At 42.8% G+C, this 57,671-nt stretch carries 54 protein-coding genes and 1 tRNA gene (2 of these 55 running past the window's edge); 20 read left to right on the top strand and 35 right to left on the bottom strand.

Features of this window, described 5'->3' with window-relative positions; all coding sequences use genetic code 11:
* The 7 genes from INQ51_RS03405 to INQ51_RS03375 all read right to left on the bottom strand — a co-directional run.
* Positions 1–260 carry the 5' end (the start) of a RagB/SusD family nutrient uptake outer membrane protein gene (locus tag INQ51_RS03405; protein WP_233376483.1) on the bottom strand. Its footprint begins 1,393 nt before the window's first position, so the window shows 260 of its 1,653 coding nt (coding positions 1–260); it begins with the start codon at positions 258–260; its stop codon lies beyond the left edge, outside the window.
* A 27-nt stretch (positions 261–287) separates the two neighbouring features.
* Entirely contained in the window at positions 288–3,611 is a 3,324-nt protein-coding gene (locus INQ51_RS03400; protein ID WP_233376482.1) for a TonB-dependent receptor, read from the bottom strand.
* 204 nt (positions 3,612–3,815) lie between these two features.
* A complete protein-coding gene (locus INQ51_RS03395) occupies positions 3,816–4,796 on the bottom strand; it encodes a FecR family protein (RefSeq protein WP_233376481.1) in 981 nt (326 codons plus the stop codon).
* Between the two features lie 281 nt (positions 4,797–5,077).
* Positions 5,078–5,629, bottom strand: a complete 552-nt coding sequence (locus INQ51_RS03390; protein ID WP_233377246.1) for an RNA polymerase sigma-70 factor — start codon at positions 5,627–5,629, stop codon at positions 5,078–5,080.
* A 217-nt stretch (positions 5,630–5,846) separates the two neighbouring features.
* Positions 5,847–6,719, bottom strand: a complete 873-nt coding sequence (locus INQ51_RS03385; protein ID WP_233376480.1) for a cation diffusion facilitator family transporter — start codon at positions 6,717–6,719, stop codon at positions 5,847–5,849.
* Between the two features lie 31 nt (positions 6,720–6,750).
* Positions 6,751–7,461 (bottom strand): LytR/AlgR family response regulator transcription factor, encoded by a 711-nt coding sequence (locus tag INQ51_RS03380; protein ID WP_233376479.1) that lies wholly within the window; start codon positions 7,459–7,461, stop codon positions 6,751–6,753.
* A 1-nt stretch (position 7,462) separates the two neighbouring features.
* Positions 7,463–8,548 (bottom strand): sensor histidine kinase, encoded by a 1,086-nt coding sequence (locus tag INQ51_RS03375; protein ID WP_233376478.1) that lies wholly within the window; start codon positions 8,546–8,548, stop codon positions 7,463–7,465.
* Between the two features lie 221 nt (positions 8,549–8,769).
* On the opposite strand from INQ51_RS03375, the gene INQ51_RS03370 reads away from it, so the two are divergent.
* The gene (locus INQ51_RS03370; protein WP_119437003.1) at positions 8,770–9,150 is read left to right on the top strand and encodes a MotA/TolQ/ExbB proton channel family protein; all 381 of its coding nucleotides are present in this window, start codon (positions 8,770–8,772) and stop codon (positions 9,148–9,150) included.
* A gap of 49 nt (positions 9,151–9,199) precedes the next feature.
* On the opposite strand, the gene INQ51_RS03365 is transcribed toward INQ51_RS03370, so the two are convergent.
* The 4 genes from INQ51_RS03365 to INQ51_RS03350 are packed head-to-tail and all read right to left on the bottom strand — an operon-like array spanning position 9,200 to position 12,182.
* On the bottom strand, positions 9,200–9,886 hold the full coding sequence (locus INQ51_RS03365; RefSeq protein WP_233376477.1) for a lipid-A-disaccharide synthase N-terminal domain-containing protein: 687 nt from the start codon (positions 9,884–9,886) through the stop codon (positions 9,200–9,202).
* Positions 9,887–9,941: 55 nt separating this feature from the next.
* Entirely contained in the window at positions 9,942–10,673 is a 732-nt protein-coding gene (gene rnc / locus INQ51_RS03360) for a ribonuclease III (protein ID WP_119437001.1), read from the bottom strand.
* Between the two features lie 6 nt (positions 10,674–10,679).
* Positions 10,680–11,921 carry a beta-ketoacyl-ACP synthase II gene (gene fabF / locus INQ51_RS03355; RefSeq protein ID WP_233376476.1) on the bottom strand — a complete coding sequence of 414 codons (1,242 nt, stop codon included), beginning with the start codon at positions 11,919–11,921 and terminating at the stop codon, positions 10,680–10,682.
* 24 nt (positions 11,922–11,945) lie between these two features.
* Complete coding sequence (locus INQ51_RS03350; protein WP_119436999.1) at positions 11,946–12,182, bottom strand: acyl carrier protein; 237 nt, start codon at positions 12,180–12,182, stop codon at positions 11,946–11,948.
* A gap of 184 nt (positions 12,183–12,366) precedes the next feature.
* Here INQ51_RS03350 and purN point away from each other — a divergent pair, with 184 nt between their 5' ends.
* The 3 genes from purN to INQ51_RS03335 all read left to right on the top strand — a co-directional run bounded on the left by purN (position 12,367) and on the right by INQ51_RS03335 (position 15,274).
* Complete coding sequence (gene purN, locus INQ51_RS03345) at positions 12,367–12,936, top strand: phosphoribosylglycinamide formyltransferase (protein WP_233376475.1); 570 nt, start codon at positions 12,367–12,369, stop codon at positions 12,934–12,936.
* 104 nt (positions 12,937–13,040) lie between these two features.
* Positions 13,041–14,582 carry a sensor histidine kinase gene (locus INQ51_RS03340; protein WP_233376474.1) on the top strand — a complete coding sequence of 514 codons (1,542 nt, stop codon included), beginning with the start codon at positions 13,041–13,043 and terminating at the stop codon, positions 14,580–14,582.
* A 2-nt stretch (positions 14,583–14,584) separates the two neighbouring features.
* On the top strand, positions 14,585–15,274 hold the full coding sequence (locus INQ51_RS03335) for a response regulator transcription factor (RefSeq protein ID WP_233376473.1): 690 nt from the start codon (positions 14,585–14,587) through the stop codon (positions 15,272–15,274).
* Between the two features lie 66 nt (positions 15,275–15,340).
* Here INQ51_RS03335 and lepA read toward each other — a convergent pair whose 3' ends face one another.
* Positions 15,341–17,128, bottom strand: a complete 1,788-nt coding sequence (gene lepA / locus INQ51_RS03330) for a translation elongation factor 4 (protein WP_233376472.1) — start codon at positions 17,126–17,128, stop codon at positions 15,341–15,343.
* Positions 17,129–17,634: 506 nt separating this feature from the next.
* Positions 17,635–18,639, bottom strand: coding sequence for an aldo/keto reductase (locus tag INQ51_RS03325; protein ID WP_233376471.1), 1,005 nt, complete (start codon positions 18,637–18,639; stop codon positions 17,635–17,637).
* A gap of 208 nt (positions 18,640–18,847) precedes the next feature.
* Here INQ51_RS03325 and INQ51_RS03320 point away from each other — a divergent pair, with 208 nt between their 5' ends.
* Both INQ51_RS03320 and INQ51_RS03315 read left to right on the top strand, forming a co-directional pair.
* Positions 18,848–19,684: a VOC family protein gene (locus INQ51_RS03320; protein WP_233376470.1), complete on the top strand. Its 837-nt coding sequence runs from the start codon at positions 18,848–18,850 to the stop codon at positions 19,682–19,684.
* Positions 19,685–19,713: 29 nt separating this feature from the next.
* On the top strand, positions 19,714–20,241 hold the full coding sequence (locus tag INQ51_RS03315; protein WP_233376469.1) for a DUF6265 family protein: 528 nt from the start codon (positions 19,714–19,716) through the stop codon (positions 20,239–20,241).
* Here INQ51_RS03315 and INQ51_RS03310 read toward each other — a convergent pair.
* Together INQ51_RS03310 and INQ51_RS03305 are read right to left on the bottom strand one after the other, a co-directional pair.
* On the bottom strand, positions 20,238–22,904 hold the full coding sequence (locus INQ51_RS03310; protein ID WP_233376468.1) for a YncE family protein: 2,667 nt from the start codon (positions 22,902–22,904) through the stop codon (positions 20,238–20,240). The genes INQ51_RS03315 and INQ51_RS03310 overlap by 4 nt on opposite strands.
* 155 nt (positions 22,905–23,059) lie before the next feature.
* Complete coding sequence (locus INQ51_RS03305) at positions 23,060–24,076, bottom strand: pirin family protein (protein WP_233376467.1); 1,017 nt, start codon at positions 24,074–24,076, stop codon at positions 23,060–23,062.
* A gap of 260 nt (positions 24,077–24,336) precedes the next feature.
* Here INQ51_RS03305 and INQ51_RS03300 point away from each other — a divergent pair, with 260 nt between their 5' ends.
* Positions 24,337–25,008, top strand: a complete 672-nt coding sequence (locus INQ51_RS03300) for a carboxypeptidase-like regulatory domain-containing protein (RefSeq protein WP_233376466.1) — start codon at positions 24,337–24,339, stop codon at positions 25,006–25,008.
* A 15-nt stretch (positions 25,009–25,023) separates the two neighbouring features.
* Here the strand turns inward: INQ51_RS03300 and INQ51_RS03295 are convergent, their stop codons facing one another.
* Positions 25,024–25,380 (bottom strand): arsenate reductase family protein, encoded by a 357-nt coding sequence (locus tag INQ51_RS03295; RefSeq protein ID WP_233376465.1) that lies wholly within the window; start codon positions 25,378–25,380, stop codon positions 25,024–25,026.
* Positions 25,381–25,449: 69 nt separating this feature from the next.
* Entirely contained in the window at positions 25,450–26,115 is a 666-nt protein-coding gene (locus INQ51_RS03290) for a transaldolase family protein (protein ID WP_233376464.1), read from the bottom strand.
* 962 nt (positions 26,116–27,077) lie between these two features.
* On the opposite strand from INQ51_RS03290, the gene INQ51_RS03285 reads away from it, so the two are divergent.
* From INQ51_RS03285 to fic, 4 genes are all read left to right on the top strand, one after another.
* A complete protein-coding gene (locus INQ51_RS03285) occupies positions 27,078–27,716 on the top strand; it encodes a DUF6090 family protein (protein WP_233376463.1) in 639 nt (212 codons plus the stop codon).
* A 218-nt stretch (positions 27,717–27,934) separates the two neighbouring features.
* A complete protein-coding gene (locus INQ51_RS03280; RefSeq protein WP_233376462.1) occupies positions 27,935–28,456 on the top strand; it encodes a Crp/Fnr family transcriptional regulator in 522 nt (173 codons plus the stop codon).
* Positions 28,457–28,490: 34 nt separating this feature from the next.
* The gene (locus tag INQ51_RS03275; RefSeq protein WP_233376461.1) at positions 28,491–29,657 is read left to right on the top strand and encodes a carcinine hydrolase/isopenicillin-N N-acyltransferase family protein; all 1,167 of its coding nucleotides are present in this window, start codon (positions 28,491–28,493) and stop codon (positions 29,655–29,657) included.
* 236 nt (positions 29,658–29,893) lie between these two features.
* Positions 29,894–30,775 (top strand): protein adenylyltransferase Fic, encoded by an 882-nt coding sequence (gene fic / locus INQ51_RS03270; RefSeq protein WP_233376460.1) that lies wholly within the window; start codon positions 29,894–29,896, stop codon positions 30,773–30,775.
* Positions 30,776–30,852: 77 nt separating this feature from the next.
* Here fic and aspS read toward each other — a convergent pair whose 3' ends face one another.
* Positions 30,853–32,610 carry an aspartate--tRNA ligase gene (aspS, locus tag INQ51_RS03265; RefSeq protein WP_233376459.1) on the bottom strand — a complete coding sequence of 586 codons (1,758 nt, stop codon included), beginning with the start codon at positions 32,608–32,610 and terminating at the stop codon, positions 30,853–30,855.
* A 93-nt stretch (positions 32,611–32,703) separates the two neighbouring features.
* On the opposite strand from aspS, the gene INQ51_RS03260 reads away from it, so the two are divergent.
* Positions 32,704–33,216 (top strand): nucleoside deaminase, encoded by a 513-nt coding sequence (locus INQ51_RS03260; protein ID WP_233376458.1) that lies wholly within the window; start codon positions 32,704–32,706, stop codon positions 33,214–33,216.
* Between the two features lie 94 nt (positions 33,217–33,310).
* Here INQ51_RS03260 and INQ51_RS03255 read toward each other — a convergent pair whose 3' ends face one another.
* Together INQ51_RS03255 and aroB are read right to left on the bottom strand one after the other, a co-directional pair.
* Positions 33,311–34,543 carry a 3-phosphoshikimate 1-carboxyvinyltransferase gene (locus tag INQ51_RS03255; RefSeq protein WP_233376457.1) on the bottom strand — a complete coding sequence of 411 codons (1,233 nt, stop codon included), beginning with the start codon at positions 34,541–34,543 and terminating at the stop codon, positions 33,311–33,313.
* 41 nt (positions 34,544–34,584) lie between these two features.
* On the bottom strand, positions 34,585–35,649 hold the full coding sequence (aroB, locus tag INQ51_RS03250) for a 3-dehydroquinate synthase (RefSeq protein ID WP_233376456.1): 1,065 nt from the start codon (positions 35,647–35,649) through the stop codon (positions 34,585–34,587).
* A 97-nt stretch (positions 35,650–35,746) separates the two neighbouring features.
* Here aroB and INQ51_RS03245 point away from each other — a divergent pair, with 97 nt between their 5' ends.
* The 3 genes from INQ51_RS03245 (at position 35,747) to INQ51_RS03235 (ending at position 38,771) form a co-directional block, all read left to right on the top strand.
* On the top strand, positions 35,747–36,199 hold the full coding sequence (locus INQ51_RS03245; protein ID WP_233376455.1) for a hypothetical protein: 453 nt from the start codon (positions 35,747–35,749) through the stop codon (positions 36,197–36,199).
* Between the two features lie 9 nt (positions 36,200–36,208).
* Positions 36,209–37,312 carry a DNA-processing protein DprA gene (gene dprA / locus INQ51_RS03240; protein ID WP_233376454.1) on the top strand — a complete coding sequence of 368 codons (1,104 nt, stop codon included), beginning with the start codon at positions 36,209–36,211 and terminating at the stop codon, positions 37,310–37,312.
* 139 nt (positions 37,313–37,451) lie between these two features.
* On the top strand, positions 37,452–38,771 hold the full coding sequence (locus INQ51_RS03235) for a DEAD/DEAH box helicase (RefSeq protein ID WP_233376453.1): 1,320 nt from the start codon (positions 37,452–37,454) through the stop codon (positions 38,769–38,771).
* Between the two features lie 69 nt (positions 38,772–38,840).
* Here the strand turns inward: INQ51_RS03235 and INQ51_RS03230 are convergent, their stop codons facing one another.
* The 10 genes from INQ51_RS03230 to groES all read right to left on the bottom strand — a co-directional run bounded on the left by INQ51_RS03230 (position 38,841) and on the right by groES (position 47,185).
* Positions 38,841–39,311 (bottom strand): ExbD/TolR family protein, encoded by a 471-nt coding sequence (locus INQ51_RS03230; protein ID WP_119436977.1) that lies wholly within the window; start codon positions 39,309–39,311, stop codon positions 38,841–38,843.
* Between the two features lie 12 nt (positions 39,312–39,323).
* Positions 39,324–39,890, bottom strand: coding sequence for an ExbD/TolR family protein (locus INQ51_RS03225; protein ID WP_233376452.1), 567 nt, complete (start codon positions 39,888–39,890; stop codon positions 39,324–39,326).
* Positions 39,891–39,923: 33 nt separating this feature from the next.
* A complete protein-coding gene (locus tag INQ51_RS03220; RefSeq protein WP_233376451.1) occupies positions 39,924–40,385 on the bottom strand; it encodes a hypothetical protein in 462 nt (153 codons plus the stop codon).
* Between the two features lie 16 nt (positions 40,386–40,401).
* A complete protein-coding gene (locus INQ51_RS03215; protein WP_233376450.1) occupies positions 40,402–41,205 on the bottom strand; it encodes a MotA/TolQ/ExbB proton channel family protein in 804 nt (267 codons plus the stop codon).
* Positions 41,206–41,348: 143 nt separating this feature from the next.
* A tRNA-Ser gene (locus tag INQ51_RS03210) sits at positions 41,349–41,436 on the bottom strand.
* A 70-nt stretch (positions 41,437–41,506) separates the two neighbouring features.
* The gene (locus INQ51_RS03205) at positions 41,507–42,550 is read right to left on the bottom strand and encodes an asparaginase (protein WP_233376449.1); all 1,044 of its coding nucleotides are present in this window, start codon (positions 42,548–42,550) and stop codon (positions 41,507–41,509) included.
* Between the two features lie 29 nt (positions 42,551–42,579).
* The gene (locus INQ51_RS03200; protein ID WP_119436972.1) at positions 42,580–43,344 is read right to left on the bottom strand and encodes a TatD family hydrolase; all 765 of its coding nucleotides are present in this window, start codon (positions 43,342–43,344) and stop codon (positions 42,580–42,582) included.
* 165 nt (positions 43,345–43,509) lie between these two features.
* On the bottom strand, positions 43,510–44,844 hold the full coding sequence (gdhA, locus tag INQ51_RS03195; RefSeq protein ID WP_233376448.1) for an NADP-specific glutamate dehydrogenase: 1,335 nt from the start codon (positions 44,842–44,844) through the stop codon (positions 43,510–43,512).
* 404 nt (positions 44,845–45,248) lie between these two features.
* Entirely contained in the window at positions 45,249–46,883 is a 1,635-nt protein-coding gene (gene groL / locus INQ51_RS03190) for a chaperonin GroEL (RefSeq protein ID WP_233376447.1), read from the bottom strand.
* Positions 46,884–46,906: 23 nt separating this feature from the next.
* Positions 46,907–47,185, bottom strand: a complete 279-nt coding sequence (gene groES / locus INQ51_RS03185; RefSeq protein ID WP_233376446.1) for a co-chaperone GroES — start codon at positions 47,183–47,185, stop codon at positions 46,907–46,909.
* 392 nt (positions 47,186–47,577) lie between these two features.
* Between groES and INQ51_RS03180 the strand changes: the two genes are divergently transcribed.
* Positions 47,578–48,678 (top strand): helix-turn-helix domain-containing protein, encoded by a 1,101-nt coding sequence (locus INQ51_RS03180; RefSeq protein ID WP_233376445.1) that lies wholly within the window; start codon positions 47,578–47,580, stop codon positions 48,676–48,678.
* A 547-nt stretch (positions 48,679–49,225) separates the two neighbouring features.
* Entirely contained in the window at positions 49,226–49,795 is a 570-nt protein-coding gene (locus INQ51_RS03175; protein ID WP_233376444.1) for a hypothetical protein, read from the top strand.
* 101 nt (positions 49,796–49,896) lie between these two features.
* On the opposite strand, the gene secG is transcribed toward INQ51_RS03175, so the two are convergent.
* From secG to INQ51_RS03155, 4 genes are read right to left on the bottom strand one after another with little or no spacing between them, the layout of a single operon-like run.
* Positions 49,897–50,223 carry a preprotein translocase subunit SecG gene (gene secG / locus INQ51_RS03170; RefSeq protein WP_233376443.1) on the bottom strand — a complete coding sequence of 109 codons (327 nt, stop codon included), beginning with the start codon at positions 50,221–50,223 and terminating at the stop codon, positions 49,897–49,899.
* A gap of 4 nt (positions 50,224–50,227) precedes the next feature.
* Complete coding sequence (locus tag INQ51_RS03165; protein WP_233376442.1) at positions 50,228–50,827, bottom strand: tetratricopeptide repeat protein; 600 nt, start codon at positions 50,825–50,827, stop codon at positions 50,228–50,230.
* 2 nt (positions 50,828–50,829) lie between these two features.
* The gene (gene lptE, locus INQ51_RS03160) at positions 50,830–51,345 is read right to left on the bottom strand and encodes an LPS assembly lipoprotein LptE (RefSeq protein WP_119436964.1); all 516 of its coding nucleotides are present in this window, start codon (positions 51,343–51,345) and stop codon (positions 50,830–50,832) included.
* Positions 51,346–51,348: 3 nt separating this feature from the next.
* The gene (locus INQ51_RS03155; RefSeq protein WP_233376441.1) at positions 51,349–52,581 is read right to left on the bottom strand and encodes a sigma-54 interaction domain-containing protein; all 1,233 of its coding nucleotides are present in this window, start codon (positions 52,579–52,581) and stop codon (positions 51,349–51,351) included.
* Positions 52,582–52,833: 252 nt separating this feature from the next.
* Here INQ51_RS03155 and kdsB point away from each other — a divergent pair, with 252 nt between their 5' ends.
* The 3 genes from kdsB (at position 52,834) to INQ51_RS03140 (ending at position 57,252) form a co-directional block, all read left to right on the top strand.
* Positions 52,834–53,568: a 3-deoxy-manno-octulosonate cytidylyltransferase gene (gene kdsB, locus INQ51_RS03150; protein WP_233376440.1), complete on the top strand. Its 735-nt coding sequence runs from the start codon at positions 52,834–52,836 to the stop codon at positions 53,566–53,568.
* 64 nt (positions 53,569–53,632) lie between these two features.
* Complete coding sequence (locus tag INQ51_RS03145) at positions 53,633–53,983, top strand: T9SS type A sorting domain-containing protein (protein WP_233376439.1); 351 nt, start codon at positions 53,633–53,635, stop codon at positions 53,981–53,983.
* 281 nt (positions 53,984–54,264) lie between these two features.
* Positions 54,265–57,252 (top strand): insulinase family protein, encoded by a 2,988-nt coding sequence (locus INQ51_RS03140; RefSeq protein ID WP_233376438.1) that lies wholly within the window; start codon positions 54,265–54,267, stop codon positions 57,250–57,252.
* A 65-nt stretch (positions 57,253–57,317) separates the two neighbouring features.
* Here INQ51_RS03140 and INQ51_RS03135 read toward each other — a convergent pair whose 3' ends face one another.
* On the bottom strand, positions 57,318–57,671 hold the final stretch of the coding sequence (locus INQ51_RS03135) for a 1-acyl-sn-glycerol-3-phosphate acyltransferase (protein WP_233376437.1). The gene runs 990 nt beyond the window's last position; only the last 354 of its 1,344 coding nucleotides appear in the window; its start codon lies beyond the right edge, outside the window — the gene reads right to left on this strand; the stop codon is at positions 57,318–57,320.

Below are 57,671 nucleotides of genomic sequence, written 5' to 3'. Positions count from 1 at the left end.
TCGGTGGCATGTTCCAGAAATACCAGTCCGCAGTAGGTCCACCAATCGCTTGGATTAACTTGTGTGCCATAGTTTATGTTTCCTCTATAAACTCCTGCCAAACCAATCATGGCGTTGGCTTCACTTGTCCAGAAATTTGCCTTGTCGAACTGGTCTTTAGGATACTGTTCCAACTCGTCACCGCATGAGCTTATTCCTATAAGTATTGAAATAAGTAGGAAGCTCTTAAGTGTATTTTTAATTCTATTATATGTTTTCATCTTTATGATTTTTCGAAGATTAATGAATTAAAACTTAACATTAACACCTAATGTAAACGTGGCCAGAATCGGGTAGTAGCTTCCATTTGTGTTGATTTCCGGATCCCAACCTTTTCTGTAATTGTTAAATGAGTATAGATTTTCTGCACTGCAGTAAATTCTCAGGTTGTCAATACGTGATGCCTCCAGTATTCTTTTGGGTAAAGAGTACCCGATTTGTAAATTCTTTATACGCAAATAAGAGGCATTAATAGTCCAGAAATCCGAAAGAACGGTATTGGGAGTTCCACTGTTGGTAACAATTTCCAGCCTTGGATAATCAGGATACCGAACCGGATTCTCCGGATCAAAACGACCGTCGATCTGCCATTGCTGAATGGTTCCTAAATTGTTAAATGCATACCCGACGTAACCATCTAAGCGCCCTTTTACTCCGGCGACTCCCTGAAGAAATGCTGTAAAATCAAATTGTTTGAATTGAGCAGAAAGGTTCAGCGAAAAGGTATATTTTGGAATTCTTGATCCAATGTACGTTCTGTCATAGGTTGCATCAACCACGCCGTCTGGGACACCATCCGGACCACTTATATCTTTGTATCGAATGTCTCCCGGCTCCGGATTTGGCGTAATCTTAGTTTGATCTGCCCAATCTGAAATATCTTCCTCAGAGATAAATACTCCATCTGATTTGTAACCATAGTACATTTGCATTGGATAACCTATAAACAGATCACTTCCATTACCGATTAACCCATTGGGTTGTTCAACATTTCCTAATCCGAGTGTGGCAACCTCGTTGTTAATGATCGAGAAGTTGCCGGCAATTTGGTAATTGAATTCTCCCAAAGAATTATTATGGCCCAGTTCAAATTCCCATCCGGTATTCTTAACTTCACCGGTGTTGGTTTCACTGATGCCGACACCTAAGATTGAACTTACGCTTGAAGATGGTTGATAAAGAATATCGTAAGTAAACCGGTCGAAATAAGTGACATTAAAAGAGAGTTTATTATCGAAAACGGCTGATTCAAAACCAAAATCTTTTGTTTTGGTTGTTTCCCAGTGGATTGTTGGATCTTTGTATGTTCTGTATGCTGCGCCATTGGCAATTCCAGTGCCAAAAGGATAATTTCTTCCGGTAGCCAAAGTTGATTGGTAGGGGTAGTTCCCAATATTCTGGTTTCCTAAGATTCCCCAGGATGCTTTTAGTTTGAGATTGGAAATCCAAGGAGCTGCTTCTTTTAAGAAGTCTTCTTCAGTTACACGCCAGCCAACCGCTAAGGAAGGAAACGTTCCATATTTTTGATCCTCGGGGAATCGTGAAGAACCGTCGTGACGAACGGTGGCTTCAAATAAGTATTTGTGATTGTAGTGATATTTTAAACGACCAAACAGAGATTGGATGGCCCATTCAATATCATTCCCATAAACTTCCTGGTTGTCTACACCTCCCATGCTCATAACAGTGTAGTCGTTACTCGGAAAATTTATTCTGGTTCCATTGAAATTCTCTGTTGTTTCGTCTTCAAAAGAATAGCCAGCTAAAGCCTTCAGGTAATGGCCATTAATTTCTTTTGAGTACTCGGCAAAGAACTGCATTGTTTTAAATACAACATTGTTCTTATATTGGTCGAGTGTTGCAAGTGGCAAGGTTAGTGAAGGATTTAAAACCTGAGAAGCTCTGTAGTGCCGTCCTTCATTTAACGTAAAATTATAACCTCCGACAGCAGAAATCACAAGGTCTTTAATTGGGGTCCAGTCAAGATTTGAATTTACACTGGCCTTTGTTGTTGGTCGGTTGTAGTACCCTTTAGAGGCGAGCCATGATACCGGAGTCCCGGCACTTTCCGGGCCTCCTCCGAAATCACCATTCGATGCTTGTCCGAGGTAAACAGCCGGGTAACGATCTGCAACTATCACTATCCCCTCTAATCCAGAGGGAGTTCTGTTGGCTGTTGTGGTAGGTTCATTGGCTTCCTCCAGCGAGCCTGCTACACGCGTTGTGAGTTTTAGTGTGGGAGCTAACTCACTTTCCAGATTAAGCCTGATATTATACCTTTTGTAATAGTTATTCTCTACCAGTCCCTTCTCATCCAAATATCCAAAAGAGAGGAAATACTGGTTTGACTTTCTCCCACCTGTAATAGAAATATCGTGGCCGGTTTGGACTCCATCTCTTGAGAAAGTTTCTTTTAGAAAATTAGTATTTGGATAATTGTCTGGATCACTTTGTGATTTATACTTTGCAATGTCTTCAGCTGAATATGTTTCGGTACCGTTGGCAATATTGAACATTTCAGCATATTCCCATGATGTTGCCAGGTCAGGGAATTCAGTGGCTTTTGAAGTTCCGTAATACCCGTTGTAGCTTACGCTGATCTTGCCTTCTTTCCCTTTTTTTGTTGTAATAAGAATTACGCCATTGGCAGAACGTGCTCCATAGATTGCGGCTGATGAGGCATCCTTCAAAACGGAAATTGATTCAATATCATTCGGATTGATTTCATTCATTGAACCGGGGATTCCGTCAACCAGGATCAATGCAGACGGAGTTGCACCAAAAGAACCGACTCCGCGAACTCTGATCTCTCCATCATTAAACCCTGGTTTTCCAGATCGTTGAATTACTGTTACGCCAGACATTTGACCAGTAATTGCGTTGGATAAACTTGAAACCGGACGGTTCTCAAGGGATTCGGAAGTAATTTGTGAAACAGAACCGATCACATTCACTCTTTTTTCTGTTCCGTACCCTACTGCAACAACTTCTTCCAACCCAATCGATCCCTCTTCCATGACAATGTTTATGCTTGTTTGGCTTCCTACTGCTATCTCCTGTGTTCCCATGCCCACAAAAGAAAATTGCAGTATAGCTTCTGCCGGAATATTGCGTAGCGAATAGTTTCCATCGGCATCGGTAACCGTACCCTGAGTGGAACCTTTTATTACCACGGTTACCCCGGGCAAAGGCATTCCTGCTTTATCAGTTACCTTTCCTGAAACTGTTTGTTGTTGCTGTGATGCGATGGATTCCAATTCGATAGAACTGTTGTCTTGACTTAGTAAAATCAGATTATCCTGCATTACTTTATAGGAAATACCTTGTCCTGCAAAAATATCGTCCAGAATCTCCTGAACAGAAGCATCCTTAACCCTTAAGGAAACTTGTCGCTCCACATCAACCTGTTCTCTAATGTATAAAAAACGGAAGTTGCTGGATTCTTCAATTTCTTTGAGCACCTCAACGATTTGCTTATTCTGAGCTCTAAAATTGAATTTTGTGGCTTGCGAGTAAACCATTGCTGAAACCTGCATTAAACCAACAAGAAGTAATATGGCTGTTAGTTTCATAGTTAGGAATAGTTTTTTTACCCTTCTGCTATGCAGAAAAGTAGTCATACATTTTTTTTTCATAAATTTAGGCGTTTTGATTTATAGCAATACTGGTGGGTTTCACCAAAAAATTCAAGACATGTTAAGCTGGTTGGTGTTGCAGCACCTTCTGGCTTATTTTTTTGATTTTAGTTCATTTCATAGTTTATTCCTCCTTTAAGTTTAGTCTTTGTTATACGTTATTTCAATTTTTTGTTCGACTATCTTATAATTAATTGGCAGGGTCTTTTTTATAATCTCCAGAAATTCGATGATTGTTTCATTTTTGATTATGCCGTCGAAGTGCAGGTCCAGGATTTCTTTGTTTTTTATTTCGATATCGATACCATATTTACGTTCAAGAAGAACCACCAGATCCTTCATGTTCATATTCACAAAGATTAGTTTGTTGTCTTTCCAGGAGGTGAACCATTGGGTATTCACTTTCGTTATAGTCAGCTGTTTTGATTCTTTGTTCAGTGCAACCTGTTCTCCCGGTTTTACAACAATATCTTGCGACAGTTTGATACTCCCTGCAGAAGTAATAACAATTTGTCCCTTTTCGAGGGTCGTGGCTATCTCGTTGTCGGATTCATATGCTTTAATGTTAAACTGAGTACCGGTTACATTAACATCATAAAACGCGGTGTGAACAACAAAGGGCATTGTTTTATCCTTTTCTACATCAAACCATGCTTCACCTTCAAGAAAAACCTCCCGATCTCCGTTTTTACCTTTTGCGCTGTATTTTATGTGAGAATCAGCATTAAGGAAAATCACAGATCCATCGGGTAAAATCACTTCAGAAATCGATCCTTTGGGTGAATGAGCTGTATAATAAATGGGTTCAGCGCGTTCCGTTTTGATATACATTGCGCAGATTCCAATAACCGCTCCAATTAAAATGGCTGCTGATAGTTTTAGTATTCGGATCAAAAAAAGGGCTTTAGTTTTCTTCTGACTTTTGCTTTGTTCAATTTTTGCCCAAATCTTACTAAACAGAAATTTTAAATTAGGAGAGATTGAATCATTTATAAAAGTATCTGATGATAGTTCTTTAAGTAATTTCTCTTTTACCTCAAATTCTTTCTCCGGACGATGAAATTGTGCCAACACTTCCTGTCTATTCAGCTCATTCTTATTTTTGTTTATTTCTCTATCCATTAAAAGACGAATTGTATTTTTTCTTTTTTGTCAAATTGTTGGTAGTACGTTTCAGTTTACAGATTTACTCATTTCTTCTAAAACTTATTGGGGAATCGTCACGAAAAGTAGCCCAGATAACCGGGAAGACTTTTAAAAACTAACTAAATTTAGACTACTATTAATAGAGCCATTTCTCTGATTTTTATAAAATACGGTTGAGACAATGAATTTACTCATAAGAAATTTTAGAATCGAGATGGCAATCTTAATTTGAAACGAGAATAATTACTCCTCTGTGTTTATCCGCAAATTAAGTAGAAGAATAACAGGGCCAGAAAAGACTCATCTTTAAAGTGTTTTTTCAAAAATGACAGAGCCCTGTATAAATGGTTTTCAACGGTACGTTTTGATAAATTCAATTTTTCGGCAATTTCATCATTTGTAAGCCCTTCCTGTTTGCTTAATCTAAATATAGTTTGTTGTTGGTCTGGTAAACGAGCAACCAGGTTATTCAGCGTACCTTGCATTTCTTCAAAAATCACGGAATGCCAGGTGAAATTGTCGCTGGTCTTGTAGTTTAAACGTGCGTAATCCTGAAAGGCGTGTTCAATGTTTTTGTGCCGGATGAAATCGTAAATTGTATTTACTGCTATTTTGAAAATAAACGCTTTTATATTTTGAGATGTGTCGATGAATTCCCTCTTATCCCAGATCTTGAGAAAGACATTTTGTACCAATTCTTCTGCATCGTTTTCATTTTTTAAATATGAAAAAGAGAAATGGTATATCCTTAGTGCATATTTTTCAAAAAGTTTTTGAAACGCTTTTTTGTCGGCTCTTTTTATTAGCAATACAAGTTCTTGGTCGTTTATTTCTCCGAGTTGGTTCAATGTTAAGCGAATTTGTTATAAATGTAAATTAAATAAAATTGATTTTCAAAGAGGTGTTGAATTCACGTTTTATACTTTTCTCTAATGGTAAAGGCCTGGGTTTTAGGAAAAAGATTTTAGTTTGATTAAATTGAAATCACTTTTGGAAGAAGTCTTAGTGCGTTTAGTAGTGGCTTGATTACTTATTCTTCCATGCAATAGGTTCAGGGTGAACCGTTGTAATGTAGCCAAATTCCTTCTTTATAATCTTTTCAACCCCTGTGCAAATCTCGTGTGCTTCTTCGAGCGACATGCGGGACGGGAGTTTGATGTGGCAACTCATTTCGGTGTGGTGGCCGTAATTGTGTAAATGAATGTGATGGATATGTAAGGGAACTCCTGAGCTTTTCTGTGCGGTTTCACTGATCGATACCAGTAACTCTTCGCTCGGGCTTTCGCCCAGTAGGGAAGTTATTTCTTTTGCAAGAATCTCGTAACTGGCATAACCAATTAGCAAAGCGACAATGGCACTTAAAACGGCATCAGTCCACCAAAAAGAGCTTCCCAAAGCAATCCCGATCAGAACAATGATGGAAGAAAGTGCGTCGGTTCTGTGATGCCAGCCATCCGCAATAAGCATGTTCGATTTTATTTTCTTCCCTGCCCAGAATGAATACTGTGTCATTAGCTCATTTACAACAATTGATACAATAACCGCAATCCAGGCAAAGGTGCTGTAATAGGTATGCTCACGCTTTCCAAACTTTTCAACAGCATTGATGATAAAATCGAATGCAACCAGTGCCAGAACAACGCCTATGATAATGGAGGCGATGTGTTCAGCTCTGCCGTGTCCAAAGGGATGATCGTCATCGGCCGGTTTCCGCGAAATTTTACCGCCGATCAAAACAATGGCTGAAGTGACAACGTCTGAAATAGAATGCCAGGCATCGGCAACCAGGGCTAAAGATCCGGTGGAGATACCAGCCCAGTATTTTAGACCCGATAATGCTATGTTTCCGATAATGGAAAACCATCCGGCTCGCTGGTTGTATTTTTTCCGTTCATCCATATTCTCCGAAAACTCAAAAGTAACAAAATTCTTACTGCTTGTTCTCCAGAAGTGCTGAAAGCTCTGCCTTGTATTTTCTTCCGACAGGCAATTTTTTTTTGTTGATCTCGATAAAGCCGGGTCCCACAGTATCAATCTTTGAAATGGAAATAATAAAGCTGCGGTGAATTTGTAGGAATTGAGCAGGCGGAAGGTTTTCCTGTAAATGACTGATTCGTTCCTTGGTAATTATTTTCTGGGTGCTTGTGTGCGCTATTACATAGTCGCCAAGGCTTTCAAAATACAAAACGTCGGTAAGATTTACTTTGTAATGCTTCTTGTCGGCCTTTAGGAAAATGAAGTCTGTTTCCTTAGGTGCTGTTGTGTTTCCTCCCGTTTTTTCAGGGAGCGATTGCTGGTCAAGAAAATGCTGGATGGCACGGGCAAATCGCTCAAATGAAATGGGTTTTAACAGGTAATCGACTACTTGCAGCTCAAATGCCTCAATGGCATAATCGCGGTAAGCGGTGGTGAAAATTACTTTTGGCGGGTGGCTGAGCGACCGGATAAATTCGACACCGGTAAGTTGCGGCATTTGAATATCACAAAACAGCAGGTCAACTTTTTCTTTTGAAAGAATGCGCATGGCCTCCAGTGCGTTGTTGCACTCGGCTACAACTGCAAAGTCGGTAAATGCAGCCAGGTGTTTCCGGATCACCCGAATGGCGATCGGTTCGTCGTCTATGATTAAACAGCGGAACATGTTACGATTCAAGTTCAAGAATTAAATTTACAGAAAAACTTTCTGACAGTTCTTCCACGCGCAAAATGTATTTCCCCGGATACAGTAAATCCAGTCTTTTTCGAACGTTTACCAGGCCAATTCCGTTGCTGTAGCTTTGTTCCTTTACTTTTATCGGATTGCGAGAGTTTATAACAGAAAAACTCAGGTTCTTATCGCTTAGTTGTGTGTTGATGTTTACAAAGGCCACTCCCGGGAAATGGCTTACACCGTGTTTAAAGGCATTCTCTACAAAAGGCAAAAGAATCAACGGAGCAATCTTCAGGTCATCAGTTTTATCTGGGAATTCGAGGGTGAGTTTTAACTTGTCAGGATACCTGATTTTTTCAATCTCGATGTAGTTTTTCAGATTGGCAAGCTCTTCCGAAAGACCCACCAGTTTGGCATCGCAGCGGTATAAGATATAATCCAGAATGTCTGACAACTGGAGTACCAGTGTTGGTGCCTCGTCCGATTTTTCGAGCGTGAGGCCGTACAGGTTATTCAGGGTGTTGAACAGAAAGTGCGGGTGAACCTGGGCTTTCAACAATTTTAATTCGGCTTCTTTCAGTTTTAGTTCTGTTGTGAGTTGCGCCTTTTCGAGTTCGTTTTTTTCCTGTTGCATAAAAAATGCCCGCTTTACCTGTTTGATGGCAATTCCCATAAAAATGATAAAATGAAGCGACACTACTTGCAGCTCAGGATGCAGTAAGGTTGGCGAAATAGCGGCTTTGTTGCTTAAAATGTAAAACAGGGCATAAAACACGATCAGAAACGACAACCATATCCCGGCAAGCAGTGTATAAAAACTGTACAGAAAAAATCGAGTGTACCGCTTCTTCCAAAGAAAGCGTGGAAAAAGAAAATGGTTAAAAAAATAGGTTTCCGAAATGGCAACCGGGAGCAGGCCGGCGGAGAAAATGATGGTGGCTTCCCGAAATTCGCTGTTCCAGCTAAAAAGAGCGAAGTAGAAAAAAGCTACAATAACCCAAAACAGCAGGTGGTAAGTAATACGAAAGGTCTTTGACCGCCGGGCAAGTTGAATAATGTGTTGAATCCGATCTGTCATAGTGCAATTAAAAGTAGCAATTTATTACATAACCGGATCAGTGAGAAATTGTATCGACCAAGTTTATTCAATTGCAGCTAAACGACTTTATTTCGCCAGGTTTTGTAGTTTTAACGAGAGAATGTCATATGGGTGTGAATTTAGGGCGTTGATCGATTAAATGGTCTGGATTTGGGCAAGGTGTAGTAGTTTGGTTTCAGGATAAACTAAAAATTCAAGTCATGAACATCTTTGAAATCTTTTATGTAGGCGGACCTCTTTTTATGGGGATTATTTCCTGCTTAGCGCTTTTAGCCTTTGGTGTTTTTATTCTGAAAGTAGTTCAGGTAGTTAAGCATCAGTATACATTGAAAGGATTGGATTTAATTCTGCTGGCCGGATCGGTTGCCGTTGCGGTCGGAGTTTTAGCTCAAATTATCGGAATTGTGCAGGCTCTCGAAGCGATTCGGAACGCAGCAGATGTTTCCCCTGCAATTGTTGCAGGAGGAGCAATCGTCAGTTTTTATACGCCGATTTACGGGCTCCTTGTTTTTATTTTTTCGATGATCTTCTATTTTGTAATGAAAGAGATCATCAAAGCCAGAATGGACAGAAACAACTAAACATTGAGAGAAAAAGCAGGAAAGGGCCGGTTGTCAGCAGATAGCCGGCTTATTTTATTTTGTCCGAAACCTTGCCGATCAGTTTATTCAACAAAGGTATCCGGTTCAGTTTGGTAAAAAGACTGCCTCGTCCGTAGTGCAATAAAATATTGCGGATGTACACAAACAAACCTAAACTGTGTGAGGCAAACAAAACCGGGTCGATGCGTGCAATTGAATAAGTAAAGATCATCAAAGAACCAAAAGTACTGATGATCCAGAATCCGAGCGGAAGCAGCGATTCTTTTTCGCGTTCGGAATAAATCCACTGGTAAAAGAAACGTGAAATAAATACGAGCTGCGCCACGATTCCCCATATCATCCAAAAAAGAGTAACGTCTTTGTTTCTGAAAATGGAGTTAAAGTTTCCGGAAAATACGAGCCAAAACAAATAAGAGATGGGCACCAAAACTGCCAAAGAACGCGCTATCCAGTGCATTCTTCTCCAGGCTCCTTTTAGCTGAAGGTTGCGAATGTAAATGGTATAAACCAGTGATTGGCCCACAACAATGGCAAAGTCGTTTCGCAAAATTCCGTAGGTGAGCATTATGATGGAAGCCACCAAACTGATTTGCCAGTAAACGATCGGGGAGAGCACTTCGCCTTCTTTTTCCGATTTAAACCACTGAGTGATTGTGCGGATGAAGAACAAACCCTGGGCAAGAAAGCCCAGTCCTATGATAAAAATGTTGTTCATACAATTTTCTTCGGGCGCAAAAGTATAAAGAATATCAAACAGTAAGTTGCTGAGCTTATATTTCTTTCAGCTTCTTAAGCGTTTCGCGGGCTGCATTTTGGTGCGCCTCTTTTTTCGAGGTTCCCGAGCCGCGGCCAACTTCCGCATTGTCGATTTTTACAACCGCATGAAATTTGGGTTGTTTGAGTTTTTCATCGGTTTCTTCGCTGGTTTCAAACTCAACCTCGCGTTTGTTTTTCTGGCTCCACTCAATCAGCTGGCTTTTAAAGTTCGAATCTTCCTGTTCTATTTCGTTCAGATTCACAAACTGGGAAAGAATCTTTTTGGTTACAAAAAACTTTGCTGAGTGATAATCCCGGTCCAGGTAAATGGCGCCAATCAATGCTTCTAGCGCATCACCGTAAATATGGCTTTTATCAATTTTTTTGGTGGTATTGGAATCGATAAAAACATGCAAACCCATGTCGTGGGTGAGTTGGGTAAGGAAGGCCCGGTTTACAAGTTTCGAGCGGGTTTTTGTCAGAAATCCTTCGTCTTCATGCGGAAAACGATTGTAAAGGAAGTCGGCAATAATAGCTCCTAAAATAGCATCACCGAGGTATTCAAGCCGTTCGTTGTTTACAAAGTTGCCTTGCGAATCGACCGTTGAGGCCGACTTGTGGATAAAAGCAAGGTCGTAAAGTTTTAGGTTGCGGGGGTAAAAACCTAGCAGGTCTTTTAAAAACAAGTAAAACTCTCTTCGTTCTGATGAAAAGAGTTTTACTCGTTGTACTATCTTTCTAACCACAGTTTTCTAAAATTTTTTGAAAACCAAAGTAGCATTATGACCACCAAATCCAAAGGTGTTGCTGATGGCAACATTAATTTCCCTTTCCCTGGCCTGGTTGAATGTAAAATCCAACTTGCTGTCGATCTCAGGATCGTCCGTAAAATGGTTGATCGTAGGGGGTATAATGCTATTTTGAATGGCTAAAATGCTGGCAAGGCCTTCTACCGCTCCGGCAGCTCCCAAAAGGTGGCCGGTCATTGATTTGGTAGAACTGATGCTAAGTTTATAAGCATGATCTCCAAAGGTTTTAATGATCGCCTTTGGTTCGGCAATGTCTCCCAGGGGAGTCGATGTTCCGTGAACATTGATGTAGTCCACATCTTCGGGTTTAATTCCCGCATCTTCAATTGCCCATTTCATCACAAGGCTGGCGCCTTTTCCGTCGGGATCTGGTGCTGTCATGTGGAAAGCATCTCCTGACATTCCGCCCCCGGCAACTTCTGCATAAATCTTAGCACCTCTGCTTACAGCATGTTCATATTCTTCCAGAATAAATGCTGCAGAGCCTTCAGCAATAACAAAACCGTCGCGGTCTTTATCAAAAGGACGCGAAGCAGTTTTAGGATCGTCATTGCGGGTTGAGAGTGCGCGCATGGAATTAAATCCTGCTACTCCGGCTTCGTTTACACCAGCTTCAGAACCTCCGGTCACTATCATATCGGCTTTTCCCATACGAATCGTATTGAAAGCATCGATAATAGCGTGGGTGGAAGAAGCACACGCACTAACAGTGGTGTAGTTCGGACCTCTGAATCCGTACTTGATCGAAACCAATCCTCCGGCAATGTTAGCAATCATTTTCGGGATAAAAAACGGTGAAAAGCGTGGTCGCTCTTCACTGTAGGCGCGAACTTCCTCGTGGAAAGTCTGTAGGCCTCCAATTCCGGCTCCCCAAATAACGCCAACCCGGTCACCGTCAACCTTTTCCAAATCGAGGCCACTGTCTTCAATGGCCTGGGCAGTGCTCGCAAACGCGTATTGTGTAAACAAGTCGTGTTTGCGAACCTCCTTTTTGTCAATGTAAAGAAGAGGATCGAAATTTTTTACTTCACAAGCAAATTGAGTAACATGCTTCGAAGCATCGAAGTGAGTTATGGGACCGGCCCCACTCACTCCTTTTTTCAGGTTCTCCCAGTACTCTTGAACGGAGTTACCCAATGGATTAACGGTACCAACACCGGTTATTACTACCCGTTTTAATTCCATAAATGAAAAATAATATGAGTCAGATTACTTAACGGCAGATTCGATGTGAGCGATTGCTTCACCTACAGTAGAAATTTTTTCTGCTTCGTCGTCCGGAATAGCAAGATCGAATTCTTTCTCGAATTCCATAATTAATTCAACGGTGTCAAGTGAATCAGCGCCTAAGTCATTGGTGAAAGAAGCTTCAGGAACTACTTCACTCTCGTCAACACCTAGCTTATCAACGATTATAGCTTTTACTTTTGCTGCAACGTCAGACATAACTTTTAATTTTAATTAATACTAATTTTTGTTTTAAATAATTCGCTGCAAAGTAATACATTTACGCTCGAAATTTCCAAGAAAATCTTTAAAAAAGATGTTAACACGGCAAGTATCTTATACCCTAAATGCCTAAATTTGAATTATTTGTTTAAAAGTTCGAAATCAAAATAGACAATAAAAAATGAGCCAAAAAAGAATCGCAATTCTCGCTTCCGGATCGGGTACGAATGCCGAAAATATTTTTAAATATTTTGCTGATAACAAGGATGTTGTGGTGGATTCGTTGTGGTCGAACAAAGCCGATGCTTATGCCTTGGTGCGTGCCCGTAATTTTGGGGTGGACACGTTTGTATTTGACCGCGAAAAATTCTACCAAACTGATGTGGTGCCGGATACGTTAAGAGAACGTAAAGTGGACCTGATTGTGCTGGCCGGATTTCTTTGGCTGATCCCCGAAAACCTGGTTTCGTCTTTTCCTATTATTAATATACACCCGGCACTTTTGCCTAAATACGGCGGAAAAGGAATGTATGGAATGAATGTTCACCGGGCTGTGGTGGAAAACAAGGAAAAGGAATCGGGAATTTCTATCCATTATGTGAACGAGAACTACGACGAAGGGAAGCTTATATTTCAGACCACATGTCCTGTTTTGCCCGAAGACACGCCAGAGCAGGTGGCGGCAAAGGTGCATGAGTTGGAGTACCGGTATTTCCCGCAGGTAATTGCACAGGTGTTAAGCGAGAAGTAAGAAAGACAGGGGCTGGTGGTTAATAAATTCTACAATTTAACATATCCTGTTAAATAATGTTAAGGGGCGAAATCAGGGCTTTTTAATCAATTTATCTTTGGAGCATGAGTCGTAAAATGCTGATAACGCTGATTGTACTGATGGCCATTGTGCTTTCAGGTTTGATTTTGGTACAGACTACTATGATCAAGTCTGCTTCCGATATTCGGGAGGAGCAGTTTGACCAGCTGGTGCAAAATGCGCTGAACATGGTTGCTATTCAATTGGATTTGGATGAGCAACGATTGGCGAGAGAGTATGCGCGGCGGGGAGAACTTCCCGGAATGAACGGGAAAAAAGAAGAACTTGGAAATGTATTTCCCTACAACAGTCCGGCGAGAGGAACGCTAAGCTTTAGTCTCAGTTATTCCAATCAGGGAGTTGTTAGCCGCTTTGAAGAGCAATACGAAGTTCAGGTTGGCGATCCCTCTGATTCTCTTTCGGTGATGGGAGTGGAAGGCTTTATGAAGCAGAGTTTGGAGCAACAACGCCGGAGGAAAGAGTGGTTGCGTAACGCTGATTGGTGGAATTATAAGATAGCGCTGGAAGATATGCCGCTAGAAGAGCGCATCGATTCGACCCGGGTAAAAGCTTTCCTGGATGCGGCGATGGCACAATTTCGGATTGACCTGGAATACAAATATGCCATCAAGAATTCAACCATGGCTAAAGAGACCGTTCTTTTTGGTGATAGTGATTATAATCCTAAAAATAGGGGAGAATATCCGCAGCTGTTATTTCAGAACGATTATTACGGACCCAAGCCCAATTATCTGAACGTTTATTTTCCACATCGGAAACGTTACTTATTCCGCCAGACCGGGTTGACCATTATTCCGACCATTATTCTTACTGGATTGCTGATAGCCATTTTTGCCTATGCAATTCTTGTCATTCTGAGGCAGAAGAAGCTTTCGAATATCAAGAATGACTTTATAAATAATATGACACACGAGTTGAAGACGCCGATCTCGACGATTTCGCTGGCAAGCCAGATGTTGCAGGACGGTAGTATTGCGAATACTCCTTCTACCATCGAACATGTGTCAAAGGTGATTTTTCAGGAGAGCAAAAGGCTTAGTTTTCAGGTGGAAAAAGTTCTTCAGATGGCAGTTTTTAACGAAGGCCGCTTAAAACTGAAGCTTCGGGAGTTTGATGTAAATAAGATGATAGAGACAGTTACTGCCAATTTCGAGCTTCGGGTGAAGAATAAAAATGGAATATTGCATACCGAGATTATGGCAGAGGACGCTGTAATAAAAGGAGATGAAGTACATATTACCAATGTTATTTTTAACTTGCTGGATAATGCGATGAAATACAGCCGGGAAAATCCTGAGATTTGGGTGCGAACGGAAAACCGGAAGAATAAGATAATGATATCGGTACAAGATAATGGCATAGGAATTGAAAAGGAACACCATGATCAGATTTTTGATCGTTTTTACAGGGTTCCTACCGGAAATGTACACGATGTGAAGGGCTTTGGGTTGGGACTGAGTTATGTGAAAAAAATTGTGGATTTGCACAACGGAACCATAAAGGTTGAAAGTGCTTTAAACAAAGGGACGAAGTTTAAAATCTATTTCCCACAAATAAATAATTAACCATGGAACAAAAAACAAAATTATTACTTGCTGAAGATGATGAGAATTTAGGTCTGTTGTTAAAAGAATACCTGATTGCCAAAGGCTTTGATGCTGATTTATATCCCGATGGAGAAGCCGCTTACAAGGGATTCATGAAAGAGCATTATGATATTTGTATTCTGGATGTTATGATGCCCAAAAAAGATGGCTTTACATTGGCAAAAGACATTCGGATTGTAAATGCAGATATTCCCGTACTTTTCCTGACGGCAAAAAACATGAAGGAAGATGTGCTGGAAGGTTTCAAAATTGGTGCCGACGATTATATTACCAAGCCCTTTAGCATGGAAGAGCTCATTATGCGCATTGAAGCCATTCTTCGGAGGACTTCTCAGGAAGGTCAGTCGGGTGCGCAGCAGGTATTTACGCTGGGGCGCTTTACTTTCGATACAAGGAAACAGACACTTACTGAAGGTGACGAATCAGTAAAACTGACAACGAAAGAATCGGAATTGCTGAAACTTCTTTGCCAGAATGCCAATAAAGTTCTGGAACGAAACTATGCATTAAAGTCGATTTGGATCGATGACAACTATTTTAATGCCCGAAGCATGGATGTATACATTACCAAGCTTCGTAAACATTTGAAAGACGAACCAACCGTGGAGATTATAAATGTACACGGAAAAGGTTATAAGCTGATTATGTAATTGTGTATAATATATAATGAAAAAGCCCGGAACTACCGGGCTTTTTCATTATATGTCGTTGATGTATTAATCTAATTTAAGTACAGCAAGGAAAGCTTTTTGCGGAACTTCGACGTTCCCAACCTGTTTCATTCGTTTTTTTCCTTTTTTCTGTTTTTCCAGCAGTTTTCGTTTACGGGTAATGTCCCCTCCGTAACACTTGGCAGTTACGTCTTTTCGTACGGCCTTAATGGTTTCGCGGGCAATGATTTTTGCTCCGATTGCTGCCTGGATTGCGATGTCGAACTGTTGACGGGGAATTAATTCTTTCAACTTTTCGCACATGCGACGCCCAAAGTTATAGGCATTGTCAAAGTGGATCAAGGTTGAAAGTGCATCTACCATTTCTCCGTTCAGCAGAATATCTAAACGAACCAGCTTGGCCGGTTTGTATCCGTTCATGTGATAATCGAACGAAGCGTAGCCTTTTGATATACTTTTTAATTTATCGTAAAAGTCGAAAACGATTTCTCCCAGGGGGATGTTGAAAATTAATTCAGCACGTTCAGCGGTCAAGTAATTCTGACTGACCAGTTCTCCGCGCTTTTCCAGGCAAAGTGTCATCACCGAGCCGATAAAATTGGATGCGGTAATAATGTTGGCCCGGATGTAGGGCTCGTCAATTTCATCAATCGTACTTGCAGCAGGCATTCCGGAAGGGTTGTAAACCGTTTGTGTGGTCCCGTCCGATAAGTGTACCTGGTAGGAAACGTTGGGGACGGTGGTAATAACGTTCATATCGAACTCGCGTTCCAGTCGCTCCTGTATGATTTCCATGTGTAACAGCCCCAAAAATCCGCAACGGAACCCAAAGCCAAGCGCTGCTGAAGATTCCGGTTCAAATGTCAGCGATGCATCGTTGAGCTGCAATTTATCCATTGCCGCACGCAGGTCTTCATAGTCTTCCGCATCAATCGGGTAAACCCCTGCAAATACCATCGGCTTTACTTCCTCAAAACCTTCAATGGCTTTGTCGCAAGGTTTACTAACATGCGTAATGGTATCTCCAACTTTAACTTCCTTCGCAGTTTTTATGCCGGAAATAATGTAGCCTACGTCTCCCGGCCCCAAAACATCCCTTGGGTGCAGGCTGAGTTTTAGCACACCTACTTCGTCGGCATCATACTGTTTCCCGGTAGCCACAAACTTAACCATGTCTTTTTTGCGGATCTGGCCGTTTATGATTTTAAAGTAGGCAATAATTCCTCTGAACGAATTAAAGACCGAGTCAAAGATTAAGGCCTGCAATGGAGCTTCGGGGTCTCCTTTCGGATGAGGAATTTTATGAATAATGGCATGCAGTATCTCTTCAACACCTTCTCCTGTTTTTCCGCTGGCACGAATAATATCTTCGTGGTCACAGCCGATCAAGTCAATGATCTGCTCTTCCACTACTTCGGGCATGGCATTGGGGAGGTCCATTTTATTTAATACCGGAATAATTTCCAGGTCGTGTTCAATGGCCAGGTAAAGGTTCGAAATGGTTTGTGCCTGGATTCCCTGCGTTGCATCAATAATCAGCAAAGCACCTTCGCAGGCAGCAATCGAACGCGAAACTTCGTAAGAAAAGTCAACGTGTCCGGGTGTGTCAATCAGGTTTAGTTTGAAATCTTTGCCTTCATACTGATAGTCCATTTGGATGGCATGACTTTTAATGGTAATGCCCCTCTCTTGTTCAAGATCCATGCTGTCAAGTACTTGGGCGTGCATTTCACGCTCGCCAATCGTTTTGGTAAATTCTAAAAGTCGATCGGCAAGGGTACTCTTCCCATGATCAATATGTGCGATGATGCAAAAATTACGTATGTTTTCCATTTACTAAACCATTATAAACTTTTCGAAAGCAGGCTTTCTCGATTTGCCGCAAAGATATTTAAATTTTCAAATTACAATGTGTCTAAATAGCCAGCTTGGTAATTTTCTGGCACCGCTAAACGGTTTTATAATAAGATGATACGTTGCCCGGAGATCAGAGTTCAAGTATTGTGTTCTCTTTTTTATGATTTATTAAGATTTGAGCCTCTGTTTGGGTCCGACTTTTGTAAGATACATTGATACGTTCTTGAAAAAAATGATTGAGAGTTGATGAGATGTAAAAAACTGTTAAAAGTGGATCGCATTTCAATAAAATAGGATTTGGATTATTTTTTTGGCATGGTAATTGTAAAATGTTTTGCAGCATGAAAACAATTAAACTGTCAGACAGAAAACAGTTTTTTAGAAACAATAAAGATACTTCACAGCAATTTGCTGTTTTTTCATAAGTTTGGTTTAGTTAGGTTTAGTTTTGATCCCGGGGTGTTGACCCCGGGATTTTCTTTTTATGACTCTTTCTGTTTGAAGTATTCTATTTTTCCTGTTAAAGCAATTTCCTTTACTTTTTCAATCAGTGCCAATCTTTCTTCGGCATTGAGTTGAGTAAACGACCGTGCCAATGCGATTTTCTCCCGCATGTACGTGGCATTTTCATTTCCCGAAATCAGCACTGTTACAGGCAATGACCAAACAAAATGCATTGCTTCCTTAATACTCAGGTAATTCGGAATGAGAGGGTCTTCCGTGGTCCAGCCCGCTTCTTTTTTAGTGGCGAAGAAGCGTCCGTCGGCCAGCGATTTGATCGCCAGAACGCCCATGTTTCGTTCCATGGCTTCCGGAAGAACATTTTGGGTGAAGCTGAAATAGGTTTGATCCAGCACATTCACAGGCATCAGTACGGTATCAAACATATTGCTTTCTGCACTTCTTTCGAGCATGCGTTTGTGGGCAAACGGATTTTGATGCCCGGTAAATCCGAGGTACTTTACTTTTCCTTCCTGTTGGGCTTTTAATAAAACGTCCAAAACGCCGTTGGAAATCCTGTTGTCCACATCCTGAGGTGTTGAAACCGCATGTACCTGGAAGAGATCAATTTGGTCAACCTGTAGTCGGTGCAAGGAACCTTCCAGGTGTTCTCTCACGGTTTTGGCATCCTTCCCGGTCGATTTGGTCATCAGAAAAACCAGGTCGCGGTAGTTCGGTGTGAGGTATTTTCCGTAGCGTTCCTCACTTCTTCCGGCCGAATAGCTTTCCGCTGTGTCAAAAAAACGAACGCCGCCCTCCAGGGCCGCTTCAATAATCTCCTGCGCGTCCCGCTCGCTTGTCCAGCCAACATGATAGCCGCCAGTTCCAAGCATAGTTACATATTCGTTGGTTCTCCCGAGTTTACGTTTGGGGAGTACTTCCCCCAAACGATCCGAGTTATAAGCTTTTGCAAAAGACGATGGAGCAAGACTTAGTCCGGCCGTGAGGCCTGCCAGCGATTTTAGAAAGGTTCTTCTGTCGTTCATCTCATATAAAATTTTGGTTTCATTCTGATAAAGCTTTTTCAATATACTCCATTCTTATGAATCGGGGTCTTATTTCAATAAAACATTTTACTAATCAGCAGACTTTCAATTGCTATAGCCCCTCTTTTTCGCTGTTTTGTTTTTCCATATATTGCTGAAATAAATTCACATCCGGACATTATTGTGGCGGATGTACAAAAACAGAACTATGACAACACCCGTTTATCCTTGTCTCTGGTTTGACAATCAGGCGCAGGAAGCATCTTCAATTTACTGTTCCTTGTTTAAGAACTCGCGCATTATTTCCGAAAGCCCTGTAGCGGTTACTTTCGAACTTGCCGGAAAGAAACACATGGCATTAAATGGCGGACCGATGTTTCCCATCACACCTGCGATTTCTCTTTTTGCCACTTGCGATTCGGTGGAAGAAACCGACAGGATTTGGAATGAACTGGTAAAAGAGGGGAGTGTTCTTATCCCTATCGATACTTATCCGTGGAGCGAAAGGTACGGCTGGTTGAAGGACCGTTTTGGAATGACGTGGCAAATCTCGTCGTCAGGAAGAAAAGACGGAGAACAAAGAATTGTTCCGTCGATGCTTTTTGTGGGGGAACTTTTCGGGAAAGCTGCCGAGGCCATAGAGTTTTATTTCGGTATTTTTGACGGAGTTACGACTCTGGTCATGGAAAAATACCCGGCAGGAGATGACAACGAAGGTAAAGTTCTGTATTCTGAATTCACCCTGAATGGCGCCGATTTGGTTGCAATGGACGGGCCGGGAGAACATAAGTATAGCTTTACCGAAGGAGTTTCGCTGGTGGTTGAGTGCGAAGATCAAACGGAAATCGATCATTACTGGGAGAAGTTGACCGAAGGAGGGGAGGAAAGCATGTGTGGCTGGTTAAAAGATAAATTTGGCGTTTCGTGGCAGGTGTTTCCGAAAATTCTGAATCAACTGATGAGTGATCCGGAAAAAGCAGCACGGGTTTTCGAGTCATTCAAAAACATGCGCAAATTCGAGATTGATAAGCTGGATGTGAGTTAAGTATTTTCCAATATTTAAGACAATATTTTATGAAGGTTTTACTTGTTATCTCAATGATGGCACTTTTTTGCAGTGCAACGTTTGCCCAGGAGAAGTTTGAAAACACGTTGACCTACAATGACGAAGCCGATAGCCCGGAAGCGACGCTCGAATGCCTCGATTTTGTGGCGGGACATTGGCAGGGGAAAGCATTTGGTGGAATTGTAGAAGAAGTTTGGACGCCTCCGTTGGGAGGGTCTATGATGTGTGCCTTTAAGCTGGTGGTTGATAACCAGGTGCAATTTTACGAGTTGTGTACCTTGTCGGAAGAAAATAAAACACTTATCCTGCGACTCAAACATTTTCGTGGGGATTTGAAAGGCTGGGAAGAGAAAGATGAGACCGTGGATTTCAGACTGGTAAAAGTAGAACCCGGGAAAGTGTATTTCGATGGTTTTACTTTTGAAAAGGTATCGCACGACGAAATCAACTTATACGTGGTACTGGAAGAAAAGGGGGAAAAAGAAGAAATGCGTTTTAACTATCACCGGTTTAAAGGTGGAACGTCCCTTTATTAATCGTCGTCATCGTCGTCTTTCCCGCTGTACTTTGCGGGATAAGGTTTATCTCCCATAGTGGCCGACCAGATAATCCGGTTAAAAAGGGCATCGTTTCCGGCATCTACGCGGTCAAACTGCGGGTGCATACTTTTTTTTGCAAAGTGAAGTGCTGTTCCGCTGAGTTTGGACAGATCCGGATTCATTTCATCCAATTGAACTTTATTGGGTACCGACGCGAAAGAGCGATTGTCGGGTGTTGTGCTGAAACAATCAAACATGGGCATAGCCGTGGCATCCTGAATGTTCATCGGCGGAACTCCCAAAATCTGCTCGATGGTGCGTATCATCGAGACCTGGTTGTAGTTGGTGTGGTTGGTGGCGCCTAAACGGGTGTACGGACTAACAACCAATCCCACGGTGCGGTATGCAGAAACATGGTCCCATCCCGACTGGGAATCGTCTTCAGTTACAAAAACGACGGTATTTTCCCAGAAACGGCTTTTCGAAATGGCCTCGATAATTTGGCCCAATGCCAGATCGTTGTCGGCTACCATGGCACGTGGCGTGGGCAATCCCGGGCGCGTACCGCCTGTATGATCGTTCGGAAGCGCCACTACCATCAGTTCCGGCCATTGGTCGCCTTCCATTTTTTCATATTCGTTTAACTCATCAATAAAAACTTTGGCACGCAATACATCCGGTATTTTGTGGCTGTCATATCCCGGGTAGTTCTCACTTAAAATGCCTTTCACCGGCGCAATCGTAGTGTGGTTGGTAAATTCAAACTTTTCGCCCTTTTTGAAACCGTTGTAGATGGATGTCCAGCTGGCATCTTTGTCAAATTGCGGCACACAAGCTTCTCCGTAGATACGCACACTTTTTCCGTGATTGCGTGCATTGTCCCAGATAAACCCGGTGGGGGCATAAACCAGTGCATCGGTTTGTACATGCGGGTAACTGCGGAACCACGCCCTCACATTCTTTTCCACATAATCGGTAACAATGGCCATGTCGGTCCACTGGTGCCCTTCAGCCGAACATTTTCCGGCTGCGTGAAAATTATCGAGCAGTAAAAAGTTGCGGCAGATTTTATGCGTGTTCGGTGTTACTTGTTCGCCAAAATTACAAAGTGAAGGTTCTCCGTTGCCTTCTTGCATGTCTCCCAATATCTGGTCGTAGGTGCGATTCTCCTTGATGATGTATACCACGTGTTTGAATACCGATGGTTCTCCGATTCGGGCGGGGACCGGCACGGGGGCAATGTTCTTCCGCGGAAGTTTTTTCGACAAGGCAACCCTGAAAAACTGGTTGTTAGTTTTTACTTTTTCGGTGTATTGGGCGAGTTGCGATTTATCAGGAACCGGAATAACAGAAACCGAAGCCATCATCCGGTGACTGTTGTAGGATTTAAGTCCACTTTCTTCTGAAACAGTGGAAATGCGGGCGCCTTCTGCCTCAATGTTGGGCACGTACAAATACGAGTCGTTCAACACACAAACGCCTCCCGGGTAGGCTCCCGTAGGAATAAAACCGGCGATCTTACTCTCTGCCGGTTTGGAGGCAGACGACGCATTTTTGCCAAGTTCAATCACAGCGAGTGCATTGTCCATTCCGTTGGCGACATAAAGAGTCTTTCCATCCGAAGTGATTCCCAAACCGTTGGGCGAATCGCCAAAGTAAGGATTCTTTTGTTCCCCCAGCTTCACCGGAATGGTTTCTATCACTTTGTCGGTTTTTGTGTCGATTACCGAAACTGCGTCGCTGTTGGCATTTGCCACGTATACAAAACGTTCGTCAGGGCTTGTGATGATATCATTGGGATGGAGGTCTACGATAATCTCGCTGATCAAGGCACCGGTCTCGGGATTAAAAACCGAGACTGTTCCCTCGCGGGTAGCTCCCGTTTGCGGGTCTACTTTTGCCGAGCCCCACGGAACGCCTGCCACATTTTTATCGTTTTCATCGGGAATGGCACCTCCCCAGTTGGTCACATATATTTTTCCGGCCGTTTTAACCACTCCGTAAGGCGCGACACCGGTTGCAGTAGTCCAGAGTACAGCGCCGGTTTCGGCATTTTGCTTTACCAGTTGATTGTTGCCGTTTAAAGCTACATAAAACACAGTCGATCCCTTTTCCTTTTCCACTGCCAGTTCGTTGGGAAGCGCTGAAGATGCAGGCGGCACGGCATCAAAACTGTATTTATCAACCAGTTTTAACTTGCGGCCGCTCCAGTGGGCTTTTATTACATAGGATTTTCCTCGCCCTGAAGCGCTAACGAAAAGTTCGTCGCCAAGCCAGCTGATTCCCGAAAAAGTATTCATCACACTTTCGCCAACTAGATCTTTTAACGTTACGCGTTCAACGATTTTGTTTTTTTCGGTTGAAATGATCACAACGGAATACCGTCCTTCCACGGCTACCCATTTCCCGTCGGGAGATGCGGCACAATCAAGCGCGTGGTTTTCCAGGTTTGAATCGCCAAAATAAAGCTGTTCGCCCGCCGGATCGATCCACCGGTTGTAAGGCATCAGTACCGGCAAATTATCGTAGGTGAGTGTTTCCTGCTCAAACGTACTCAGGTGTTTGGCCTGTTGCTTTCTGTCTTTTTTAGTTTGTGCCGTGCCGTTCAGGACTAAGCCGGCAAAGAATAGAATCAGCAGAGATGGAACGATAAACTTCATTTTTGAACTTATTGGTTGGTGAAGGTATTTGTTTGTTTTGGCTTCAAAACATTCATTTCTGGATAACTGCGAAGGTAAATTTATTTTATTCCGGAGACTTTGCTGTAAAAGTGATTTGCCTGAATTTATTGAAAAAGTAAAAAAGTGCTTCTGATTTAGGCTTTAATAAGCTCTGTCCCGTCTGAAAAGTGGGCAAAGCGCCCTTTTGTTTTTTCGAAAACCTGGTCGGTGCGTGGCCAAGGCCAGCCGCCGTATTCGGTGAGGCGGTAGTCGTTAAAGGCCTGCTGAATTTCAGCTTCCGAGTTCATTACGAAGGGGCCGTACTGAACCACTCGTTCGCCAATCGGTTTTCCCTGAAGAATGAGGAGACGACTTTTCTTCGTTCCGTTTTCGATTGTCACCTGTTGCGATGCATCCAGCTCAATCGCATGTCCCGGTTCAATTGTTTGACCATCGAGTGTTATCGAATCTCCTTCAAAGAAATACAACATCCGGTTTACTTCGGGGCTTGCAAGCGGAATCTCCCAGGAAGCGTTTTCTTCCATGTTCAGCTGCCAGATGGCGACTTCGTGCTCTTTGTCGGATGCCCACGAATCGGGTGCCGGTTCCGCAGTCTGAACATCGGCGATAGTACCTGCCACCACATCAACGGTGGTTTTCCTGCGGTTGGCGTCTTCAAACACCGGGGCCGGAATCTCTTCACTCCAAAGCATTTTATAAGCGGGTGTTACAAATTTCTTTGAAGCCGGAAGATTGAGCCAAATCTGAAAAAGCTCGGTGGTGTTTTTGTTTTCTTCATCCAGCAAAGGAAACATTTCGGAATGTTGCAAACCGCTGCCGGCGGTCATCCATTGCACATCGCGGTTGCCGTATCTGCCGGCGCCGCCAGCCGAGTCGGCATGATCCACCATTCCTTGTAAAACAAAGGTAACGGTTTCGAAACCACGGTGCGGGTGCGCCGGGAATCCCGGAACTTTATCGCCGTGGTACATGCGCCAGCCATCTTTTATTACAAAGTCGTTACCGATGTTGCGGCCCTGTAACGAGGCGGCGGGCCCCATTTCGTTGTTGGCTTTGGGGTAATGATCGAGGTGGTGGACACAAAACAGGAAAGGATCGAGTGTGGTCCACGGAAAACCAAGTCGCTGGATGCGTTTTATTTTACTTGTCATCGCTTACGGTGTTTTGTTCTGCATTTCCGTTGTGGAAATCGTACTATCAAAACGATGAGGACGGAGTGATTGTTCGCCGCGGGGTTTTGTTTTAGCGGAGAATTAATTGGAATAAAAAACAATCGTCCGCTTTTGTATAAAATTATGTTGCCTAATATGTTGGCAGAAGTTGTGAAGTGCTTGACTTTCCGTTAAATTAGAGACCTGCTTGCAAAGTCGCAAGCGATCATAAAACCAAATAACAAACTAAAACCGATTACATGAAGATACTGAACCGCTTTCTTGTTCCCGTTTTTGCGCTTTTGTTGCTGACTTCGTGCGATACGCTGTTTTCATCGAAAGGACAGGTAATTGACAAGGAGACCCGCCAGCCGCTCAGCGAGGTAAAAATCAACATGAAAAACATCGATACGGTTTACTCCGACAGTGCCGGGTACTATTCCTATCACAGGGTGATGCATGGTTCGACAGGTGCGTTGGAGATGTTGCTGTCGAAAGAAGGCTACCAAAGCAAGCACGTTTCCTTTCGATCTGCCAAAACAGACCCGCAGAATATGTTGATTGAAATGGAACGGCAGGAAGCGGCACAAGCTGACAGCCTGGTTGACCGGTGCTGGGTTTCGGCGATGTATTATATAAATATGTATGTGATTTCGCTGCTCAACGTGCTCACCTTGTTGTTTGTCGTTTTCCGGAAGGGGCTAAAAAGAAAAGTGCTGTGGATTTGCGGCATCCTTCTGTTCAATCCCACTTTTTTTCTGTCGGTTACCGACGGCAGTATTGTAAGATTCTTCCCACTTAATGGCCCGGTTTACCTAACGCATTTCTCGGCTTATCCCTTTTCGCTGAAGATTGTGCTGCCTTTGGGTATGCTGCTGTTTTGGAGCTTGTATTTGTGGCGCCGAAATAAGCTGGTGAAGGAAAAGAGCTAAACGGATTGTCCCTGCTCACGCTTTCAGTTTTGCTTTTATCGCTTCCACGGTATTTTTTGCGTTCCCGATAAACAGTTCACCGTCGATTTCAAAAACGGGGCGTTTCAAAAAAGTATAGTCGCTTAGCAGCAGTGCTTTGTAGTCGGCGTCAGTTTTTACCGGGGCTTCGGCCAGCGCATCTTTTAGTTTGCGGGCGCGCTTGTTCACCAGCTCTTCGTAACTGCCGGTAAAACGGTAGAAATGCTCCACCTGTTCGTCGGTTACGGGCGAGAATTTGATGTCCTGCTGTTCAAAGCTGTCGTCAACTCCCACATCTTTCATAATTCGCCGGCAGGTATCGCAGGTGGATAAAAAATAAACTTTCCGCTTCATTTTACGTGTTTTGAAGCGGAAAGATAAGCAGGAGGTGCTGAATAAAAAAATACAATGCTTTGCTATCGCTTAAAACTCCACGTCGTACAAGCCCTGGCCGTCTTCCAAAAAGGTTTTTACGCTGATGTCGGTCATCGGGTGTTTGATCAGCTGCATCAGTATCTCCGGGCTGATGGTGGCCGAGTGCGCGCGTTTCATGCTTACGCGGTAAATCTGGTCAACGGTTTTGAAGCTCGCCGCCAGCACCTTGGTGTTGAGTTCGTACTCGATAATGTTTTTGGCAATGTCGCCCACCACGTCAATTCCGTGCGACGAAATGTTGTCCAGACGGCTTACGTACGGTGCCACAAAATCGGCCCCTGCTTTGGCGGCTACCAGCGCCTGTTGCTGTGTGAAAATGGCGGTGGCGGTTACATTTATTCCGGCGTCTTTCAATATCGACATCGCCTTGTAACCCTGTGGTGTTACCGGAATTTTGGTGTAGTAGTTGTCGCCCAAATCAAAATACGTTTTGTATTTCTTGGCTTCGCGCACAATGTCGTCGGCATTTTCGCTCATTACCTGGATGTGGATCATCCCGTCGCCCACAATCGCCTTGATCTGGTCAACAGCAAGCGAAAGCGGTTGCCCGGCCATTTTCAGAATGGTTGGATTGGTGGTTATTCCTTCCAGCGGAAAGAATTCATATAGATGTTTCAAGGCTGCTATATCAGCCGTATCTGCCATGTAAATCATAATCAGTTACTTTTTGTGGTGGGGTTTGACACGTCTATTGGTTTCTTCGAAATAAGGATGCAAAGTTTAGCAAAGTTTGCCGAACTCAGAATAAATTGACACTGAAACTGAGAAAGTTTACTTTTTCTTCAGATGCGAAAGGGGGAGAGGCTGTTTGCTGGAAGTAAATCAGGAAGGACTACCCGGAAGTTTATGTTTTCAAGGTTATTGCCCATGTCAATGACATGAAAAATTGCCCGGAGAGGCTGTTGACCGTGTCAATGACGTGAAAAATTGCTCGGTGAGGCTTTTGATCGTGTCAATACGATGAAAAATTGTTCGGACAAGTCATTGCCTGTGTCAATAGCATGAAAAACTGCTCCGACAGTCCGTTGACCGTGTCAATGACAAGAAAAATTGCCCGGACATGCTTTTGACCGTGTCAATGCGATGGAAAATTGATCGGAGACCTTTTTGTTCTTGGCAACGGGGAGCTTGGGCTAAAGTTCAGCAGGAAATGCTGAAGTACGAAAAGGCCTTATAACAGGGCTTTTCAGAAGTACAAAAAACACGCTAGATTTTTCTAAAATGTAGCGTGTTTTTTCTGAAAACGTAGGCACGAAATGCAGCCGGGTCAGCCAATTATCAAGCCATATTGGTTTCCTTTTGGATTTTTCCCGGTTTTATCAAATAATATTCACTTCTGAAATAATTTTATGTTTATTTTTAGAAAGCTAAAAACCAGAAATACCGAATGCATTGAAATTACCGGTTGCAAATACCGAAAGCCTTTCCCTTTTCCAGATTAATGAAGGCAAAATATTGAAATTTAATAAATTAACAGGCTGAGCCTACCCGCGTGTATAATGCATTGCATCATACACGTACGTTACGCTGCATACGCCATATTCTCATATGTATAACATTATTTGGTTTATTATAAATTCACACGAAGAATAATTCATTAAGATTAAATTGATTGTATGAAAGATATTAAATGGTTAAACCATGTTATTGAGTTGGTAATAGTGATTTTAGGCATTTCAGTTGCCTTTTCAATTGATAAATACTCTGAAAACAGAAAAGAACAAAAACGTGAGTTAATATTTTTGGAATCTTTCCTGGATGAAATCAATGATGATATTCCGAAATTAGATACAATCTTGATAAAAATTGGCAATATAGATCAGTCTTTACATAAAGTTACTAATCTAATAAGAGGACAGAACCAAAATATTGATTCATTAAAAGAATACATAGGATCAGCGATATATTCTGTTTATGCACAAGATCTAAAAACAGCAACTTTTGAATCATTGCAATCCTCTGGAAGTTTAGATATTATTGAAAATTTTGAGCTTCGTAAAGAGATTATTAATTATAATGGATTAATAGAAGATCTGGAGTTTATTAAAGACTGGGATTTTAAACACCATAATGAAGAAAGTCTTGAGTATTTACCTAAGTTTATAAGTGCCTCAAATCATGATTTATTAACAGATCCAAAATTATATGCTTTGACAGGGGTAAGAATATTTCTTATTAAAACAAGTATTTCAAGATACAAGGGGCTAAAAGAAAAAGCATTAGAACTTAAAAAGCTTATTGAAGAAGAATTGTAGGTGTTATTTTAAAATACCCCGCTTCGGCGCGTGGTAGTTTGGGTCGAAAGCAACTTCGGCTTATTTAATTTCCGGCAAATAGTTATAACTACATGAAACGTTTGTTGTTGTACAACAAGAGCCGGATGAGAGGCTGTGGGTGAAACTCCCTTTTGCCTGCTCTGCCGGGTGACCGTTAGCAAGCTTTTGTGTTGGAACATTTTAGTAATTTGCCGAAAATGATTATAGAATCTCTTCATAATATTGAGACCATAGAAAATGAGGAATTCTTTCTGAAATGTGGAAATCCGTGTACAAGGATAGCCCGGTTAACGAAAGGTGTAATGCGGGGTTTTGTTACCGATAACGATGGCAATGAAATTACAACGCATTTTTACCAGGAAGGTGATATGGTGATTGGAAGTTATATTCCCAATGCGAATGCCCCGGTTTCGGTCCAGGCATTGGAAGAATGTGAAGTTTTAATGGCTGACTATTCCGAAGTTATGTCTCACCTGAACAAAGACCAGGATATTACAGAAGTAATTGCACTGGCATTTCGAAAATTAAACATACAATTACAGTCACGATTAGTCGCCCTTCAGAATTTGGACTCATTAGAAAAATATGAACTTTTTTTGAAGGAATATCCTAAGCTGATAAATCGAATACCACATTATTACATCGCCAGTTTTTTAGGAATTACTCCTACTCAACTAAGTAGGGCACGAAAGCAACTTATCAACAAATGTAAACGATAACTAAGCTGCGTTTGTATTTTTTTGTACCTAAAAAATGGCTTTAAAATTTGAAGAGTTTACTTTACATGACAGACAAGGCGATTATGCAAACGTAAAACACATTCGCTTGTCAGGTACCAACTTCGGGATTGGAAATAAGCTTGGCGAACTTGCAAAAAACAGGCATTCGCTCCAAATGCCCAAATGGTCGTCAACCTCCAAACGCGATGCTCAGTATACTTACTTAAAAAAGAATTACCCGGCACATTTCGATCGGATGGCTGGTTTCGCCAGTGCTTTTGGCGAAGACATTCAACAGGCTGAACACGATTATTCCTGTTTTGGTATCACATTAGCCATTCCAATGTGTTCGGCGGTTTACTACCCTCCTTGTTCTACCGAAACGGAGACAGGGATAATAAGCAGAAATGCCGATTTGGAACTTGTTTGCATCCCTCAGTCAGCCGGCGACAGCGCGCAAAAAAATAGCACCAAAATAATGGAGAAGCCATACGTTCTGGAGCTACATCCTAATAGCGGATATTCTTCTTTGGTAATGTTTTGTTTTGAATTATATGGATTGGCGCTGGATGGAATTAACTCTGAAGGGCTGGCGGTTACTCATCTTCACGGCGATGTGCTAAACGAAAACGCCTACAAGCCAAGTATGGATTCAGGTGTGGGTATTAATGAAATGCTTGTTGTTCAGCAGCTGCTCGACAATTGCAAAACAGCTGAGGAAGCAAAAGAAATGCTTTTATGCAATAAACACTTTCGGATGATTCTTCCGACCCATTTGCTGATAGCAGATAAATTCGGGAATTCGTTTGTTTGGGAATATCCAATCGAACACAATCAGGACTTTTTCACGGATGGAAATTCGGAAATACAAATACTCACCAATTTCCCTTTGCATAAATACCCTGCAATCTACACATTCCCGAAAAGCAATGACTTGTCGTGCCCATTTGCCCGGTATAAAACACTCAGTGAAGCCATCAGTACTTACAGTGGAAAAGTTTCTAATGACTCCATCAAAAAAATAAACTCAAAGGTATTTGTTCGGCAGGAGATGTATAAAACTCCTCCATCGGTTACAGTACGAACCGTTTACCACAACGTATATGATTGCAATCAAAAAACAATGGAAGTATCTTTTTACAGAAAAGAAGACAAAAACAAACAGGAAAGAACGGAATATTTTAAATTTAAATTGAAATAGCCGGCCATAGGCAACTAAAAAGGCACCCCCGCTCCCGCGCGAGTCCCCTCGCGTGCTTGTTTGCAAAAGCATGAATTTCCAAACAACGGGCTACCATGCAACGACTGCTGAACTTGGATAAAAACAATGATATTGGTGGTTGGCGGACCTAACAACGCAGAGAAAATTACGAGATAGAATTTATTTTAACTTTGGATAGAGAATCTTAGATATGAAGAATAGCCAACATTGCCATTATGAGTAATGCAAAAATATCCATACGTTTTTTTGATGACCGGGAAGTTCGTGCCATTTGGGACGACGAAAACGCCAAATGGTGGTTTTCGGTGTTGGATATTGTTGCCGTTCTTACCAACCAGGATGATTATGCCAAAACCCGCAACTACTGGAAGTACCTCAAAGCCAGGTTGAAGAAAGAAAACAGCCAAGTGGTTAGTGCTACTACCCAGTTGAAAATTCTTGCACCCGATGGTAAAAAGCGTTTAGCCGACGTGTTGGATTACAACGGTATTATTGCATTAGGGAAAGAGTTTCCGGGTAAAAAGGCAAACCGATTTATCGAATGGTTTACATACAGTGACGAGAGTGTAGATGGGAAAAGCAAAATAAAAGCATATGCTATGTTTGAAAGTTCTTTTATCAATAGCATAGAAGTTGGTACAACTAAAGGATTGCAGCAAATACATGCTTATTTATTTGGCGGGTTGTATGATTTTGCGGGGCAGATAAGACAGAAAAATATCTCAAAAGGAGGTTTCCAATTTGCAGTATCCCACTTTCTAGGCAACACATTAAGAGAAATAGAAACGATGCCCGAAACTACATTCGACGAAATTGTAAACAAATATGTAGAAATGAATATTGCCCATCCTTTTATGGAAGGCAATGGCAGGAGTGCCAGAATATGGTTGGATTTAATACTAAAAAAACGCCTCAAAAAATGTGTTGATTGGAGTAAAATAAGCAAGCAAGATTACATGAATGCAATGGTTTTAAGTCCAACTAAAAGTAGTGTTCTGAAATCATTACTAGAGAAATCGCTTACTAACAAAATAAACGACCGTGAGATGTTTATGTTGGGTATTGATTACTCATATTACTATGAGGAGGACGAGTAAGTCGGACGGCTGTGTTATCTGCTATAAAAAAGGCACCTCCTCGCGGAGATGCCTTTCAACTATTTTGGATAGGTATATTATTTCTTTTCTTTTAGATCGATCACCAAATTCAGTTCGTCAAGCTGTTCGTTGGCAATTGGCGCAGGCGAGTCGATCATCACATCGCGGCCGGCATTGTTTTTCGGGAAAGCGATCACATCACGGATGGTCTCCAGCCCGGCGAACATCGATACCAAACGGTCGAAACCAAAGGCGATACCGGCATGTGGCGGCGCACCAAATTTAAAGGCGTTCATCAGGAAGCCAAACTGTGCCTGTGCCTGTTCGGGAGTAAAGCCCAGTTTGTCAAACATTTTTGCCTGCAACTCCGAATTAAAGATTCGTACCGAACCACCACCGATTTCAACCCCGTTGATTACCAGGTCGTAGGCATTGGCGCGAACTTTTCCCGGATCGGTGTCGAGCAGCGGAATGTCTTCGGGCTTTGGCGAAGTAAACGGATGGTGCTTGGCGTAGAAACGTTGTGTGTCTTCGTCCCATTCCAGCAGCGGGAAGTCGACCACCCACAAAGGTTTGAAAACGTTTTTATCGCGTAGCCCCAATTGGTTGGCCATTTCGAGACGCAGCGAACCCAGTGCTTCCTGGATGTGCTCTTTGTCGCCCGACATGACCAGGATAAGATCGCCTGCTTCGGCACCGGTAATCTCTGCCCAGGTTTTCAGGTCTTCTTCCGAATAAAATTTATCAACCGACGATTTGAAGCTTCCGTCGGCATTGCATTTTACATACACCAAACCTTTGGCGCCAATTTGCGGACGTTTTACCCACTCAGTCAGCCCGTCAAGCTGTTTGCGGGTGTATTCCGAACAACCTTTGGCAGCAATCGCTCCAACGTATTCGGCTGCATCAAACACGCCAAAACCTTTTCCTTTTACAGTTTCGGTCAGCTCGCTGATCAGCATTTCAAAACGGGTATCAGGTTTGTCCGAACCGTATTTTTCCATGGCTTCGCTGTAAGGCATCCACGGAAAATCTTCCACTTCAACACCCAGCGTTTCCTTGAACATGTACTTGGTAAGGCCTTCGAACATTTCGAGTACGTCTTTCTGTTCCACAAACGACATTTCGCAGTCGATCTGGGTAAACTCAGGCTGACGGTCGGCACGCAGGTCTTCGTCGCGGAAACACTTTACAATCTGGTAGTAGCGGTCGAAACCGGCCACCATCAGCAACTGTTTGAATGTTTGCGGCGATTGCGGCAGTGCATAAAATTCGCCGGCGTTCATACGCGACGGAACTACAAAGTCGCGGGCACCTTCAGGAGTCGATTTGATCAGAACCGGAGTTTCGGTTTCAATAAAATCTCTTGCATTCAGGTAATTGCGAACGGCGTGTGCCATTTTCGCACGCAAAATCAGGTTATCACGTACGGGAGCACGGCGCAAATCGAGGTAACGGTATTTCATCCTCAGTTCGTCGCCACCATCGGTATCGTCCTGAATGGTAAACGGAGGAATATCCGATTGGCTCAAAACGTTGATTTCGCTCAGGGCAATTTCGATCTCACCGGTTGGAATGTTCTTGTTTTTGCTCGAACGTTCGCGAACGGTACCCTTTGCCTGAATCACAAATTCGCGGCCCAGTTGGTCCAGCATCGAAGCCACTGAGGCATCGGTCTGTTCGTCAACTACCAATTGTGTAATTCCGTAGCGGTCGCGCAAGTCGATAAAGCTCATGGCTCCCAGGTCGCGGATGCGCTGCACCCAACCTGAAAGGGTAACTTCTTGGTTTACATTTTCGATACGAAGCTCGCCGCAAGTATGTGTTCTGTACATGATGTCTGTCTTTTTATTCGGTTGCGAAAATAAGAAGATTTTGGCAATTTTGTCCGACATTTGTCGCCTTAACTTGTGTGATAACCAAGATTAATGCACCGGATGGAAGCCGATGTGTGGAATAACGAAAAACAAAAAAAGAACCTAAGAGATATTACAGCCATGATTGAGCCATTTAACGACGAATATTTTATGAAAAAGGCTTTTGCGGAAGCCTTGCAGGCGTACGACAAAGGGGAGGTTCCGGTAGGGGCGGTGGTAGTTGCGAACGGGAAAATTATCGCACGTGCCCACAATCTCACCGAAACGCTGAACGATGTAACGGCTCATGCCGAAATGCAGGCGATTACTGCGGCTGCCAATTTGCTGGGCGGAAAATATTTGAATGATTGTGTTTTGTATGTTACACTCGAGCCTTGTGTGATGTGTGCCGGTGCGCTGGGCTGGTCGCAGATTGGCAAAGTGGTTTTTGGTGCGCACGACGAAAAGAGGGGTTTCAAGAAATACGCTGCACAGGCGCTTCATCCCAAAACCGAAGTGCTGGGCGGAGTTCTGGAAACCGAATGCCGCGAACTGATGCAGGACTTTTTTCGGAAAAAGAGATAGGATTTTTATAGTAGTGAGTAATGAGATGTGTGTATTGAGTCCCGGAAATTGAAGTTGTTCAATACTTAATACTCCATACTCACATCAAAACTTTTTATTCTGAAACCTCAAAGCCGATCTTTTTCAGATCGCTCCAGAATCCGGGATAGGATTTGGTGACCACCATCGGGTCTTCAATTCGCATCGGAAGTCCGGCCAGTGCCATAGGTGCAAACGCCAGCGCCATCCGGTGATCGTGGTAGGTTTTTACCAGCGGAAGTTCTTCTTTTGTCTCCATGTCGAGCTTTCCGTCCCAGGCAAGTTCACCATGCGCCGGTTCAACCAGGGTAGCTCCGAATTTGGCGAGTTCGTTTTGCAAAGCCGCAATGCGGTCGGTTTCCTTTATTTTCAGCGTTTTCAATCCCGTAAAATGAAAAGGAATGCCTTTCGCCACACACAAACAAGCCATGGTTTGTGCTACATCCGGGTTTTCGATGAAGTCAAGATCCAGACGATCGGGTTGGTTGTTTTTTGTTTTGCTGAGGATCACCCCGCTTTTCTCCTGAATGGATTCCACGCCAAAATGCTCAAACCAGGCGGCAATGTCGGCGTCGCCCTGCAGACTGTTGAGCACCAGGTTTTCCATGAGTATTTCGCCCGAATCAACCAGTGCCATGATCTGGTACCAGTACGAAGCTCCCGACCAGTCGGCTTCGCAGGTATAATCGATCGGGAAATAGCGCTGTTCGGGAACGATAATCTCGTTTTTATGCCACTGGTAGCGAATCCCAAATTTGGCCATCAATTCCAGTGTAAGTTTTATATAGGAGCGCGAAGTTATATCGCCTCTAAGATTTAAGGTCAATCCACCTTCGAGCGTGGGCGCAATCAGTAACAAGGCCGTAATGTACTGGCTTGATACGCTGCCGTCGAGCTGTATGGTTTTCCCTTTTAAGTGCGAACCAAATATTTTGAGTGGCGGGCAACCTTCCTCGCCCAGGTATTCAATGTTGGCGCCGAGTTCGGTTAAAGCATCTACCAGAATTTTAATGGGGCGTTGTTTCATCCGCTCCGAGCCGGTTATTTCCCATTCCCCAACCACTTTAGCCAAAAAGGCAGTCAGAAAACGCATCGCGGTTCCGGCATGACCAATGTCAAACTTATTTGAGTTCGAAAAAAGTGCGGCTTGCAGCACCTTGGTGTCGTCGCTGTCCGAAAGATTGTGGATCGGGTAGGGACTGTAACTCAAGGCATGAATGATGAGAGCCCGGTTACTGATACTTTTCGACGCCGGTAGTTGGATGGTTCCCGACAAGTTTTTTATAGCTGCTGAAATCTGGTAATTCATAGGCTGTAAATTCTAACTTTTTGATTCAACTAAAAATGGGATTACAGGTTCCGGTAATATTCAAGTGCTTCCTGTATCAATTCTTTGCTGCAATTTTGGTTGATGGCAATTTGCCCGATTTCCGGAAGCAGCGTGAAATTGATGCGTCCCGATTCATTCTTTTTATCGTGTGTCATCAGCTGGTAAAGGCGTTCAAAATCGCTTTCCGAAATTTCGAATTTACCGTAGATACTCAGCATCCACTGTGTCAGTGTTTTCAATTCATTTTCCGGGAATGCACACATTTTTACCGATAGGTACAATTCTGCAATCATTCCGTAGGCCACTGCATACCCGTGCAGTACCGGGCGTTTCTGCTCCATGGCCAGGCTTTCAAATGCATGCCCAACGGTGTGCCCGAAATTCAGTGCCTTGCGGATGTTGTTTTCTGTAAGATCGTTGGCAACAAAGTATTCCTTTACATTCACCGAATGCCGGATGATTTCCTGAAGATGGTCGTAATCGATGTTGTCGAAGTCAAAAGGCTTGAGTTCTTCCAGATGCTCCGGATTATGGATTAACCCGTGTTTGATCATCTCGGCAAAACCCGAAACCAAATTCTCGCGGTCAATCGTTTTCAGAAAATCGGTGTTGATAATAACGGCAATGGGCTCTTTGAATGTTCCCACTTCGTTTTTCAAACCGCTGAAATTAATGCCTGTTTTTCCACCCACCGAGGCATCCACTTGCGAAAGCAGGGTGGTAGGGATGTTCAGAAAATCGATTCCGCGTTTGAACGTTGTAGCTGCAAAGCCTGCCAAGTCAGTGAGCATTCCTCCGCCAATGTTAATTAGAAGTGATTTGCGGTCGCAACCGTTGTGCGAAAGAAATTCCCATATTTTACCTACCGACTCAATTTTTTTGTTGTGTTCACCGGCGGGAATTACCACTTTCTTTACGCCCGATTCTTCAAAGAAAGCATTGAACCGGGGGAGCCAAAGCTGGTTCATCGTAGTTTCGGTAGCCAGAAACACTTTCCCTTTTGGGTATTTTTCGATGTAAGCTTTGAGTTCAGCTTCCAAATTGCGTGCGTATAATATTTTGGAATAAATTGTTGAATTTCCCATATGTTGCTGCTAAATTGCGTTAAAGTTATAATAAAAATGGGTTTCGGATTTGTTTCCGGAGCCGGTCAGATAAGTCTTAGAATTTTAATAACGAAGAATGAAGATTACGAATAGGAGGAGGGCCACCAGGTATAAACGAATTTTTTTTCTGGTGAGTATTGTGATTGCTTTAATAAGTCTTGCATTGTTTTTACTTGATTACACCATTTTCGGATTAGCCGGTGTGGGCGTTTTTTCTATCTGGTATTTGTTTTTCCATGTGGCTGACTACCAGTATTTACAATTTAACGATGAACATGGACGGATCGTATTAAGGTACTACAAAGCCATTAGTTTTGGATCGAAATCCTATCATTCAATTGAGTTTCCACATACTATTCTTCAGAATGCACATTTTGAGGATTCACTGTTTGGAAAGCTCTCTGATCTGACTTTTTTGGTGCGAACCAGGAACGGAATTGCCGAATATCCCTCGGTAAGTTTATCGGCCTTGCCTTTAGAAGACCGTCAGAAAATGAAAGACAGCCTGTCCAAAATACTTCGGAGCTAAACCCCTTGCATGGAAGAAAGCCTCAAATATAAAATTGCACTTTCAATGTTGCCCGGGATCGGTGGAATCCTGGCCAGAAATCTTGTGGCTTATGTGGGGAGCGTGGAAGGAATTTTTAGTTCGTCGCTGAGTGCGCTGAAGAAAATTCCGGGAATAGGAGAGCAGAACGCCCAGAGAATTCGCAATTCCAAGGTACTGGAGAAGGCTGAAAAAGAACTGGAGTATATTCAGAAACATGAAATAAAAACTGCCTTTTACACCGATCCGGGCTATCCGCGAAGACTGAAAAGCTGTGTGGATTCGCCAATATTGATTTATTACAAGGGCAATTTTAATCCCGATAAGCAGCGTGTTATTAGCATCGTGGGGACCCGGAACGCCACTGATTACGGAAAGCGTATGATCGACGATCTGGTGAGTGCATTTGCAGAAAGAGGCTACGACATACTGGTGGTGAGCGGCCTGGCCTATGGAATTGATATTCACGCGCACCGGGCGGCTCTGAAAAATAATATTTCAACAGTGGGTGTGGTAGCGCACGGATTGGATCGCCTGTATCCTGCTTTGCACCGCGAAACGGCTGTTAATATGCTGGAGAATGGTGGCCTGTTAACCGATTTCCCGAGCGGGACAAAAATAGATCCGCAGAATTTTCTGAAACGAAACCGCATTATTGCTGGTTTGGCAGATGCAACCATTGTAGTGGAGTCGGCAGAAAAAGGAGGTGCGCTGGTGACCGCTGATATTGCTTCGTCGTATAACCGGGATGTTTTTGCTTTTCCCGGGCGTTCGGGCGATGTTTATTCGAAAGGGTGCAATCAATTGATTCGAAATAACGCCGCAACCTTAATCGAGGGAATTGAAGACCTGGAATATTTTATGGGCTGGGAAGCGGCTGTCAGGAAAGAGGCGGTGCAATCAAGCTTGTTTGTTGAATTAAAGCCAGAAGAACAGAAAGTGGTGGATTTGCTGTTGAAGGAGAAAGAACTTTTTATCGATCAGATTTCTGCCGAAATTCAGCTTCCGGTGAGCCGTGTTTCCGCGATGTTGTTGAATCTTGAGTTCCAAAATGTTATTCAGGCTTTACCCGGTAAAATGTATCGTTTAAAGTGATTTGCAGTTAAATCACTCATTCTCATTTAAGTTTTCTATTTTTGCGGCATGAAATGAGCTCACAGATTGACTTTCTCAAAAGAATGTCGGTGTTTGCGAGTTACATCGAATACCATTGATTGGTGACAACAAAAATGAAATGAAGAAAACATTTGAACAATTAAAAGTAGCAAAGTCGATACTGAAGTCGTTGGATGACATCGGTTTTACAACGCCAACACCGATTCAGGAACATGCTATTCCAAAAATAAATTCAGGGGTGAATATTGTGGGTGTCGCTCAGACTGGCACCGGAAAAACGGCGGCTTACCTGCTGCCTCTTTTAACGCGCTTACAAAAGCCTGAAGGAACCGACCCCCGTGTATTGATTGTGGTTCCTACCCGCGAATTGTCTATTCAGGTGGGAGAGGACATTGAAGAGCTGACCTCCTATTCGGAGCTGAGACACGCTGCCGTATTCGGGGGAATAGGCTGGACAAAACATGCGGCCTTGCTTGAACCGGGAGTTGATATCCTGGTGGCAACCCCGGGGCGGTTAATGGATTTGTACAAGGTAGGAGCGCTGAAACTGAAAAAGATAAAGTACCTGGTTATTGACGAAGCTGACCGGATGCTTGACATGGGATTTATGCCGCAATTACGCCAGTTGCAGGAGATCATTCCGGCAAAACGGCAAAATCTTCTATTCTCTGCTACTTTCTCGGAAGCCATTGAAAAGCTTGCTGCCGAATTTCTGGATCATTACGACAAGCTGGAGATGGCACCATCTGCCACTCCTGTGGATCTGGTAACTCAAAAGGCTTACAATGTTCCCAACTACAGGACCAAGCTGAACCTGATAAAGCATTTACTGGAAGACGAAGAGAAATTTACCCGGGTCGTCATTTTTGTGAAGACCAAGGAACATGCCGAGGGAGTTTTCCGGGTGATCGAAAGAAAAGCAGAAGGAGAGAAACGTATTCTTCACTCCAACAAAGCGCAGAACTCACGGATTAACTCTATTCAGGCTTTTAAAAACGGAGAAGTCAGGATATTGATTACCACCGATGTTTCGGCACGAGGAATGGATGTAAGCCAGGTGAGTCATGTAATTAATTTTGATTTGCCGAATGACTACGACGACTACATTCACCGAATTGGCCGTACAGCGAGGGCCGGTAATAAGGGCGATGCCATTACATTGATTGATCCTTCGGATGAATGGCATTGGGAAAAAATCCAGAAACTGATTCGTACCAATATTGAGCTGTTGCCACTTCCGGAAGAGGTGGAAGTTTTGGAAACTGAATTTGGTGAGAACCAGCAACAGCTTCGGGAAATTGACAGGCAGCGAAAAATAGACGATCCTACTTTCCAGGGGGCCTTTCATCAGAAGAAAAGACATAAGAGTTCGAAACGCTCTTTTGACGACAAGTTTGCAAGAACAAAAGCGCGGCAGAAGAGAAAGAAAAGAAAATAAGCTGCTGGTTAACAGCAACAAAAAAGGGAAGCATCGCTTCCCTTTTTTGTATATAGCATTGATCGAGTTTTATCGCTCAGCTCTTCTCCTTGATGAATAGTTGATGTTCAATGCGGCCGACTTACGCAATTCCTGCTTAACATCGTTCACAATACCCATCTTCGTATTTTCATCAATTTTCAGAGACGTAACAATCATCGGACGTTCTGCTTCCACTCTTGCTTCACGTTCAGCAATTACATAATCCTGAACTTCGCTTACATCAGCAAACTGATCGTTTAACTGAATACGTGGTGCTTTTCCAAATGTTTTCTGAAACTGAGGTTGAGGTTCTCCAATGTAGATGTAACTTACCAAAGATTTCTTTTCCAGTTTGCTTAATTCTGTAGCTTCCGGAAGGCGCATCTTTACTTTTAAAGTTACTTCACGCATTGTCGTACTAACCATAAAGAAGAATAAAAGCATGAACACGATATCCGGCAAAGAAGCCGTCGAAATTGGAGGAAGTTCCTTCCCACCATCTTTTCTAAATTTACTCATCTCTTATTCCTTTTAGATTTTTCCTTTAGGTTCAGCTTCTGAGATCTTCTGCGGGTAAATCTCCCGAACAGCGTCTTGTTGTTCACTGTCAAGATTACTGTAAGGTTTTCCCCACTTTCTCATTGCCAACTCATCTCTTAACTCATTAATGGCAGCAACCAGCTCGTTTTGTACAGCGAGATACGTTCCGTATTGAGTATCAAGGTCATTTCGCAGAGAAATAACACCTTTGGTAACCATTACTTCACCGAAGTAAGGTATTTCCTTAGGTTCTTTCTCGGGCAGGTTTGCATCGTCAAATGGATTTTCCATAAACTCTTTTGCCCTTTCGCGAAGATTGTCAATACGTTCGTAGTCTCCTTCTACCAACAAGTCGTTGTTTTTATTTACCAGAACTACAAAGATGTTACGTTCGTTGATGTCCGTATCATCTTCCTGTTCTTTATCGACCCATTGCGGAAGTCTCCTTCGAAGACCGCTGTCAACGTCCATCGTGGTTGTTACCAGGAAAAAGATCAGCAACATGAATGCGATATCTGCCAGCGAGGCAGACGGTATTTCCGGCATTTTTCTAGACATAACTTTTCCTGTTTTTAATTACCACGAAACTGATTACTTAATTAAACGCATTACTGAAGATGATGCAACTGAAACTATCGCTAATCCGATAAGAATATAAGTTGCATACAATCCAGTATCTACCAATTTAGACACACTCTCATTTAATGTTCCGTCAGTAATAAATTTATCTACGCCTGGAAACTGAGGAATCTCAGGTGAGGCCAGTAAATATGCTACCAAGAAAACGGCACCAAGAAATATGAGAGAAATTATACCATTTTTAGCCGCTTTTTTATCGGTGAACATGTGTAGCAAAGATGAAATAACTGCTACACCAGCCCCGAAAGCTAAAAGTATGTAAGCCCATACCAAGTTGGAGTTTACCCAACTATTCATTGCAGGATCAGTGTCAACTTCCTCGTTAATGTTAACCATCAACGAAACGACAAGTATTGCTGAAACAATGAGTAGAGCCCACAGTACTATCGTAACTATTTTTCCTGTTTTACCCATTTTTCAATACTCCTTATTATTTTTTCATGTTATGTTTTACCAAAAGGTCAAGCAACGAAATGGAAGCATCTTCCATGTTGTTGATGATGCTATCGATTTTAGCTACACAGTAGTTGTAGAAAATCTGAAGAATGATAGCAACAATAAGACCTGTTACAGTCGTGATCAACGCGATTTTGATACCGTTAGCAACCAATGAGGGAGAAATGTCCCCGGCAACTTCGATAGCGTCGAATGCACTAATCATACCGATTACTGTACCCATGAAACCTAACATAGGAGCAAGAGCAATAAACAATGCGATCCAGCTCAAACCTTTTTCCAAAAGACCAGCCTGAACACTTCCGTAAGAAATTACTGTTTTTTCTACTACATCGATACCGTGATCGAAGCGGTCAAGACCTTGGTAGAAAATACTTGCAACAGGTCCGCGAGTGTTACGGCAAACATCTTTAGCAGCTTCAACACCACCATTTTCCAAAGCTTCTTCAACTTTAGCCAATAATTTTTTAGTGTTGCTGGTAGCCAGGTTCAAGTAAAGAACTCTTTCAATTGCGAAAGCCAATCCAAGGATCAATGTGATCAAAACGAAAGACATGAAAGTTGGACCACCTTCGATAAATTTTTGTTTCAATTGACTGTGTAATGATTTTCCTTCTTCAGCCGCAGCTGCCGCTTGTTCTTCCTGATCGACAGACTGATCTACCTGTTGGGTAGTTGCTTCTGGTGTAGCAGCTGGTTCATCCTGAGCAAGCGCTACGTTTGATGCCATGAAAAACAGCATCCCAAATACGGCTATTAACGCGAATAGTCTTTTCATAATTGATTTGAATTTTTAATTAATAATCTCTTTTGATTTTTATTTGCTTTGATTTTGAATTTAATAACTGTCCCTCACTACAAAAAATGTGCCCGGTGTTTTGCCAACCTCCTGCACATTTCAAGAACTTTTTCTCCCTTCAGCGGAGAGAGGGGGATTCGAACCCCCGGTACCGTTTCGCGGTACACACGCTTTCCAGGCGTGCCAGTTCAGCCACTCCTGCACCTCTCCAGTATTTATCACTGGTCTCCCCAAAAATGAGGGCTGCAAATTAATAAAAAATTGTGAAAAAAAAAGTTCGCTATTCACTAATTTCCCCTCTCATACTCTTATTGAGATACATTTTAATTTCATCGTGTTTCAAGTCTTGTCCCAACAGGAACATGAGCTTGGTAATTGCAGCTTCTGTTGTCATATCTTTTCCCGAAATAACACCCCCGTTCAAGAGCTCCAGGCTGGTCTGGTATTGTCCCATTACAACCCTTCCTCCTTCGCACTGAGTAATGTTCAAAACAATGATTCCCCGCTTGATAGCCCGTTTTATGCTGTTGATCAGCCAACGGGAAGTGGGCACATTGCCCGATCCAAATGTTTCCAGAACAACCCCTTTTAATCCGGGCGTCTCCAATACCGAGTTCAAAACGTTCTGATTGATTCCCGGAAATATTTTTAAGATAACCACATTATCGTCAAAGTTGGTACTTACCTTTAATATCCCCCTGTTTTCGGGATGGTAAATAAATTCGTTGCTGTACTTGATGTCAATTCCGGCTACGGCCAGTTCCGGATAATTAACCGAACGGAAAGCACTGAAAAGTTCTGCATCTCGTTTAACGGTGCGGTTCCCCCTGTAAAGTTTGAAATCAAAATAAATACAAACTTCGGGTACCGTGCTGACTCCATCGTGTTTGGCCGCAGCAATTTCCACCGCAGTTATCAGGTTTTCCTTTCCATCGGTACGTATCATCCCGATCGGCAATTGCGAGCCGGTGAGAATAATGGGTTTATCCAGGTTTTCGAACATGAAACTCAGAGCCGAAGCCGTGTACGCCATTGTATCGGTTCCGTGGAGTACCACAAAACCATCGTATTGGCTGTAGTAACGTTCGATTGTTTTGGCAATTTTAATCCAGACCACGGGATTCATATTGGAAGAATCCAATGCCGGATTGAAGGTTACCGTTTTAATAATGAAATCGAATTTTTTTAGCTCCGGAACTACTTCCTGGATCTTTTCAAAACGCACGGGTATCAGTGTTCCGTTTTGCGGATGTTGAACCATCCCAATGGTTCCACCGGTATAAATAATCAGAATGGATGTCTTTTTCTCTGTTCCGTTGTTCATTACAGTCCTAAAAATCGGCCTGCAAGTTATTAAATTTCAAATAATCCACGCGCATTTGTTGTGGTTATTTCAGCCACTCGCGTAACAGAGATGTTGTATATCTCGGCCAGCTTCTGTGCAATATAAACAAGGTAGGAACTTTCGTTGCGTTTTCCGCGCTTGGGAACAGGGGCCAGGTAAGGCGCATCGGTCTCAAGTAAAAGGTTGTCAACTTTTACCGAGCTGACCACTTCTTCCAGGTTACTGTTTTTAAAGGTAAGAACGCCGCCAATCCCCAAAAAGAATCCAAGGTCGACCACTTTTTGTGCTTCAGCCGCCGAGCCTGAAAAGCAATGGAAGGTTCCTCGCAAACTACCGTCTTGTTCTTCTTTTACGATCTGGTAGGTTTCTTCAAAAGAATTCCTCACATGAATTACAATGGGTAGATTGTGGCTTTTGGCCAGCCTGATCTGGTGACGGAAAGCATCTTTTTGCTCGTCGATGAATTTTCTTTCCCAGTAAAGATCAATACCGATTTCGCCAATGCCATAGAACTTGCGTTTATTTAGCCAATATTCGACTGCTTCAAGTTCTTCTTTGTAATCTTCATCAACCGAAGTGGGATGAAGGCCGATTAACGGATAGCAAAGGTGGGGGTACGCATCCGATAAGTCCAGCATGTGTTTTATTGAGCCGGAATCAATATTCGGCAGAATGATCTTTTTGATCCCATTGTCGTAGGCTCTTTGGAGTGCCTCGTCACGATCGTGTATGAATTCCTCCGAATAAATATGAGAATGTGTGTCAATCAGCATTTTGAGCAAATTTCGACAAATGTAAAAAAGTGTTTTGTGACCTCGGCTATTTCAACATTATCTATAATTTAAATTTAACGATCAGTACATTTTAGCATCTCTACTCCATAAAAAAGAAAATCCGCAGATTTCTGCGGATTTTCCAGGTATATAATAATGGTATGCTTACACAACTCCGTGTGCCATCATTGCCTCGGCTACTTTTACGAAGCCGCCCACGTTGGCGCCTTTTATGTAATCTACTTTGTCACCGTTGAGCCCGTAGTTTACACAAGTGTCGTGAATGTTCTTCATGATGTCTTTTAAGCGAAGGTCCACTTCTTCGGCCGGCCAGTTAATACGCATGCTGTTTTGCGACATTTCCAGACCCGAAACCGCTACTCCGCCAGCGTTTACTGCTTTGCCCGGTGCGTAATGGCAGTGTTCCGACATGTATTCGGCTGCTTCGGTTGTTGAACCCATGTTGGAAACTTCGGCCAACATGGTACAGCCATTTTTAACCAGCGACTTGGCATCGTTCAAATCCACTTCGTTTTCGGTGGCACAAGGCATGGCAATATTAACCGGGACTTCCCACGGACGTTTTCCTGCGAAAAATTCTGCGCCAAACTCTTTGGCATAGGGTTCCACTATATCGTTGTTACTGGAACGCAATTCAAGCAGGTAGTCAACTTTGTCGCCACTGATTCCTTCTTTGTCGTAAATGTAGCCGTCAGGACCAGAGATGGTTACTACTTTCCCGCCCAACTGGTTGAGTTTTGTAATGGCGCCCCAGGCTACGTTCCCAAAACCGGAAACGGCGACTGTTTGTCCTTCAATATCTTGTCCCAAACGGTGTAGCATGTGCTGAGCAAAGTAAACCGCACCAAAACCGGTAGCTTCCGGACGGATTAAACTTCCTCCCCAGGCAAGCCCTTTTCCTGTAAGAACGCCAGTGAATTCGTTTTTCAGTCTTTTGTACTGACCAAACAGGTAGCCAATTTCGCGGCCGCCAACGCCAATGTCACCTGCAGGAACATCGGTATTTGGGCCAATGTGGCGGTAAAGCTCGCTCATAAACGACTGGCAGAAACGCATGATTTCGCCATCTGTTTTTCCTTTGGGACTGAAATCAGACCCACCTTTTCCACCTCCCATCGGGAGTGTAGTCAAACTGTTTTTGAAGGTTTGTTCAAAACCTAAAAACTTCAGGATGCTTAGCGTAACGCTGGCGTGGAAGCGCAGTCCTCCTTTGTACGGGCCCAATGCAGAGTTAAATTCTACGCGGTAACCACGGTTAATCTGAACTTCGCCACGGTCATCAACCCATGGAACACGGAACATAATTACACGCTCCGGTTCGCACATGCGTTCAAGGATCTTTGCTTTTTGATAACGTGGATTTTTCTCGTAAAAATCCCAAACTGAACCGATTACTTCTTCAACTGCCTGGTGAAACTCGTTTTCGCCGGGAGTTCTTCTTGTCAAATTCTCAATGAATTCATTTATGTCTGCTCTCATAACGACCTTAATTATCGGAAGTCACTTTTCTTTTTTTGATTCGAAACCTTGAATTCCGAAGTTAAAACTTAAGTTGTATTGTAAGCACTGTTATGTGCTTAGCAATCGATTTTGTTTAATTTATTAACGGACTAAAGGTAGAGAACTTCTGAAGTAAAAAACAATCTTTTGAGCAAGATCAGTTGGTTTTTAATTTGTTGAAAATCAGTGGTTTGTTTTTGCTGAAAAGATGTTAAATAACACTGTCTGACGATTGTCAGTATTTTGGGAGCTGTTAAATGTGGTATTCGTTGCATTTAAAACAGGCTAAAACTGTTTTTCACGGAATTTTTCCTGAAGCGAATCAAAAAAAAGCCCTTCCTGAAAAAGGAAGAGCTTTTAGTATGTAATATGAATATCGTTTTTTACATCATGCCACCCATGCCGCCCATTCCGGGAGCGCCCATTGGAGCTGGTGCGTCTTCTTTGATATCAACGATAACTGTTTCTGTAGTCAGGAACATACCGGCGATAGAAGCAGCATTTTCAAGTGCAACGCGCGTTACTTTGGCCGGGTCGATAACGCCGGTTTCCAAAAGATTCTGGTATTCGTCGATGCGGGCGTTGTATCCATAGTCAGCTGTGCCTTCTTTTACTTTCTGTACAACCACAGCGCCTTCTTTGCCTGCATTGGCTACAATCTGACGAAGTGGCTCTTCGATGGCACGTTTGATGATTTCGATACCAGTAGTTTCGTCATCATTGTCGCCAGTTAAATTTTCCAGCGCTTCAATAGCACGGATGTAAGTAACACCACCACCAGGAACAATTCCTTCTTCAACTGCTGCACGTGTAGCGTGAAGTGCGTCATCTACGCGGTCTTTCTTTTCTTTCATTTCCACTTCAGAAGCGGCACCAACATAGATCACAGCAACACCACCGGCCAGTTTTGCCAAACGTTCCTGTAGTTTTTCTTTGTCGTAATCAGAAGTGGTGTTTTCCATCTGAGTTTTGATCTGTGCAACGCGGGCAGAAATCGCTTCCTGTGAACCAGCACCATTAACTACAGTTGTATTTTCTTTGTCAACGATAATTTTTTCTGCCTGGCCCAACATATCAATAGTGGCTTGTTCCAGTTTCATACCTTTTTCTTCAGTAATTACTGTACCACCGGTAAGGATTGCAATGTCTTCGAGCATTTCTTTTCTGCGGTCGCCAAAGCCCGGAGCTTTAACGGCACATACTTTTAACGAGCCACGCAAGCGGTTAACAACCAAAGTTGCAAGAGCTTCGCCGTCTACATCTTCAGCAATGATCATCAACGGACGACCAGTTTGAGCAGTGGCTTCCAATACAGGAAGAAGATCTTTCATGGTGCTTACCTTTTTGTCGTGGATCAGGATGAAAGCGCCGTCCAGTTCTGCTGCCATTTTTTCGGCATCCGTTACAAAATAGGGAGAAATGTAACCACGGTCGAATTGCATGCCTTCCACTACATCAACGTAAGTGTCGGTTCCTTTTGCTTCTTCAATCGTAATAACACCTTCTTTGTTTACTTTTTGCATGGCTTCTGCAATCAGTGCACCGATTACTCCGTCGTTGTTGGCAGAAATTTTAGCAACCGATTCGATTTTTTTGTAGTCGTCGCCAATGGTCTGTGCCTGATCAGCAATGCTCTGAACAACCGCTTCAACTGCTTTGTCGATACCGCGTTTCAAATCCATTGGGTTGGCACCGGCAGTTACGTTTTTCAGACCTACGTTTACGATCGACTGAGCCAATACAGTTGCAGTAGTAGTTCCGTCACCTGCATCGTCGCCGGTTTTCGAAGCTACTTCTTTCACCATTTGTGCACCCAGGTTTTCGTAAGCGTCTTTCAACTCAATTTCTTTGGCAACCGTTACACCATCTTTCGTGATCTGCGGAGCGCCAAATTTTTTCTCAATTACAACATTGCGCCCTTTGGGACCAAGTGTTACTTTCACTGCATTTGCCAGCTGGTCAACACCGCTTTTCAGCAGGTCGCGAGCCTCAATATTAAATTTAATTTCTTTAGCCATCTTTTATCTGTTTTTTGTTTTGATTAATTAATGAATAAAACGTCGTTTTGCGACATCAATAAATAATCGGTACCGTCAATGTTTAGTTCGGTTCCCGAATACTTCCCGTAGAAAACAACATCACCGATTTTCAGTTCCATTGGTTCGTCTTTTTTGTCAGCACCTACCAATACTACTGAACCCACTTGTGGTTTTTCTTTTGCTGAATCAGGAATGATAATTCCGCTGGACGTTTTTGTTTCAGCTTCCTGTGGCTTTACAAGAATTTTGCCAGCCAGGATTCTACCTTTTAATTCTGCCATTGTAATAAGAATTTATTTATTAAACATTTTTTTAATTCGACACGGTGTTCGTATCACATTCTGTGCCAAGGGAGGTTTCTGAAAACTTAGATGATAATTCGGGACAAAATTGCACCAGCCTGGTTCTTGTTGAAATACTGTTCTTATTTAAGTGTTTGTTGTATAGTGATTTATTGGCTTGTCAGAATGTCTGACAGGCTGACAGAAATCAAGCCAAAACAAACGATTGTTTAGTGCTCAACGATGATTTTATTTCAATAAAAGGAAATGTTTAAATAAATGAACAAATTAAGAAAACCGGTGTTTCACTACGAAAGTTTTGGTTGGCGTGATCTAGCCTTTATTTTCACCAGAAAATTTCCACTAACGAGTGTTCATTTAAAATTCACGATATGTCAAAATTAGCTGACCGTCGTGATAAACCAGAGATAGAACGATTCAGGGATATTCACTTGTCGGAGTTGTGTTCATTGTTGAAGTTATATGAGTCGCAGGAATTGGTCTGTTTGTTCAACAGGGCAGATGGAAAGATTATTTGCATGGTCGACGCCACGGAATCTGAAGGTATTCTGGATGGCAAAGGAGAGAGCTTTCGTAACTTAATCGAAGTTGACAAGCCCGCGTTGCAGAATGTATGGAGTGATTTGCAGCGCTTGCGAAAAGAGTCGAAAGTTAAAACGAATGGGCGGAGGTCGACAGGTAGGCAGGTAATGCTGGTTTTTGATACCATGCTTGCGTCAATGAAAAAAGAAGAAGTCAGCGATTTCAGAACGACGCTGAGAGATTTCTACTCCGGTATCCTGCCTGTTGTTAGTGGATTCAACGGGAAAGTATTAAACAGTGGTTCCGAGCGTTTTTATGTTGTTTTTGAATTTGCAGATGAAGCGATACAGTGCTCGTCTCTTTTAAAAGAAAAGTTTTACGCACTGTTGAATAAAAAACTGCATTCGAAAGTCTTTTTAAGAATGGGGCTAAGTACGGTGGCAAAAATTTCTTCCGGAAATGGGGAAAGCACAGTGGCCACCAGGCGCAGTGAACGGCTTTGTCATATTGCCCGGGAAAAAATGCTGCTGAGTTCGGATTTCAGGGAGTTGACTCAGGCAGAAGGTTCAGGGATTGGGATAGACGCGGATTTTTTTGACGTGTTGAGTGCCGAGGATGAGCAGTTTGTAAACATGTTGCTCGACTGCGTGGAGAAAAAGTGGCAGGACGAGTCTTTCCTGGTCGATGACTTTTCGAAACAACTGAGCTGGAGTAAGTCTCAAATCTACCGGAAAATGATTGCTTTACTGGGACTGTCACCCAATAACTTTATCAGAGAGTACCGTTTAGGAAAATCCATCGATCTTTTGAATAAGCAGGAATCGAGTATTGCAGAAATTGCCTTTGAATCCGGATTTAGCAGTCCTTCATACTTCACCAAATGTTTTCAGGCCAGGTTTGGAATAACCCCTTCAGACTATCTGCAAATTGTAGGCGATAGAAAATTCTGAACTACGCAATTTGGAATAAAAGACATTTTGGTCTAAAATTGCTTTTTCCTGAATCAAATTTGACATTTGTGTGCCTGCTGTCTGCCTTAAATTTGCTAAAACTCAAAGTTTTGAAACTTTTCGGTTTTGTTTTTTGCAGATCGGAAGGGGTGAAACAAAAAGAGAGTTGACAGTAAATAAGAACTACTCAGATTGATCGGCCACGATTAGAGCGACAAAAGCAGACTAGGTTTGAAGCTCCCAACGAGCCAGGGTAAATGTGTATAAATTATGTTTTTTGAACCTCAAAGGATATTCCATGAAAACAAAAAGAGCTTTTTCGATGCTTTTTATGTTGCAACAATTGGGTCGATCACTTATTTGAGACTTTTATTCAACAACCCGGAGCCTGGTTTTTGTCTGTTTTCAGCTCTTGGTTTAGCCGGTTTCCCGAAACATACCAACTTAAAATATCGTAAACAAAATGCCTGACAATACGACGAAACTGCATCGACAGGAAACAATTATTATAAAAGCTAAAGCCATGAAAATCTTAAATTTACTTTGGATGGGAGTATTACTTATGTTCACCATCTCTTGCGAGAAAGCCGAAACAAATCTGGAAACCGATGCCGAACTGCTGGTCGAAGTTCCGTTAGATGCCTGGCAGATGGATGAGGGCGTTGTTGCAAAAAGTACTGCTGTCGAAGCCTATATGTTCAGGGGGAATACTTCTTTTTGTCTCGCGAACAAAGACAATCTGGTTAATTGTCCGGGAGCGGTGTTGGGAGTGGCTCCGGGTAGTGGGTCGCAGCTAATATTCAACGGTCTGGAAGGCGCAAACGAGATTCAGTCGCTCACCATTGTTTGGGGATATGCCGCTGTAGGGAGCCTGGATATTCACATGCAGGAACCGGTGGAACTGCTGGGCGAGGGACAGTCATTAACAGCAGCTGAGTTTAGCCTCGATTTGGATGATTTTTTGCAGCCGGTGATTCAAAAGATGGACAGTAATCCCAGAAATCTCATCTTTATCAGTGTTTACGGGTACTCCAATTTCGAAATAACCGTTCATGCCGATCTAAAGGTTCCCGTAGTCGTAGAATCTGATCTTTCTTCGCCAAGGTTCACTTTGTAATAGCTGTTTGTCCAAAGACAAAACAAAAAAGCCACCTGAAAAATCAAGTGGCTAAATATTTTTTTGTTGTTATTCTTCGAATATAAACAGTCGTAAAACTGTTAGATTGAATCCGGAGGAGTAGTCGGGAAAGTTGGAACCTGTGTTGGGTCTGCAACATTCTCGATTTGTTGTTGAACACGCGACTGCTCAGCTTCTACTTGTTCACGCGGAATAAAACCGGCACCAACAACCGACAAAAACAACAAAGCTGCTGCCAGTACCCAAGTCCCTTTTTCAAGAAAATCCGTTGTTTTACGAACACCCATCACCTGACCTGTAGACTGGAAGTTACTGGCCAAGCCACCTCCTTTTGAGTTTTGTACCAAAACAATCATCACCAAAAGGATACAAACGATAAACAGTAAAACTGTGATAAAAGTATACATCTTCTTACGTATTATTCTTTATTACTTCAATTTCTTTAATTCGGCTTGCAAAGTAAATACTTTTTTCCGGAAATTTCAAACTTAATTTCTCAAAGGATTCAATCGCTTTTGTATAATTTTTTTGCTGAAAATAGATATTCGCCAATGTCTCGGTAATTAATTCATCATTTTCGCTTACTGATTTGTCCAGAATGTCCTTGTTTACAGTTGATTCAGAAGGTTGTGGTCGATGGCTCGGACGGTTGAAACTGGCCGGGCCTGAATTCAGAAAACGATCAATCAGAGAATTTCCCTGAACTTCAGCAGAGGCAGTTTCCTCGAGCTGGTATAAAGAAGCCGGATCAGGCGAAACTTCGCGGGACTGAAAACGAATCTCGTTGTTCAGGAATTTATACAACTGTTTGCGATCGGGAACCATTACCGCCACTTTTTTCAAAACCTCCTCGAATTGAGGTGAATCAACCGTTTTCAGGTTTTTGAGATAGAGCATCCAACCCGCCTGAAACCACGGAAATTCAACGGTAAGGCCCCGCAACTGCTCCAATGATTCCTGGTTGAGCAAGGCGCTGTTGTGTAAGTATTTGGTGAATTGTTCCCGTTTCATACTTACCAGTTTGCAATGGTGGCGTTAAAAATATCTTCGGTTAACTTATCGATAATCTGTTCCGTCAGGTCGTCTTCTACCGAACTGATGGGCTGGTTACTGTCAAAATCTTCGTAGGCCGTAAAGTTCTGCTCAAAATTATCAGCCGGAACTTTGCTGTTGGTGTACTTTAATTTAATGGAGATAGTAAGCCTGGTTTGAGACGAGAAGTCATCTTTTTGTACCGCCATCGGGCGAAATTCATAACCCGTTATCTGGCCTTCAAACTCAATATCTCCTCCTTCCGATAATTCGTGAAGTGAAGTCTGACGTTGCATTTTTTCTCTCAGCTTCTCGGTAAAGTTCTGCGCCAGCGTTGGGTTTACCAATCGCGCACGGTTGGGGAAATAGTAGACCGTAAATGTTTTTACTTCAGGAGAAAGGTTGGCTCCGGTAAACGAGTAACTTACTTTACATGAGGGAGCAAGTCCTCCAACGATGAAAGCCAAAATGATGACGGCAAATATTTTTTTTAGCATAGATTATCCCTTAATATCGTATTCCTTAATTTTCCGGTAAAGCGTACGTTCTGAAATTCCCAATTCCTGCGCGGCGTATTTGCGTTTGCCGCGGTGTTTTTCCAACGCTTTCTGAATAAGCTCAATTTCTTTGTCAGCCAAAGAAAGCGATTCTTCCACAAATTCTTCCGTATCCTGGATATGTTCTTTCTCTACATGCGAAATATGGATCGGGCTGCTTGCCGGTTCTTTTGCCGAAAAACCAACATCTTCAGAGTCGTACAGGTTGCGGATTATCTGTGCCTGATCGCCGGAAAGTGTTCCATCGCGGTTTTGCATCAGGTCGAGTACCAGTTTTTTCAGGTCGGTCATGTCTTTTTTCATATCAAAAAGGACCTTGTACAGAATTTCGCGTTCGTTGGCAAACGACCTGTTGTCTTCAGCACGCGAAAAAATAGCCGGTAAGTTTTTGCTGCCAGTAAAAGGAAGATATTCCTGTAAAACTTCGGCAGTTATTTCACGTTCCTGCTCAATAATTGAGATTTGCTCTGTTACATTTTTTAGTTGACGGATGTTACCGGGCCACCGAAAGTTCATCAGGGCCGAGCGGGCGTCTTCTGTTAACCTTACCGGGGGCATTCTGTATTTTTCGGCAAAGTCGCGGGCAAATTTCCGAAACAGCAGGTTCACATCATCGGGTCTTTCACGCAAGGGAAGAATGGAGATGGGCACCGTATTCAGACGATAATACAGGTCTTCGCGGAATTTTCCTTCTTCAATGGCTTTGGGAATATTAACATTGGTGGCCGCAATTACGCGGACATTGGTTTTTATTACCTGCGACGAACCTACTTTGATAAATTCCCCGGTTTCCAGCACACGCAGCAGGCGAACCTGTGTCGACAAAGGAAGCTCTCCGATTTCATCCAGAAAAATGGTGCCGCCGTCTGCTTCCTGAAAATATCCTTTGCGGTCGGCCAGTGCGCCGGTAAAAGCACCCTTTTCATGGCCAAAAAGTTCGGAGTCGATGGTTCCCTCGGGAATAGCACCACAGTTTACTGCAATGTATTTTCCGTGTTTACGGCTCGAATACTGATGAATGATTTGCGGGAAAATTTCTTTACCTACACCACTTTCTCCGGTAATAAGTACCGACAAATCAGTGGGTGCAACCTGCACCGCTACTTCTATCGCACGGTTCAGACCCGGTGAGTTGCCTATAATTTCGAATCGCTGTTTAATTGTCTGTATATCCATGTCTATACACTTTCTTCTTTTACCCTGAAAACAAAAAACGTTTAAAACGCTGTTTCAGGTTACTTTTTTGCTCGTGAATTTTACCCGTGCAAAGATCAAAGCGCAAAATTACAATTTTTTACCGGCAATGGTTGTTGCGTACTGACAATTAAGAATTTTTAGCCTTTCTTGATTTTAAGCTTCGGTTCAGAAGCTCCAATTCCTGTATTGAATATTATCTTTGCGGTATCAAATTGATAGAGATTTATTAAAATGAAATTCGTTGGAATAATACCTGCCCGCTACCAGTCAACCCGTTTTCCCGGCAAACCTTTGGTGATGATCAAGGATAAACCCATGATTCAGTGGGTGTACGAAAATGCCGCTAAAGCATTGGACCTGGTGTGTGTGGCAACGGATGACGACCGCATTTTTGACGCTGTTGAAAGTTTTGGAGGCAAAGCTGTGAAAACTCTTTCTACACATCAGAGCGGAACCGACAGGTGTGCCGAGGCAGCTCGTATTTTGGCGGCTGACCATTCGTTTGATGTGGTGATCAATATTCAGGGGGATGAGCCTTTTATTCAATCTGAACAAATTGCTTTGCTGAAAGAGTGCTTTATTGATGATGTTCAGATAGCAACACTTGTGAAAAAAATTGATTCCACTGAAGAGTTGTTTAATCCGAACAGGCCCAAGGCCGTTTTGGATACGCAGGGCAATGCCTTGTATTTTAGCCGGTCGGCTATTCCGCACGTGCGCGGAGCGGAAGATGGGAAGTGGATAAAAAAACACGATTTCTGGGCGCACATTGGCATGTATGCTTTTCGGGCGGAAGTGCTGCAGCAAATTACCCAACTGGAGCAAGGTAAATTGGAACTTACTGAGTCGCTGGAGCAATTGAGGTGGCTTGAAAACGGCTACCGGATTAAAACGGCAGAGACCCATTCGCAGTCGATAGGCATTGATACCCCGGAAGATTTGCAGGCAGCACTTAGCTTATTTTAACAGGCGGTGATCCAAAAGGGCATGAAAATTGTTACCTTTGAAAAGAAGCAAAACAATTGGAACAATGAAGTATTTTTTACTTATCATATTTACACTGTTTATTTACACCAATGCTTCTGCGCAAAATTTTGCGAATTCTTCGGTAAAAGGAAAAGAGCAGGTAGAAGTGGAGTTAAAGGTATATCCGAATCCCTGTAAGAATAACAAAGTAACGCTCGAGTTGCAGTCAAAAGAAATATCAGAAGCTCATTTTATAAACATTACGGGAAAGGAAGTAATGAAAGAAGTTTACGATTTCCCGGTACAAAAAAGTACGATTCTGTTGCATCAGCTGCCTAACGGGATTTACATTCTGCGGATTATGACTTCTGACAATCAGGTTCTCACCAAAAAGTTGATGGTTTCTAAAAACTAAAAGCTGAAAGTTAGTCAACGCCGGTTTTCGCCCTTACATATTTCAAAATCTCCTGAAAGCATTGCTTCGTTTTCCTTTGCAGAGTTTGTGTCGAATTTTATTGTTCAAACAGTAATAAAATGCCACATTCGTAGTCTTATTCTGTGATTATTTAGAATAGAGACAGATCGTGTTCCTGTAACTTTTATGCGGAGCAACAGCGGCGAACACAGGTTTGTACAGAAACTCAAACTTCAAAAGAACTATACGGTACATATTTCGACGATTCAAAATTTCATAATATGAGAAAAAAAACTGCATTGATTGTTTTGACGGTGCTCATGTCAGTCCTGATTTCGTGTGCGCCAAAAGAAAAGTACCAGGAAGGTAATAACTACCATGGATTTACCCTGGTTGAAAAGAAATTTGTAGACGAGGTGAATGCCGAGTGTTTGCTTTTTAAGCACGACAAAAGCGGTGCCCGTTTACTGAAAGTTGCTGCCAACGATCCGAACAAGCTGTTTAATATTGCTTTTAAAACAGTGCCGGAGAACGACTGCGGAACTCCCCACATTATGGAGCATTCGGTGCTGAACGGGTCTAAAAATTTCCCGGTAAAAAGTCCGTTTGATGTGTTGGTAAAAGGTTCGCTCAATACTTTTCTGAACGCAATGACCGGCTCTGACATCACCACTTATCCGGTAGCCAGTATGAACAACAAGGACTACTTCAACCTGATGCACGTGTATCTGGATGCCGTTCTGAATCCATTGATTTATGAAGATCCGAGAATTCTGGAACAGGAAGGCTGGCACCATGAACTGGAAAGTAAAGATGGCGATGTGGTTTACAAAGGCGTTGTTTACAACGAAATGAAAGGTGCCTATTCCAGCCCAAACCGTGAGTTGGATTACCAGATCAATAAAATTCTTTTCCCGGATAACACTTACGGAGTTTCGTCGGGTGGTTATCCAACTGAAATTCCAAAGTTGACGTACGAGGCGTTTATTGATTTTCACAAGAAATTCTATCACCCGGGGAACAGCTACATTTTACTGTATGGCGATGCCGATTTGGATCAGGAACTGGCATTTATCGATTCGGAATACTTATCGAAATACGAACTGTCGGATCAGAAGGTAGAGATTCCGCTTCAAAAGCCTTTTGAGGTGATGAAAGAAGCTGAGAAAACCTACGCAGTTCCGGAAGGTGCGCCCACACAGGATCAAACATTTTTGAACCTGAGTTTTGTGGCCGGGCAAAGTACCGACCGCGCTCTGTCGATGGCCTTTGATGTTTTAACCGATGCATTGGTGAACCACGAATCGGCTCCGGTGAGGCTGGCGCTTCAGGAAGCAGGGATCGGACGCGATGTAAGGGCTTCGTTTAACGAGGCAAAACAGAATGTTTTTGAAATTACCGTGCAGAATGCGAACCCGGAAGATAAAGACAAGTTCCGGGAAATTGTATTCAGCGCGATGGAAAAAGCGGCAAACGAAGGATTTGACAAAACAATGGTGGAAGGAATCCTGAACCGTATGGAATTCAATATGAAAGAAGGAAACACTCCGCAAAAAGGTTTGATGTATGTAATGCAGAGTTACCAAACCTGGTTTTTTGCTGACGATCCTTTTGTGGGGCTTGAGTTTAATGCGCCGCTGGAGGAAACTAAAAAAGCGTTAACAACGAATTTGCTCGAAACGGCTGTCAAAAATTATTTATTGGACAATCCGCATAGTTTGTTGATGGTGCTGAAACCGGAGCCCGGTCTTCAGGCTAAGATTAGTGCAGCTACCGAGGAAGAGCTGAAAGCTTACAAGGCAAGTCTGAATGAAGAACAGATCGACGAACTGATCGGGGATACACAGGCATTGATTGAATACCAAAAGCAAGAAGATACACCCGAAGCCTTGGCGAGCATTCCGATGTTGGAGCGTTCGGATATCAGTTCCGAAGTGGAATGGTTTGATGTAAAAAAACAGGAGGTGGCAGGCGTTGATGTGGTGCAACACGAAGAATTCACCAACGACATTCTTTACAGTAATTTGTATTTTGATGTTCGGGTGCTGCCGGCAGAGTTGATTTCTTATGCCAAGCTATTGTCGTCGGTTTTGGGAAAACTGAATACCGAAAACTACAGCTTTGGCGACCTGGACAATGCACTAAACATTAACACCGGTGGTTTTAACACCTATCTGACGACTTACCTGGAAGACCAGTCGAACGAAAATATTCTTCCCAAATTTGCTGTTTATTCGAAAGCTACTACCGAAAAAGCCGGTAAAATGTTTGAGTTGGTAAACGAAGTGGTCAACCGTTCCAAAATAAACGATCCGGAGCGACTGAAAGAGCTTATTACAAGGCATCATGCCCGGGTGGATTCTGACATTAAAAACAATGGATTGAATTATGCTATGACCCGCCTGACTTCTTATTATTCGAAATCGGGGATGTACAGCGAAAAAACACAGGGGCTTGATTATTACCGTTTTGTTTCGGACCTGGCAGAGAATTTCGATGCAAAAAGTGATGAGATAATTGCGAATCTCGAAAAAACGGCTGACCTGTTGTTTAGCAAAGAAAACCTGATCGCAACCATTACGTGCAGCGAAAAAGATTTTGCGGGTTATTCTGCAGGATTGGAAAGCTTTGCGGCAGCCGTAAAAGATGCGCCAGTTGAATGGCAGGATTGGAATTTCGACTACGAGAAAAAGAACGAAGGTCTGGAGTCGGCATCAAAAGTGCAGTACGTTGTAAAAGGGTACGATTTCAAAAAGCTGGGATACGAATACGACGGGAAAATGCGTGTTTTGAACCAGGTACTTTCCACCGACTGGCTGCAAAACCAGGTGCGCGTAATTGGTGGCGCATATGGCGGTTTTGCCGGTATTTCTCAAAGCGGAAATGTTTATTTTGCGTCTTACCGCGACCCGAACCTGAAAGAAACTATCGAAACATATGACAAAACCCCGGGTTACCTGGATGAGTTTGAAGCGGATGACAACACGATGACCCGTTACATTATCGGTACGATTTCGCGGATGGATGGCCCGAAAACGGCCTCTCAGAAAGGGAATCTGGCAATAGAATATTACTTCGAGAAAACGACTCCTGAACAGTTAAAAGCCGAGCGCGAGGCTGTGTTGGCAACCACGGCTGACGACATCAAGGGAATGAAGAAACTGGTGGAAGATGTGTTGGCGCAGGATGCGATTTGTGTGTATGGCAACGAAGAGAAGGTAAAGGAAAACGCCGGTTTATTTGGATCGGTAGTGAGTTTGACGGAATAAGTTTCCGGTCAATTATAAAAAGAAAAGGAATCCGGGAGGATTCCTTTTCTTTTTTGTATAATGTGCTAAACAATGATCATGGATTCAAGTGCGGAATACAACTTTTCTTTTTTCGATTGAAGCTGTACAAATGTCTTTTTACAAAACAATCGGAGGTAAAGCAAACGTCCGCGGCCCCATGTTTTCAGGAAAAGAATGTACCAGCGGAAAGCCAATTTGCCGGCAAACGGAAGTGAACCCAAAAACAGCAGCTTGAACCAAATTCCGGGAAGGAATGCTGATACCGCCCAAAGTTCAAGTAAATAAACGATGGGGAAGAACAGCAATCCTAGTACCAGGAAAAAGGTGCTTCGAAACGCAATGTCTTTTAATTTTTTTCGGCTGAAGCTGTCGATCAGGAAAAAGGGGACGGCGTTAAA

The organism is Maribellus sp. CM-23, assembly GCF_021354595.1.
Taxonomy (GTDB): Bacteria; Bacteroidota; Bacteroidia; order Bacteroidales; family Prolixibacteraceae; genus Draconibacterium.
The sequence above is the reverse complement of the archived record's forward strand: the minus strand, read 5'-3'. Positions and strand labels throughout refer to the sequence as shown.

Excerpts from the sequence above, each read along its gene's own strand:
- INQ51_RS03235 (WP_233376453.1), top strand. The coding sequence starts at position 37,452 with ATGAAGAAAACATTTGAACAATTAAAAGTAGCAAAGTCGATACTGAAG.
- INQ51_RS03295 (WP_233376465.1), bottom strand. The coding sequence starts at position 25,380 with ATGAAGCGGAAAGTTTATTTTTTATCCACCTGCGATACCTGCCGGCGA.
- INQ51_RS03375 (WP_233376478.1), bottom strand. The coding sequence starts at position 8,548 with ATGACAGATCGGATTCAACACATTATTCAACTTGCCCGGCGGTCAAAG.
- fic (WP_233376460.1), top strand. The coding sequence starts at position 29,894 with ATGAGTAATGCAAAAATATCCATACGTTTTTTTGATGACCGGGAAGTT.
- lptE (WP_119436964.1), bottom strand. The coding sequence starts at position 51,345 with ATGCTAAAAAAAATATTTGCCGTCATCATTTTGGCTTTCATCGTTGGA.
- groES (WP_233376446.1), bottom strand. The coding sequence starts at position 47,185 with ATGGCAGAATTAAAAGGTAGAATCCTGGCTGGCAAAATTCTTGTAAAG.
- INQ51_RS03145 (WP_233376439.1), top strand. The coding sequence starts at position 53,633 with ATGAAGTATTTTTTACTTATCATATTTACACTGTTTATTTACACCAAT.
- INQ51_RS03275 (WP_233376461.1), top strand. The coding sequence starts at position 28,491 with ATGGCTTTAAAATTTGAAGAGTTTACTTTACATGACAGACAAGGCGAT.
- INQ51_RS03215 (WP_233376450.1), bottom strand. The coding sequence starts at position 41,205 with ATGAAAAGACTATTCGCGTTAATAGCCGTATTTGGGATGCTGTTTTTC.
- INQ51_RS03365 (WP_233376477.1), bottom strand. The coding sequence starts at position 9,886 with ATGAACAACATTTTTATCATAGGACTGGGCTTTCTTGCCCAGGGTTTG.
- lepA (WP_233376472.1), bottom strand. The coding sequence starts at position 17,128 with ATGGAAAACATACGTAATTTTTGCATCATCGCACATATTGATCATGGG.
- INQ51_RS03230 (WP_119436977.1), bottom strand. The coding sequence starts at position 39,311 with ATGAGTAAATTTAGAAAAGATGGTGGGAAGGAACTTCCTCCAATTTCG.
- INQ51_RS03310 (WP_233376468.1), bottom strand. The coding sequence starts at position 22,904 with ATGAAGTTTATCGTTCCATCTCTGCTGATTCTATTCTTTGCCGGCTTA.
- INQ51_RS03175 (WP_233376444.1), top strand. The coding sequence starts at position 49,226 with ATGGGAGTATTACTTATGTTCACCATCTCTTGCGAGAAAGCCGAAACA.
- INQ51_RS03245 (WP_233376455.1), top strand. The coding sequence starts at position 35,747 with ATGAAGATTACGAATAGGAGGAGGGCCACCAGGTATAAACGAATTTTT.
- INQ51_RS03255 (WP_233376457.1), bottom strand. The coding sequence starts at position 34,543 with ATGAATTACCAGATTTCAGCAGCTATAAAAAACTTGTCGGGAACCATC.
- INQ51_RS03260 (WP_233376458.1), top strand. The coding sequence starts at position 32,704 with ATGCACCGGATGGAAGCCGATGTGTGGAATAACGAAAAACAAAAAAAG.
- INQ51_RS03380 (WP_233376479.1), bottom strand. The coding sequence starts at position 7,461 with ATGTTCCGCTGTTTAATCATAGACGACGAACCGATCGCCATTCGGGTG.
- INQ51_RS03205 (WP_233376449.1), bottom strand. The coding sequence starts at position 42,550 with ATGAACAACGGAACAGAGAAAAAGACATCCATTCTGATTATTTATACC.
- aroB (WP_233376456.1), bottom strand. The coding sequence starts at position 35,649 with ATGGGAAATTCAACAATTTATTCCAAAATATTATACGCACGCAATTTG.
- INQ51_RS03220 (WP_233376451.1), bottom strand. The coding sequence starts at position 40,385 with ATGGGTAAAACAGGAAAAATAGTTACGATAGTACTGTGGGCTCTACTC.
- INQ51_RS03340 (WP_233376474.1), top strand. The coding sequence starts at position 13,041 with ATGAGTCGTAAAATGCTGATAACGCTGATTGTACTGATGGCCATTGTG.
- kdsB (WP_233376440.1), top strand. The coding sequence starts at position 52,834 with ATGAAATTCGTTGGAATAATACCTGCCCGCTACCAGTCAACCCGTTTT.
- INQ51_RS03320 (WP_233376470.1), top strand. The coding sequence starts at position 18,848 with ATGACAACACCCGTTTATCCTTGTCTCTGGTTTGACAATCAGGCGCAG.
- INQ51_RS03315 (WP_233376469.1), top strand. The coding sequence starts at position 19,714 with ATGAAGGTTTTACTTGTTATCTCAATGATGGCACTTTTTTGCAGTGCA.
- secG (WP_233376443.1), bottom strand. The coding sequence starts at position 50,223 with ATGTATACTTTTATCACAGTTTTACTGTTTATCGTTTGTATCCTTTTG.
- gdhA (WP_233376448.1), bottom strand. The coding sequence starts at position 44,844 with ATGAGAGCAGACATAAATGAATTCATTGAGAATTTGACAAGAAGAACT.
- INQ51_RS03350 (WP_119436999.1), bottom strand. The coding sequence starts at position 12,182 with ATGTCTGACGTTGCAGCAAAAGTAAAAGCTATAATCGTTGATAAGCTA.
- INQ51_RS03385 (WP_233376480.1), bottom strand. The coding sequence starts at position 6,719 with ATGGATGAACGGAAAAAATACAACCAGCGAGCCGGATGGTTTTCCATT.
- INQ51_RS03225 (WP_233376452.1), bottom strand. The coding sequence starts at position 39,890 with ATGTCTAGAAAAATGCCGGAAATACCGTCTGCCTCGCTGGCAGATATC.
- INQ51_RS03300 (WP_233376466.1), top strand. The coding sequence starts at position 24,337 with ATGAAGATACTGAACCGCTTTCTTGTTCCCGTTTTTGCGCTTTTGTTG.
- dprA (WP_233376454.1), top strand. The coding sequence starts at position 36,209 with ATGGAAGAAAGCCTCAAATATAAAATTGCACTTTCAATGTTGCCCGGG.
- INQ51_RS03370 (WP_119437003.1), top strand. The coding sequence starts at position 8,770 with ATGAACATCTTTGAAATCTTTTATGTAGGCGGACCTCTTTTTATGGGG.
- INQ51_RS03290 (WP_233376464.1), bottom strand. The coding sequence starts at position 26,115 with ATGATTTACATGGCAGATACGGCTGATATAGCAGCCTTGAAACATCTA.
- INQ51_RS03285 (WP_233376463.1), top strand. The coding sequence starts at position 27,078 with ATGAAAGATATTAAATGGTTAAACCATGTTATTGAGTTGGTAATAGTG.
- groL (WP_233376447.1), bottom strand. The coding sequence starts at position 46,883 with ATGGCTAAAGAAATTAAATTTAATATTGAGGCTCGCGACCTGCTGAAA.
- aspS (WP_233376459.1), bottom strand. The coding sequence starts at position 32,610 with ATGTACAGAACACATACTTGCGGCGAGCTTCGTATCGAAAATGTAAAC.
- purN (WP_233376475.1), top strand. The coding sequence starts at position 12,367 with ATGAGCCAAAAAAGAATCGCAATTCTCGCTTCCGGATCGGGTACGAAT.
- fabF (WP_233376476.1), bottom strand. The coding sequence starts at position 11,921 with ATGGAATTAAAACGGGTAGTAATAACCGGTGTTGGTACCGTTAATCCA.
- INQ51_RS03305 (WP_233376467.1), bottom strand. The coding sequence starts at position 24,076 with ATGACAAGTAAAATAAAACGCATCCAGCGACTTGGTTTTCCGTGGACC.
- INQ51_RS03200 (WP_119436972.1), bottom strand. The coding sequence starts at position 43,344 with ATGCTGATTGACACACATTCTCATATTTATTCGGAGGAATTCATACAC.
- INQ51_RS03325 (WP_233376471.1), bottom strand. The coding sequence starts at position 18,639 with ATGAACGACAGAAGAACCTTTCTAAAATCGCTGGCAGGCCTCACGGCC.
- INQ51_RS03395 (WP_233376481.1), bottom strand. The coding sequence starts at position 4,796 with ATGGATAGAGAAATAAACAAAAATAAGAATGAGCTGAATAGACAGGAA.
- INQ51_RS03280 (WP_233376462.1), top strand. The coding sequence starts at position 27,935 with ATGATTATAGAATCTCTTCATAATATTGAGACCATAGAAAATGAGGAA.
- INQ51_RS03165 (WP_233376442.1), bottom strand. The coding sequence starts at position 50,827 with ATGAAACGGGAACAATTCACCAAATACTTACACAACAGCGCCTTGCTC.
- INQ51_RS03180 (WP_233376445.1), top strand. The coding sequence starts at position 47,578 with ATGTCAAAATTAGCTGACCGTCGTGATAAACCAGAGATAGAACGATTC.
- INQ51_RS03400 (WP_233376482.1), bottom strand. The coding sequence starts at position 3,611 with ATGAAACTAACAGCCATATTACTTCTTGTTGGTTTAATGCAGGTTTCA.
- INQ51_RS03155 (WP_233376441.1), bottom strand. The coding sequence starts at position 52,581 with ATGGATATACAGACAATTAAACAGCGATTCGAAATTATAGGCAACTCA.
- INQ51_RS03335 (WP_233376473.1), top strand. The coding sequence starts at position 14,585 with ATGGAACAAAAAACAAAATTATTACTTGCTGAAGATGATGAGAATTTA.
- INQ51_RS03140 (WP_233376438.1), top strand. The coding sequence starts at position 54,265 with ATGAGAAAAAAAACTGCATTGATTGTTTTGACGGTGCTCATGTCAGTC.